Source organism: Pseudomonas sp. MWU12-3103b, assembly GCF_023100615.1.
GTDB lineage: Bacteria > Pseudomonadota > Gammaproteobacteria > Pseudomonadales > Pseudomonadaceae > Aquipseudomonas > Aquipseudomonas putida_A.
On the sequence record NZ_JALMEY010000021.1, the window covers coordinates 1 to 57,082 of the forward strand.

At 59.6% G+C, this 57,082-nt stretch carries 51 protein-coding genes, 1 pseudogene and 1 riboswitch (1 of these 53 cut by a window edge); of the genes and pseudogenes, 31 read left to right on the forward strand and 21 right to left on the reverse strand.

All coding sequences use genetic code 11. The features are described 5' to 3' along the window. Positions 1–176 precede the first annotated feature (176 nt). The 5 genes from M0808_RS25600 to M0808_RS25620 form a co-directional block, all read right to left on the reverse strand. On the reverse strand, positions 177–1,172 hold the full coding sequence (locus M0808_RS25600) for a sulfate ABC transporter substrate-binding protein (protein ID WP_096796240.1): 996 nt from the start codon (positions 1,170–1,172) through the stop codon (positions 177–179). Between the two features lie 105 nt (positions 1,173–1,277). Then, positions 1,278–2,102, reverse strand: coding sequence for an ion transporter (locus tag M0808_RS25605; RefSeq protein ID WP_095667160.1), 825 nt, complete (start codon positions 2,100–2,102; stop codon positions 1,278–1,280). A 21-nt stretch (positions 2,103–2,123) separates the two neighbouring features. Continuing rightward, positions 2,124–3,038 (reverse strand): urea transporter, encoded by a 915-nt coding sequence (locus M0808_RS25610; RefSeq protein WP_247842883.1) that lies wholly within the window; start codon positions 3,036–3,038, stop codon positions 2,124–2,126. Between the two features lie 198 nt (positions 3,039–3,236). Then, positions 3,237–4,652 carry a pyruvate kinase gene (gene pyk, locus M0808_RS25615; RefSeq protein ID WP_247842885.1) on the reverse strand — a complete coding sequence of 472 codons (1,416 nt, stop codon included), beginning with the start codon at positions 4,650–4,652 and terminating at the stop codon, positions 3,237–3,239. Next, a complete protein-coding gene (locus M0808_RS25620) occupies positions 4,649–5,923 on the reverse strand; it encodes a glycerate kinase (RefSeq protein ID WP_247842887.1) in 1,275 nt (424 codons plus the stop codon). The genes pyk and M0808_RS25620 overlap by 4 nt, the downstream gene beginning before the upstream one ends. A gap of 18 nt (positions 5,924–5,941) precedes the next feature. Here M0808_RS25620 and M0808_RS28605 point away from each other — a divergent pair. Further along, positions 5,942–6,064: pseudogene (locus M0808_RS28605) on the forward strand (metal ABC transporter ATP-binding protein); the annotation flags it as partial. 20 nt (positions 6,065–6,084) lie between these two features. Here the strand turns inward: M0808_RS28605 and M0808_RS25625 are convergent. The 3 genes from M0808_RS25625 to gcl all read right to left on the reverse strand — a co-directional run bounded on the left by M0808_RS25625 (position 6,085) and on the right by gcl (position 9,876). Then, positions 6,085–6,978, reverse strand: coding sequence for a 2-hydroxy-3-oxopropionate reductase (locus tag M0808_RS25625; RefSeq protein WP_003222962.1), 894 nt, complete (start codon positions 6,976–6,978; stop codon positions 6,085–6,087). A 162-nt stretch (positions 6,979–7,140) separates the two neighbouring features. Continuing rightward, positions 7,141–7,923, reverse strand: a complete 783-nt coding sequence (gene hyi, locus M0808_RS25630; RefSeq protein ID WP_096796235.1) for a hydroxypyruvate isomerase — start codon at positions 7,921–7,923, stop codon at positions 7,141–7,143. A gap of 177 nt (positions 7,924–8,100) precedes the next feature. Next, the gene (gene gcl / locus M0808_RS25635; protein WP_003222966.1) at positions 8,101–9,876 is read right to left on the reverse strand and encodes a glyoxylate carboligase; all 1,776 of its coding nucleotides are present in this window, start codon (positions 9,874–9,876) and stop codon (positions 8,101–8,103) included. Positions 9,877–10,144: 268 nt separating this feature from the next. On the opposite strand from gcl, the gene M0808_RS25640 reads away from it, so the two are divergent. After that, positions 10,145–10,585 carry a heme-binding protein gene (locus M0808_RS25640; protein ID WP_247842888.1) on the forward strand — a complete coding sequence of 147 codons (441 nt, stop codon included), beginning with the start codon at positions 10,145–10,147 and terminating at the stop codon, positions 10,583–10,585. Positions 10,586–10,717: 132 nt separating this feature from the next. On the opposite strand, the gene M0808_RS25645 is transcribed toward M0808_RS25640, so the two are convergent. Then, the gene (locus M0808_RS25645) at positions 10,718–11,323 is read right to left on the reverse strand and encodes a TetR/AcrR family transcriptional regulator (RefSeq protein ID WP_007969638.1); all 606 of its coding nucleotides are present in this window, start codon (positions 11,321–11,323) and stop codon (positions 10,718–10,720) included. Between the two features lie 134 nt (positions 11,324–11,457). Between M0808_RS25645 and M0808_RS25650 the strand changes: the two genes are divergently transcribed. Continuing rightward, positions 11,458–12,372 (forward strand): DUF808 domain-containing protein, encoded by a 915-nt coding sequence (locus M0808_RS25650; protein WP_247842889.1) that lies wholly within the window; start codon positions 11,458–11,460, stop codon positions 12,370–12,372. A 176-nt stretch (positions 12,373–12,548) separates the two neighbouring features. On the opposite strand, the gene M0808_RS25655 is transcribed toward M0808_RS25650, so the two are convergent. Together M0808_RS25655 and M0808_RS25660 are read right to left on the reverse strand one after the other, a co-directional pair. Beyond that, positions 12,549–13,337, reverse strand: a complete 789-nt coding sequence (locus M0808_RS25655) for a VacJ family lipoprotein (RefSeq protein WP_150367868.1) — start codon at positions 13,335–13,337, stop codon at positions 12,549–12,551. Beyond that, complete coding sequence (locus M0808_RS25660; RefSeq protein ID WP_027613946.1) at positions 13,330–14,628, reverse strand: serine/threonine protein kinase; 1,299 nt, start codon at positions 14,626–14,628, stop codon at positions 13,330–13,332. Before M0808_RS25660 ends, M0808_RS25655 begins: the two co-directional genes overlap by 8 nt. A 223-nt stretch (positions 14,629–14,851) precedes the next feature. Between M0808_RS25660 and M0808_RS25665 the strand changes: the two genes are divergently transcribed. Next, positions 14,852–15,220: a hypothetical protein gene (locus M0808_RS25665; RefSeq protein ID WP_247842891.1), complete on the forward strand. Its 369-nt coding sequence runs from the start codon at positions 14,852–14,854 to the stop codon at positions 15,218–15,220. 115 nt (positions 15,221–15,335) lie between these two features. On the opposite strand, the gene M0808_RS25670 is transcribed toward M0808_RS25665, so the two are convergent. Further along, the gene (locus M0808_RS25670; RefSeq protein WP_247842893.1) at positions 15,336–16,931 is read right to left on the reverse strand and encodes a beta (1-6) glucans synthase; all 1,596 of its coding nucleotides are present in this window, start codon (positions 16,929–16,931) and stop codon (positions 15,336–15,338) included. A 288-nt stretch (positions 16,932–17,219) separates the two neighbouring features. Here M0808_RS25670 and M0808_RS25675 point away from each other — a divergent pair, with 288 nt between their 5' ends. The 3 genes from M0808_RS25675 to M0808_RS25685 all read left to right on the forward strand — a co-directional run bounded on the left by M0808_RS25675 (position 17,220) and on the right by M0808_RS25685 (position 20,341). Beyond that, entirely contained in the window at positions 17,220–18,071 is an 852-nt protein-coding gene (locus M0808_RS25675) for a glycine betaine ABC transporter substrate-binding protein (protein WP_247842895.1), read from the forward strand. 303 nt (positions 18,072–18,374) lie between these two features. Further along, positions 18,375–18,686: a DUF485 domain-containing protein gene (locus M0808_RS25680; protein ID WP_027613950.1), complete on the forward strand. Its 312-nt coding sequence runs from the start codon at positions 18,375–18,377 to the stop codon at positions 18,684–18,686. Continuing rightward, positions 18,683–20,341 carry a cation acetate symporter gene (locus M0808_RS25685; RefSeq protein ID WP_027613951.1) on the forward strand — a complete coding sequence of 553 codons (1,659 nt, stop codon included), beginning with the start codon at positions 18,683–18,685 and terminating at the stop codon, positions 20,339–20,341. Before M0808_RS25680 ends, M0808_RS25685 begins: the two co-directional genes overlap by 4 nt. A gap of 1,056 nt (positions 20,342–21,397) precedes the next feature. Here the strand turns inward: M0808_RS25685 and gltA are convergent. Then, complete coding sequence (gene gltA, locus M0808_RS25690) at positions 21,398–22,687, reverse strand: citrate synthase (RefSeq protein ID WP_003222994.1); 1,290 nt, start codon at positions 22,685–22,687, stop codon at positions 21,398–21,400. A gap of 363 nt (positions 22,688–23,050) precedes the next feature. Here gltA and sdhC point away from each other — a divergent pair, with 363 nt between their 5' ends. The 12 genes from sdhC (at position 23,051) to M0808_RS25750 (ending at position 37,610) form a co-directional block, all read left to right on the forward strand. Beyond that, positions 23,051–23,425, forward strand: a complete 375-nt coding sequence (gene sdhC / locus M0808_RS25695) for a succinate dehydrogenase, cytochrome b556 subunit (protein ID WP_016773673.1) — start codon at positions 23,051–23,053, stop codon at positions 23,423–23,425. Further along, positions 23,419–23,787 (forward strand): succinate dehydrogenase, hydrophobic membrane anchor protein, encoded by a 369-nt coding sequence (gene sdhD / locus M0808_RS25700; RefSeq protein ID WP_003222999.1) that lies wholly within the window; start codon positions 23,419–23,421, stop codon positions 23,785–23,787. Before sdhC ends, sdhD begins: the two co-directional genes overlap by 7 nt. Positions 23,788–23,790: 3 nt before the next feature. Continuing rightward, the gene (gene sdhA, locus M0808_RS25705; protein WP_007962857.1) at positions 23,791–25,563 is read left to right on the forward strand and encodes a succinate dehydrogenase flavoprotein subunit; all 1,773 of its coding nucleotides are present in this window, start codon (positions 23,791–23,793) and stop codon (positions 25,561–25,563) included. Between the two features lie 11 nt (positions 25,564–25,574). Continuing rightward, positions 25,575–26,279 (forward strand): succinate dehydrogenase iron-sulfur subunit, encoded by a 705-nt coding sequence (locus M0808_RS25710; protein ID WP_003223007.1) that lies wholly within the window; start codon positions 25,575–25,577, stop codon positions 26,277–26,279. A gap of 259 nt (positions 26,280–26,538) precedes the next feature. Continuing rightward, complete coding sequence (locus M0808_RS25715; RefSeq protein ID WP_027614036.1) at positions 26,539–29,370, forward strand: 2-oxoglutarate dehydrogenase E1 component; 2,832 nt, start codon at positions 26,539–26,541, stop codon at positions 29,368–29,370. A 42-nt stretch (positions 29,371–29,412) separates the two neighbouring features. Next, entirely contained in the window at positions 29,413–30,636 is a 1,224-nt protein-coding gene (odhB, locus tag M0808_RS25720) for a 2-oxoglutarate dehydrogenase complex dihydrolipoyllysine-residue succinyltransferase (protein ID WP_003223011.1), read from the forward strand. Positions 30,637–30,733: 97 nt separating this feature from the next. Further along, entirely contained in the window at positions 30,734–32,170 is a 1,437-nt protein-coding gene (gene lpdA, locus M0808_RS25725) for a dihydrolipoyl dehydrogenase (RefSeq protein WP_007962860.1), read from the forward strand. A gap of 200 nt (positions 32,171–32,370) precedes the next feature. Further along, on the forward strand, positions 32,371–33,537 hold the full coding sequence (gene sucC / locus M0808_RS25730; RefSeq protein ID WP_003223015.1) for an ADP-forming succinate--CoA ligase subunit beta: 1,167 nt from the start codon (positions 32,371–32,373) through the stop codon (positions 33,535–33,537). Then, positions 33,537–34,418 (forward strand): succinate--CoA ligase subunit alpha, encoded by an 882-nt coding sequence (gene sucD, locus M0808_RS25735; protein WP_003223019.1) that lies wholly within the window; start codon positions 33,537–33,539, stop codon positions 34,416–34,418. The genes sucC and sucD overlap by 1 nt, the downstream gene beginning before the upstream one ends. A gap of 482 nt (positions 34,419–34,900) precedes the next feature. Further along, entirely contained in the window at positions 34,901–36,214 is a 1,314-nt protein-coding gene (gene brnQ, locus M0808_RS25740; protein ID WP_247842897.1) for a branched-chain amino acid transport system II carrier protein, read from the forward strand. A gap of 257 nt (positions 36,215–36,471) precedes the next feature. Beyond that, a complete protein-coding gene (locus M0808_RS25745; RefSeq protein ID WP_027614039.1) occupies positions 36,472–37,209 on the forward strand; it encodes a DUF599 family protein in 738 nt (245 codons plus the stop codon). Beyond that, positions 37,209–37,610: an MAPEG family protein gene (locus tag M0808_RS25750; RefSeq protein ID WP_007962864.1), complete on the forward strand. Its 402-nt coding sequence runs from the start codon at positions 37,209–37,211 to the stop codon at positions 37,608–37,610. The genes M0808_RS25745 and M0808_RS25750 overlap by 1 nt, the downstream gene beginning before the upstream one ends. 88 nt (positions 37,611–37,698) lie before the next feature. Here M0808_RS25750 and M0808_RS25755 read toward each other — a convergent pair whose 3' ends face one another. Beyond that, complete coding sequence (locus M0808_RS25755) at positions 37,699–37,935, reverse strand: hypothetical protein (protein ID WP_007962865.1); 237 nt, start codon at positions 37,933–37,935, stop codon at positions 37,699–37,701. A 158-nt stretch (positions 37,936–38,093) separates the two neighbouring features. Between M0808_RS25755 and M0808_RS25760 the strand changes: the two genes are divergently transcribed. From M0808_RS25760 to M0808_RS25775, 4 genes are all read left to right on the forward strand, one after another. Next, on the forward strand, positions 38,094–38,570 hold the full coding sequence (locus tag M0808_RS25760) for a PaaI family thioesterase (protein WP_027614041.1): 477 nt from the start codon (positions 38,094–38,096) through the stop codon (positions 38,568–38,570). Further along, positions 38,567–39,019, forward strand: coding sequence for a PaaI family thioesterase (locus M0808_RS25765; RefSeq protein ID WP_027614042.1), 453 nt, complete (start codon positions 38,567–38,569; stop codon positions 39,017–39,019). Before M0808_RS25760 ends, M0808_RS25765 begins: the two co-directional genes overlap by 4 nt. Positions 39,020–39,101: 82 nt before the next feature. Continuing rightward, positions 39,102–41,006 (forward strand): molecular chaperone HtpG, encoded by a 1,905-nt coding sequence (gene htpG / locus M0808_RS25770; protein WP_047600274.1) that lies wholly within the window; start codon positions 39,102–39,104, stop codon positions 41,004–41,006. Positions 41,007–41,074: 68 nt separating this feature from the next. Further along, positions 41,075–41,803 carry a dienelactone hydrolase family protein gene (locus M0808_RS25775; protein ID WP_135295244.1) on the forward strand — a complete coding sequence of 243 codons (729 nt, stop codon included), beginning with the start codon at positions 41,075–41,077 and terminating at the stop codon, positions 41,801–41,803. A gap of 202 nt (positions 41,804–42,005) precedes the next feature. On the opposite strand, the gene M0808_RS25780 is transcribed toward M0808_RS25775, so the two are convergent. Together M0808_RS25780 and M0808_RS25785 are read right to left on the reverse strand one after the other, a co-directional pair. Then, a complete protein-coding gene (locus tag M0808_RS25780; RefSeq protein ID WP_247842910.1) occupies positions 42,006–42,872 on the reverse strand; it encodes a pirin family protein in 867 nt (288 codons plus the stop codon). A 61-nt stretch (positions 42,873–42,933) separates the two neighbouring features. After that, entirely contained in the window at positions 42,934–43,350 is a 417-nt protein-coding gene (locus M0808_RS25785; protein ID WP_027614046.1) for an OsmC family protein, read from the reverse strand. A 152-nt stretch (positions 43,351–43,502) separates the two neighbouring features. Between M0808_RS25785 and M0808_RS25790 the strand changes: the two genes are divergently transcribed. Both M0808_RS25790 and M0808_RS25795 read left to right on the forward strand, forming a co-directional pair. Beyond that, complete coding sequence (locus tag M0808_RS25790; protein ID WP_247842912.1) at positions 43,503–44,525, forward strand: amidohydrolase family protein; 1,023 nt, start codon at positions 43,503–43,505, stop codon at positions 44,523–44,525. A gap of 138 nt (positions 44,526–44,663) precedes the next feature. Next, on the forward strand, positions 44,664–46,289 hold the full coding sequence (locus tag M0808_RS25795; protein ID WP_247842914.1) for a methyl-accepting chemotaxis protein: 1,626 nt from the start codon (positions 44,664–44,666) through the stop codon (positions 46,287–46,289). Positions 46,290–46,482: 193 nt separating this feature from the next. Here the strand turns inward: M0808_RS25795 and M0808_RS25800 are convergent, their stop codons facing one another. The 3 genes from M0808_RS25800 to purM are packed head-to-tail and all read right to left on the reverse strand — an operon-like array spanning position 46,483 to position 48,913. Further along, on the reverse strand, positions 46,483–47,196 hold the full coding sequence (locus tag M0808_RS25800; RefSeq protein ID WP_027614049.1) for a DUF3108 domain-containing protein: 714 nt from the start codon (positions 47,194–47,196) through the stop codon (positions 46,483–46,485). An 8-nt stretch (positions 47,197–47,204) separates the two neighbouring features. Then, positions 47,205–47,855 (reverse strand): phosphoribosylglycinamide formyltransferase, encoded by a 651-nt coding sequence (gene purN, locus M0808_RS25805; protein WP_047600250.1) that lies wholly within the window; start codon positions 47,853–47,855, stop codon positions 47,205–47,207. Then, positions 47,855–48,913, reverse strand: coding sequence for a phosphoribosylformylglycinamidine cyclo-ligase (gene purM / locus M0808_RS25810; protein ID WP_247842916.1), 1,059 nt, complete (start codon positions 48,911–48,913; stop codon positions 47,855–47,857). Before purM ends, purN begins: the two co-directional genes overlap by 1 nt. Before the next feature lie 374 nt (positions 48,914–49,287). On the opposite strand from purM, the gene M0808_RS25815 reads away from it, so the two are divergent. The 5 genes from M0808_RS25815 to M0808_RS25835 all read left to right on the forward strand — a co-directional run bounded on the left by M0808_RS25815 (position 49,288) and on the right by M0808_RS25835 (position 53,975). Beyond that, positions 49,288–50,346 (forward strand): DUF2066 domain-containing protein, encoded by a 1,059-nt coding sequence (locus M0808_RS25815; RefSeq protein WP_247842918.1) that lies wholly within the window; start codon positions 49,288–49,290, stop codon positions 50,344–50,346. Positions 50,347–50,380: 34 nt separating this feature from the next. Next, positions 50,381–51,454 (forward strand): AI-2E family transporter, encoded by a 1,074-nt coding sequence (locus M0808_RS25820; protein WP_134785784.1) that lies wholly within the window; start codon positions 50,381–50,383, stop codon positions 51,452–51,454. A gap of 219 nt (positions 51,455–51,673) precedes the next feature. Next, positions 51,674–52,378 carry a DnaA regulatory inactivator Hda gene (gene hda, locus M0808_RS25825; RefSeq protein ID WP_025111852.1) on the forward strand — a complete coding sequence of 235 codons (705 nt, stop codon included), beginning with the start codon at positions 51,674–51,676 and terminating at the stop codon, positions 52,376–52,378. Positions 52,379–52,603: 225 nt separating this feature from the next. Next, a complete protein-coding gene (locus tag M0808_RS25830; RefSeq protein ID WP_007962885.1) occupies positions 52,604–53,218 on the forward strand; it encodes an NlpC/P60 family protein in 615 nt (204 codons plus the stop codon). A 220-nt stretch (positions 53,219–53,438) separates the two neighbouring features. Continuing rightward, a complete protein-coding gene (locus M0808_RS25835) occupies positions 53,439–53,975 on the forward strand; it encodes a C40 family peptidase (RefSeq protein WP_027614054.1) in 537 nt (178 codons plus the stop codon). Between the two features lie 129 nt (positions 53,976–54,104). Here M0808_RS25835 and M0808_RS25840 read toward each other — a convergent pair whose 3' ends face one another. Further along, the gene (locus tag M0808_RS25840; RefSeq protein ID WP_135295248.1) at positions 54,105–55,418 is read right to left on the reverse strand and encodes a sorbosone dehydrogenase family protein; all 1,314 of its coding nucleotides are present in this window, start codon (positions 55,416–55,418) and stop codon (positions 54,105–54,107) included. A gap of 66 nt (positions 55,419–55,484) precedes the next feature. Next, complete coding sequence (locus tag M0808_RS25845) at positions 55,485–56,069, reverse strand: hypothetical protein (RefSeq protein WP_027614056.1); 585 nt, start codon at positions 56,067–56,069, stop codon at positions 55,485–55,487. A 163-nt stretch (positions 56,070–56,232) separates the two neighbouring features. After that, positions 56,233–56,464, forward strand: a riboswitch (cobalamin riboswitch). An 80-nt stretch (positions 56,465–56,544) separates the two neighbouring features. Here M0808_RS25845 and cobO point away from each other — a divergent pair. Beyond that, on the forward strand, positions 56,545–57,082 hold the 5' portion of the coding sequence (cobO, locus tag M0808_RS25850) for a cob(I)yrinic acid a,c-diamide adenosyltransferase (protein ID WP_041074346.1). 74 nt of this gene lie beyond the right edge of the window; only the first 538 of its 612 coding nucleotides appear in the window; its start codon is at positions 56,545–56,547; its stop codon lies beyond the right edge, outside the window.

Consider the following 57,082-nt stretch of genomic DNA (forward strand, 5'->3'; position numbering starts at 1 on the left):
TTTGCCGACCTGAAACTTGTTTGCCGAATCCATAATCCATAAGGTCTTTCAGGTCGATGTAACTCGCCAGACACCTCGGTTGGCCCCCTCTCCCTCCGGGAGAGGGCTGGGGTGAGGGTAAAACTGCCATGAAAAAGGCGACCACCGAGGGTCGCCTTTTTCATGTCCGCCAAATCTTACTGGCTGTAGATCTGATCAAAGATCCCGCCATCATTGAAGTGGGTCTTCTGCACTGAACGCCAGTCGCCGAAGGTCTTTTCAACCGACAGGAAGTCGACTTTCGGGAAACGGTCGGTGTATTTCGCCAGCACTGCCGGGTCCCGTGGACGCAGGTAGTTGGCGGCGGCGATTTCCTGACCTTCCGGCGACCACAGGTATTTCAGGTATTCATCGGCGGCAGCGCGGGTGCCTTTCTTGTCGACCACTTTGTCGACCACCGACACCGGTGGTTCGGCCTCGGCGGAGACGCTTGGGTAGATCACCTCGAACTGATCGCGACCGAACTCGCGAGCGATCATCTCGGCTTCGTTCTCGAAGGTCACCAGCACGTCGCCGATCTGGTTGGTCATGAACGTGGTAGTCGCGGCGCGGCCACCGGTATCGAGCACTGGCGCTTGCTTGAACAGTTTGCCGACGAAGTCCTTGGCCTTGTTCTCGTCACCGCCATTTTTCAGCACGTAGCCCCAGGCCGAGAGGTAGGTGTAGCGGCCGTTGCCCGAAGTTTTCGGGTTCGGCACGATCACTTGCACGCCGTCCTTGAGCAGGTCCGGCCAGTCTTTCAGGGCTTTCGGGTTGCCTTTGCGGACGATGAACACGGTGGCCGAGGTGAACGGTGCGCTGTTGTTCGGCAGGCGGCTGACCCAGTTTTCCGGCACCAGTTTGCCGTTGTCGGCGAGGGCGTTGATGTCGGTCGCCATGTTCATGGTGATGACGTCAGCCGGCAGGCCGTCGATCACCGAACGCGCCTGCTTGCTCGAACCGCCGAAGGACATTTGCACGGTGATGTTTTCGTTGTGCTCGGCCTGCCAGTGTTTCTGGAACGCAGTGTTGTAATCCTTGTAGAAATCGCGCATCACGTCATACGAGACGTTGAGCAGGGTCGGTGCGGCTTGAGCCACGCTGCCAAAGGCAAGACCGGCGGCGAGAAGTGAGGCGCCAAAGAGTTTTTTCACTGCGCATTCCTTGTTGTGTCGGTGATAACGGTCGGGGGTGATACCGTTTTGCCAGCGACTATAGCCGGGCTGGCATAGTCGTTTAAAGATTAAAAAGCTCTGTGCTTATTCCACTTTCTTAAACAGCTGACTGCCGCACCGCGAGCAAAACGCTGCGTTCTGTTCATGGCTGTTTTTCTTGCACACCGGGCAGTCATGTTGCAGCTGTTCGCCGCGCATGGCGTTGGCCAGTTCTGCAGTGAAAATCCCGGTGGGCACGGCGATGATCGAGTAACCGGTGATCATCACCAGCGACGAAATCACCTGGCCCAGCGGGGTTTTCGGCACGATGTCGCCGAAGCCGACGGTGGTCAACGTCACAATAGCCCAATAGATGCCTTTGGGGATGCTGGTGAAGCCATGTTCCGGGCCTTCGATCACGTACATCAGGGTGCCGAACACCGTCACCAGGGTGCAGACGCTGACCAGAAACACCACGATCTTCTGCTTGCTGCCACGTAGCGCCGACATCAGGTAGTTGGCTTGCTTGAGGTACGGGCTGAGCTTGAGCACGCGAAAGATCCGCAGCATCCGGATGATGCGGATGATCAGCAGGTACTGCGCATCGCTGTAATACAGCGCGAGGATACCGGGCACGATCGCCAGCAGATCCACCAGTCCGTAGAAACTGAAGGCGTAGCGCAACGGTTTCGGTGAGCAATACAGTCGCAGGATGTATTCACCGAGAAAAATGACGGTGAAACCCCATTCGATGTACGCCAGCACGTCGGCGTAGTTCTGGTGAATGCTGTCGATGCTGTCGAGCATCACCACCACCAGGCTGGCGAGGATGATCAACAGCAAAGTGCCGTCGAAGCGCCGCCCGGCGAGGGTGTCGCTCTGGAAAATCATCACGTAAAGCCGTTCACGCCAACTGTTGCTGCTGTCCATGGATAACGCCTGAATTGAAGATCAGCGCAGCCTAGGTTGATTGTCCCCCTGTGCGCAAGGCGTGGCGTCGACGGCCGCTTTACCGAGCATCTGGATCCCGGCGCGGATCAGCCAGCCGGCGAGGATGAACGGCGCGGTCAGCATCGCCAGACCGAGAGCGACGAACAGCGGGGTGACCAGCAGCGCAAGGACGATGCCCAGCAGCGGCAGCCACGGTTGCTGGCGCTGCGCACTGAAGGCGAGGGCGGCGAGTACCGCGTTGTAACTGCCCAGTCCCAGCAATGCCGCGCCGGTTTCGTGGTGCAACAGACTGGACGCAAGGCCAATGGCTGACGCGAACAATGCCCAGCAAAAGGCGCGGCGATCAGCGATCAACAAGCCGATGCCGATCAATGCGCCGGCCAGCGGATGCTCGAGGAACATCACCTGACCCAATCCACGCAGTCCTGCGGCGAGCAGGTTCAGCGTGTTCATCTCGATGTGCGCCGTCGGCGCGGATGGCTCGGCGAACAGCAGCAGGATCCAGCCGATGGCCACGAATGGCGAGGTGTAGGCCGGTATCGATCGACTGCGGTAAACGTGTTTGAGCCATTGCTGAGTGAGCATCGCACTGACGCCGCCAGCCGCCAGAATCAGCGGCGGCAGCAGCGGTGACCAGGGGAAATACAGACTCAGCAACAAGCCGAGCAGCACGCCGTTGTAGCTGAACAAACCGGCCTGACGATCAGCCTTGGCATAGTTACGTCGCTGTGCAGTGAGCAATCCAGCGACCGCCCCGAGCAGCGCGCCGGCAAACAGCACCGGCGCAGTGAGCAGGATCGCCAGCAGGCACAACAGGCCGCATAGCGGGTGGCGCTGAAGAAATATCTGACTGAAACCGTTGAGCAAAGCCTCGGCCCAGTCGGGGCAGTGGGTGTTGAAATGATTGGCAGGCATGTTGAAAAAATCTGGGCAGTTGGAAAATCAAAAGGTCTTGCTTACCTGTGGTGAGGGGATTTATCCCCGATGGGCTGCGAAGCGGCCCCCAATCGGGGAGTGCGGTTTTTCTGTGAAAACCGTCACTCTCTTGAAAGCGGTGACTGCTGCGCAGTCAATCGGGGATGAATCCCTCACCACAGGCTTCAGTCGCAATCGTCAGATCAATGTTTCGATCCGCAGCGAGTTGGTCGATCCCGGCTGCCCGAACGGCACCCCGGCGGTGATCAGCAACGTATCGCCGCGCTCGGCCATGCCTTGCGCCTGAGCGATTTCCAGGGCGGTCGAACACACTTCATCGACCTGACGCAGGCGATCGTTGACCACCGAATGAATCCCCCACGCCACGCTCAAACGCCGCGCGGTCTGCAGGTTCGGCGTCAGGTTGAGGATCGGCGCTTTCGGCCGTTCCCGCGCCGCACGTAATGTCGAGGCGCCCGATTCGCTGTAGTTGACCAGCACCGCCACCGGCAGCACGTTGCTGATGCGGCGGATCGCGCAGCTGATGGCATCGGACACCGTCGCCTCGGCTTTCGGTCGGCTGACGTCGAGTTGAGTCTGATAGTCCGGACCGTTCTCAACCTGACGAATGATCTTGCTCATCATCTGCACCGCTTCCAGCGGGTATTCGCCGGACGCGGTTTCGGCCGAGAGCATCACTGCATCCGCGCCTTCAGCCACAGCGTTGGCCACGTCAGTGACTTCAGCACGGGTCGGTGCCGGGGAGAAGCGCATCGATTCGAGCATCTGCGTCGCCACCACCACCGGTTTGCCGAGTTCACGGCAGGTTGTGATGATGTTTTTCTGGATCTGCGGCACGCTTTCCGCCGGCACTTCGACACCGAGATCGCCGCGAGCGACCATGATCGCGTCGCTCAGCTCGGCGATTTCGCGCAGTTGTTCAACCGCTGACGGCTTCTCGATTTTCGCCATCAGAAAGGCCTTGTCGCCGATCAGTTCGCGGGCTTCGAGAATGTCCTGCGGACGCTGCACGAACGACAGCGCCACCCAGTCCACGCCCAGCTCCAGACCGAAGCTCAGGTCGCGGCGATCCTTGGCGGTCAGCGGGCTGAGGTCGAGCACCGCTTGCGGCACGTTCACGCCTTTGCGGTCCGACAGTTCGCCGCCGGCGAGCACGGTGGTGTCGATCGCGTCGGTGTATTTGCTGACCACGCGCAGGCGCAGTTTGCCGTCATCCAGCAGCAGTTCCATGCCGGCTTCCAGCGCGGCGATAATCTCCGGGTGCGGCAGGTTCACCCGGCGTTCATCGCCCGGCGTAGCGTCCAGATCGAGGCGGAACGCCTGACCACGATGCAGCTGTACCTTGCCGTCGGCGAACTTGCCGACGCGCAGTTTCGGCCCCTGCAAATCCATCAGAATGCCCAGCGGATAGTTGAGCTGGCGCTCGACTTCGCGGATCCACTGATAGCGCTTGGCGTGGTCGGCGTGATCGCCGTGACTGAAGTTCAGGCGGAAGATATTGACCCCGGCCTCGACCAGTTCACGGATGTCTTCGATGCCATCGACGGCAGGCCCGAGGGTGGCGAGGATTTTGACCTTTTTATCAGGCGTCATGATTTGCAGTTCTCAAGGATCAGGATGGCGCGGAAGTCGTTGACGTTGGTGCGGGTCGGCTCGGTGACGATCAGCGCATCGAGCGCCTCGAAGTAGCCGTAACCGTTGTTGTTATCCAGCTCGTCGCTGGCGCTCAAACCGAGGGCGGCCGCGCGGGCGTAGCTGTCCGGGGTCATGATTGCGCCGGCGTTGTCTTCCGAACCGTCGATGCCGTCGGTGTCGCCGGCCAGCGCATAAACGCCTGGCTGGCCCTTGAGGCTGTCGGTCAGGCTCAGGAGGAATTCGGCGTTGCGCCCGCCGCGGCCATTGCCGCGCACGGTGACCGTGGTTTCGCCGCCGGAAAGAATCACGCACGGCGCAGCGAGTGGCTGGCCATGATTGATGATCTGCCGAGCAATGCCGGCGTGGACCTTCGCCACTTCACGTGACTCACCTTCCAGGTCGCCAAGGATCAATGTGCTGAAACCGGCCTGACGGCATTTCACCGCCGCTGCATCCAGCGATTGCTGAGGGCGGGCGATCAACTGGAAGTGGCTGCGGGCCAGGCTCGGATCGCCGGGTTTGACCGTTTCCGATTCCGCGCTTTGCAGCCAGTTGCGCACCGAGGCCGGGACTTCAATGTTGTAGCGCTTGAGGATCGCCAGCGCTTCGGCCGAAGTGCTCGGGTCGGCCACGGTCGGGCCGGAGGCGATGACCGTGGCGAGGTCGCCCGGTACATCGGAAATTGCGTAGGTGTAGACGGTGGCAGGCCAGCAAGCCTTGCCGAGGCGGCCGCCCTTGATCGCCGAGAGGTGCTTGCGCACGCAGTTCATCTCGCCGATGGTCGCGCCGGATTTAAGCAGGGCTTTGTTGATCGACTGCTTGTCGGCCAGGGTGATGCCTTCGGCTGGCAGCGCGAGCAGGGCAGAACCGCCGCCGGAGAGCAGGAAGATCACGCGGTCGTCTTCAGTCAGATTGCTGACCAGTTCCAGCACGCGTTTGGCCACGGCCAGACCGGCAGCGTCCGGTACCGGATGCGCGGCTTCGACCACTTCGATTTTTTCGCACGGAGCGCCGTGACCGTAACGGGTCACCACCAGACCGGATACTTCACCCTGCCAGCAGCGCTCGACCACCTGGGCCATGGCAGCTGCGGCCTTGCCGGCACCGATGACGATCACCCGACCGCTGCGATCAGCAGGCAGATGGGCTTCGAGGACTTGGTTCGGATGGGCCGCGTCGATGGCTGTGGCAAACAGCTCGCGCAGCAGTTGTTGCGGATCGACCGACATGGCGGGCTCCCGGAATTCTTGTTATTCGAAAGGGCGGTAGAGATCCCTGTGGGAGCGAGCTTGCTCGCGAAAGCGATGGATCAATCAATATCCATGTCGACTGATACTCCCTCTTCGCGAGCAAGCTCGCTCCCACAGGTTCAAGCGGTGGGGCAGTGGCTTTATTTTTTGTCGCGAATCGAGAAGTTGGCCATGTGTTCCAGACCCTTGATCAGCGCCGAGTGGTCCCAGTTGCTGCCACCGATGGCCGCGCAGGTGCTGAACACTTGCTGGGCGTTGGCGGTGTTCGGCAGGTTGATGTTCAGCTCCTTGGCGCCTTGCAGGGCCAGGTTCAGGTCCTTCTGGTGCAGGCTGATGCGGAAGCCTGGATCGAAAGTGCCTTTGATCATGCGCTCGCCGTGCACTTCGAGGATCTTCGACGAAGCGAAACCGCCCATCAGCGCTTCACGCACCTTGGCTGGATCAGCGCCGTTTTTCGAGGCGAACAGCAGCGCTTCAGCCACGGCCTGGATGTTCAGCGCGACGATGATCTGGTTCGCCACTTTGGCGGTCTGACCGTCGCCATTGCCACCGACCAGAGTGATGTTCTTGCCCATGGCCTGGAACAGCGGCAGGGCGCGTTCGAAGGCATCGGCGTCGCCACCGACCATGATGCTCAGGGTCGCAGCCTTGGCGCCGACTTCACCGCCGGACACTGGCGCGTCGAGGTACTGCGCGCCTTTTTCGTTGATCTTCTTGGCGAAAGCCTTGGTGGCGGTCGGCGAGATCGAGCTCATGTCGATCACGACTTTGCCTTTGCCGATGCCGGCAGCAACGCCGTCGGCGCGGAACAGCACGTCGTCGACCTGTGGGGTGTCCGGGACCATGACGATGATGAATTCGGCTTCCTGCGCCACTTCGCGCGGGTTGGCCAGGGCGACGGCGCCAGCGGCAACCAGATCGGCTGGAGCGGCGTCGTGGTGCGCCGACAGGAACAGGCTGTGACCGGCTTTCTGCAGGTTCGAAGCCATTGGGTGGCCCATGATGCCGGTGCCGATAAATCCGATTTTAGCCATGAGAAAATCCTCTTGTTTTTGTCTTGCTCAAGCGAAATAGGGGGTGTTGCCTTGGGTGGGAGCGGGCTTGCTCGCGAATGCGGTGGAACATTCAATATCCGTGTTGACTGAACCACCGCATTCGCGAGCAAGCCCGCTCCCACAGGTTTTTTTTTAGTGTTCTTAAATTGCGTTGTGGGTTTTCAGCCAGCCGAGGCCCGCTTCAGTGGTGGTCAGCGGCTTGTATTCGCAGCCAACCCAACCCTGATAACCGATGCGATCCAGGTGTTCGAACAGGAAGCGGTAGTTGATCTCACCGGTGCCCGGCTCGTTGCGCCCCGGGTTGTCCGCGAGCTGCACATGGTTGATCTCGGCCAGGTGCGATTGCAGGGTACGGGCCAGATCGCCTTCCATGATTTGCATGTGATAGATGTCGTATTGCAGGAACAGATTGGCGCTGCCGACCTGCTCGCGAATCGACAGGGCTTGCGCCGTGTTGTTCAGGTAGAAACCCGGGATGTCGCGGGTGTTGATCGCTTCCATCACCAGTTTGATACCCGCCGCCTGCAGCTTGTCGGCCGCGTACTTGAGGTTGGCGACGAAGGTTTTTTCCACGGTGGCATCGTCCACGCCTTGCGGACGGATACCGGCCAGGCAGTTGACCTGGGTGTTGCCCAGTACTTGTGCGTAAGCGATCGCCAGATCGACCCCGGCGCGGAACTCTTCAACCCGATCCGGCAGACACGCGATACCGCGCTCGCCCTTGGCCCAGTCACCGGCCGGCAGGTTGAACAGCACTTGGGTCAGACCGTTGGCATCGAGCCTGGCCTTGATTTCCGCAGAGCTGAAGTCGTACGGGAACAGGTATTCCACACCACTGAAACCGGCCTTGGCGGCGGCGTCGAAACGGGCAAGGAAATCCTGTTCGGTGAACAGCATGGACAGGTTGGCAGCGAAACGCGGCATGGTGGTCTCCTAAAACGGTTTTGACGCGGGTGGTCAGACTAAACCCAATCAGTCCCCTCTCCAGGGGGAGAGGGTTAGGGTGAGGGGGGAATCAGGGTTGGCCCCAAATTCCCCGAACGACACAAAATCGCTCCCTCACCCCAGCCCTCTCCCGGAGGGAGAGGGAGCCAGTTACGTTCAGTCGAGCAACGAAATCGCCGTTGGCGCGTCGTTGCCGACCAGTGCCAGGTCTTCGAATTCGTTGACGGCGTTGATCTCGGTCCCCATGGAGATGTTGGTCACACGCTCCAGGATGATCTCGACAATCACCGGTACCTTGAACTCTTCGATCATCTGTTCGGCCTTGCGCAGGGCAGGGGCGATTTCCGATGGTTCGAACACCCGCAGGGCTTTACAGCCGAGGCCTTCGGCGACTGCGATGTGGTCGACACCGTAACCGTTGAGTTCCGGCGCGTTCAGGTTATCGAAGGACAGCTGCACGCAGTAGTCCATTTCGAACCCGCGCTGGGCCTGACGGATCAGCCCCAGGTACGAGTTGTTCACCACGACGTGGATGTAAGGCAGTTTGAACTGAGCGCCGACCGCCAGCTCCTCGATCATGAACTGGAAGTCATAGTCCCCCGACAGGGCCACGACTTTCCGGCTCGGATCGGCCTTGACCACGCCCAGCGCTGCCGGAATGGTCCAGCCCAACGGGCCGGCCTGACCGCAGTTGATCCAGTGACGCGGCTTGTAGACGTGCAGGAACTGCGCGCCGGCAATCTGCGACAGACCAATGGTGCTGACGTAGCAGGTGTCTTTGCCGAACACCTGGTTCATTTCTTCGTAAACGCGCTGTGGTTTCACCGGCACGTTGTCGAAGTGGGTCTTGCGATGCAGGCTGGCTTTGCGCTGCTGGCAATCCTGCAGCCAGGCACTGCGGTTTTTCAGCTTGCCGGCGGCTTGCCATTCACGGGCGACTTCGATGAACACGGTCAGCGCCGCAGCAGCGTCGGAGACGATGCCCAGATCCGGAGTGAACACGCGGCCGATCTGCGTGCCTTCGATGTCAACGTGAATGAACTTGCGCCCTTCGGTGTAGACGTCGACCGAACCGGTGTGACGGTTGGCCCAACGGTTACCGATACCCAGTACCACGTCGGATTTCAGCAGCGTGGCGTTGCCGTAACGGTGCGACGTCTGCAGACCGACCATGCCGACCATCAGCGGGTGATCATCGGGAATGGTGCCCCAGCCCATCAGGGTCGGGATCACCGGAATACCGGTCAGCTCGGCGAACTCCACCAGCAGATCGCTGGCGTCGGCGTTGATGATGCCGCCACCGGCCACCAGCAATGGACGCTCGGCCTGATCAAGCAGGGCCAGAGCCTTCTCGACCTGAATGCGGGTCGCGGTTGGCTTGGCCAGCGGCAATGGCTGGTAGGCGTCGATGTCGAATTCGATTTCAGCCATCTGCACGTCGAACGGCAGGTCGATCAGCACCGGGCCCGGGCGGCCGGAGCGCATTTCGTAGAAGGCTTTCTGGAACGCGTAGGGCACCTGGCCCGGCTCCAGAACGGTGGTCGCCCACTTGGTGACGGGCTTGACGATGCTGGTGATGTCGACCGCCTGGAAGTCTTCCTTGTGCATACGGGCGCGGGGTGCCTGGCCGGTGATGCAGAGGATCGGGATCGAGTCGGCCGAGGCGCTGTAGAGCCCGGTGACCATGTCGGTACCGGCAGGGCCGGATGTACCGATGCACACGCCGATGTTGCCGGCCTTGGTGCGGGTGTAACCCTCGGCCATGTGTGACGCGCCTTCGACGTGGCGAGCGAGGACGTGATCGATGCCACCGACTTTCTGCAGGGCGGAGTACAGCGGGTTGATCGCAGCACCCGGAATGCCAAAAGCGGTATCAACCCCCTCACGGCGCATCACCAGAACGGCGGCTTCGATTGCTCTCATTTTGCTCATGGTTTTGTGCCTCTTTACGTTTTGTAATTGTATACAAGTGGCTTTGCGCAGAGTGTATTCACGGCGGACGGCGCAGGTCAATCCATTTTCTCAAGCGTCTGTTTCATTTGTCGGAAGCCGGTTTTGCTGTGGCTTTTCGTCGCATGTGGCGCCTTTCGAGAATTATTGTATACAAAAAAATAATTCATTGTGTTCTATTTGTGGCATCGGTCTGCGGCACTTGAGCGCAGCCCCACGACTTTCCCAATAACAAAATGAGGACGGCACCATGAGCGCTTTAACCTTGAAAGTCGCAGTCAACCTGGTCAACGAAGCCATCAGCACCGGGCGCGGGATCAACGCCGCGCCGCTGACCATCGCGGTACTCGATACCGGCGGCCACCTGATCACCCTGCAACGCGAAGACGGCGCCAGCCTGCTGCGCCCGAACATCGCCATCGGCAAAGCCTGGGGCGCCATCGCCCTGGGCAAGGGCTCACGCCTGCTGGCGCTGGACGCCCAACAACGCCCGGCCTTCATCGCCGCACTCAACAGCATGGGCCAGGGCAGCGTCGTCCCGGCCCCGGGCGGGGTGTTGATCCGTGATCAGGCGGGGAATGTGCTGGGGGCGATCGGGATTAGCGGCGATCTGTCGGATATTGATGAGCAGGTGGCGATCAAAGCGGTAGAGGCGCTGGATTTGAGGGCGGATGCGGGGGTGGCTGGTTGATTTTGTAGCGTCTGAACTGAAGTTTTCGCGAGCAAGCTCGCTCCCACAGGTTTGTGTTCTGACACATAAAGTGTGAACACCTCAAATCTCCTGTGGGAGCGAGCTTGCTCGCGAAGCAGTCACCGCGGTCTATCAGTCCGGCTCACACCCTTTCAACACCAACCGGATAATCGTTTGCGCCGCAGCCTCGTAATCCGCCTCGTCCAGCTTGTCCTTGCCGGTGACCGCAGAGATCTGCCAGTCGAAGTCGGCGTAGGTCTGGGTCGCGGCCCAGATGCTGAACATCAGGTGATTGGGGTCGATCGGGGCGATCTGGCCGCGGTCGATCCAGCTCTGGATGCAGTCGATGTTGTGCTTGGCCTGGCTGTTGAGCTGCTCGACCAGGTCGGCGCTCAGGTGCGGAGCGCCGTGCATGATTTCGCTGGCGAACACCTTGGAGGCGAAGGGCAGGTCGCGGGAGATGCGGATCTTCGAGCGGATGTAGCCGCTGAGCACTTCGCTCGGTACGCCGTCCGGGTTGAACGGGGTCGAAGCCTGCAGGATCGGCACGATGATGCTTTCCAGGACCTCGCGGTAGAGGTTTTCCTTGGATTTGAAGTAGTAGTAAACGTTGGGCTTGGGCAATCCTGCCTTGGCGGCGATGTCGCTGGTTTTGGTCGCAGCGAAGCCCTTGTCGGCAAATTCCTCACTGGCGGCACGCAGGATCAGTTCTTTGTTGCGCTCGCGGATTGTGCTCATAAACCCGGTGGTTCCTTGCCTGTTCTGGCGGTTGCGCATGGTAGCACCGGCCTCGCGCATGGCTCAAGAATGCCCCGTGTGGCCCGCAGTCGCGGTATGCTGCGCGGCATTATTCACATAAGGAAACAAGATTCATGGCAGGAAGCAGTTTGCTGGTGCTGATCGACGATATTGCCACCGTTCTGGATGATGTGGCGTTGATGAGCAAAATGGCCGCGAAGAAGACCGCCGGCGTGCTCGGCGATGACTTGGCGCTCAATGCCCAGCAAGTCTCCGGCGTGCGCGCCGAGCGGGAAATTCCGGTGGTCTGGGCGGTCGCCAAGGGCTCGTTCCTCAACAAGCTGATCCTGGTGCCCTCGGCCCTGGCGATCAGTGCGTTTGTGCCATGGCTGGTGACGCCGCTGTTGATGGTCGGCGGCGCGTACCTGTGTTTCGAAGGTTTCGAGAAGCTCGCGCACAAGTTCCTGCACAGCAAGGCCGAAGATGATGCCGACCACGCGCAATTGAGCGCGGCGGTGGCCGAGCCGACCACCGATCTGGTGGCTTACGAGAAGGACAAGATCAAAGGCGCGATCCGCACTGACTTCATCCTCTCGGCGGAAATCATCGCCATTACCCTTGGTACCGTGGCCGACGCATCGCTGACCCAGCAAGTGATCGTCATGTCGGGCATCGCCATCGTCATGACCGTCGGTGTTTATGGCCTGGTGGCAGGCATCGTCAAACTCGACGACCTGGGCCTGTGGCTGACGCAGAAATCCGGCTCGGCAGCAAAAAGCATTGGCAACGCGATCCTGCGCGCCGCCCCGTACATGATGAAAGGCCTGTCGGTGATCGGCACAGCGGCGATGTTCCTCGTCGGTGGCGGCATCCTTACCCACGGCGTTCCTGTGCTGCATCACTGGATTGAAAGTGTCGGTGTGGCGGCCGGTAGCGCCGGGTTCGCAGTCCCTGTGCTGCTCAATGGCGTGGCGGGGATCATCGCGGGCGCGGCAGTGCTGGCGGTGGTTTCGGTGGTCGGTAAAATCTGGCGCGCGATCAAAGGATAAACACATCACTCCTGTGGGAGCGGGCTTGCTCGCGAATGCGGTGTGTCAGTCGAAGAATATGCTGGCTGATTCACCGCATTCGCGAGCAAGCCCGCTCCCACAGTTTGATCTGGGTTGTGCTATGAAAAAGGGCCATTCGACTCGCATCGAATGGCCCTTTTTCGTTGCCGCTGAGGTTACTCGGCAATCTGCAACTTGCGCGACTCGGTGTAGACGTAACGCACTTTCTCGTACTCGAACGGCGAGTTCATCTGGCCGTAGCGGAAGTTGGTCTGGTAGCGCTTGTCGACCGCACGCAGGGCCCAGATTTCCGGGTGGTTGGAGCTGACTTCCGACACGTTCAGGTAGTTGATCGCCGATTCGGCGGTGTAGTCCACGGCGAGGCCGGCGGTGTCGCGAATGTTCGACGGGCCGAGGATCGGCAACACGAAGTAGGCACCGCCCGGTACGCCGTAGAAACCCAGGGTCTGACCGAAGTCTTCGTTTTGGCGCGGCAGGCCCATGGCAGTGGCTGGGTCCCACAGACCGGCAATGCCGATAGTGGTGTTGAGCAACAGGCGCGCGGTGGTTTCCATCGAGCGCTTGCCCTTGAACTGCAGCAGGCTGTTGACCAGGTTCGGCACGTCGCCAAGGTTGTTGAAGAAGTTGCTCACCCCGGTGCGCAGGAAGCTTGGCGTCACGTAGCGATAACCGTCGACCACCGGCAGGAACACCCATTGGTCGAAGCGGTAGTTGAAGTGGTAGACGCGGCGGTTCCACGACTCCAGCGGGTCATAGACGTTGAGTGCGTTGAGCGTCGAGCGCTCGAACTCACGCTGGTCCAGCCCCGGGTTGAACTTGAGTTTGGACAGCGGCTCCTTGAAGCCGTCGCTGTCGACCACCACCGGCGCGTTGGCTTTGCTGTTGTCGGCCTGGGCCACGCCTGCACTGAGGAGCGCTGCAATCAGCAGGAGATATTTAGCCACGGAAAAACTCCAGCATGGCGTCGCTGTTGACGCGGTAGTTAAGGTTGCCGCAATGGCCGCCCAGTGGGTAAACGGTCAGGCGATCGCCAAAGGTCTTGCGCAGGAAACCGAGGTCGCCAGGGCCGAGGATCACGTCATCAGCATTGTGCATGACGGCGATTTTCGGGCTGTCGTGCAGGTAATCCTTGAGTGCGTACAGGCTGACCTGATCGATCAGTTGCAGCAGGCTGCCGCCGTCAGTGCGCGCGCGCCACATCGGAATCACTTGTTCGGTCAGGTAGCAGTCGAAGTCGCATTGCAGCGCACGCTTGAGGAACGGCGTGAGGCTGGTGCCTTCGGTGATCGGGAATTTCGGCGGGGTGATCAGGCCACGACGGTTGATCAGGTCGGAGGTGAAGGCAATGTCGGCCGCCGAGAAACGGAACGAAGTGCCGATCAGCATCGCCATCTGTTCGTTGGTCAGGTGCTGCTTCGACTGCTGGAAGTCGTAGAGCAGGGCGTCATTGAGGTCGATGTAGCCTTTCTGCTGGAAGTAGCGGGTCAGCTTGTTCAGCACCAGTTCATAGAAGGTGGTGCTGTTGTTGATGCCCTTCACCTCGGTCTGTACCAGTTTGTCGAGGTTGCTGATCGAGGTGTAGAGGTTGACCGGCGGGTTGAGCAGCAGGACTTTCTTGAAGTTGAAGCTGCGTCGGGTCTCGTCCAGATGCGCGACGAACGCGGCATCCAGCGCGCCGAGGCTGTAGCCGCTGAGGTAGTACTCGGTGACCGGCAATTTCGGATGCTGCGCGCGCACGGCCTGCATCACCCGGTACATGTCTTCGGCGTCTTCCTTGGTGATGCCCGGGGTGGCGAAGCGTGAAGCGGCGCTGATGAAGTCGAAGCTGGTGGGCGACGACAACTGCACGACGTGGTAGCCGGCCTTGTAGTAGAGCTTCTTCAGGTATTCGTTGAGCGTGCTGTCATAGCGCGCACCGGTGCCGGCGATCAGGAAGATCAGCGGCGCCGGTTTGTCCTGCTCGGCGATGCGGTAGGTGAGTTTTTTCACCGCCCAGAAATTGTCCGGGAGGATGAAGGCCCGTTCCGGGCGCAGGGTGATGCTGTGGTCGGACTGATTGATCTCGTCGTTCGACGGCAACTCCGGGCGCAGGTCCGGTGGCGTGGTGGCGATGGTCGCCTCGAACGGGTTGGTCAGGGGATAGCCATAACTGGCGGCATCGATATCCACCGCCAGTGCGGACGCACTCAGAATAAGGCCGCTGAACAGCGCGGCGAAGCGCAAGGAACGGAGCATGACTGGATCCCTTAAAGGAAGGTGCCGAATGAAGTTCGCAGGCTATGACCACCGGGCTTGCGCCAAAGTGCCATGCCTCGGCACCAAACAGGCAGAATTCGGAGTAATAGTAGCTGGACGATACACTTTGCAAGGCGCGGATGACCAGTTAACAGTTGTTAGTACTTGCCAACGGTACAAGTGCGATTAAGCTGGCCGCCGATTTCGTTGATTGGAGAGATTCATGTCCCGCCGCTTGCCCGTGATCCTGTTGCTCGTGCTGTTGCCGCTGTGGCTGGCCGCCAGTTATGGCGCGCGTTATGGCTTCATGGAGGACGGACAGTGGGTTGGCATCTGCGTCGATGAAGCGAGCCGTTGGGAATGCTCGGTGCGTTCGAACCTGGGGCTGATGATCCACTTCAAGGTGTTGGGCTGGACCGCGCTGGGTGCGGCGCTGCTGGGTTTTGTGCTGCCCGGGCGGGCAGGGTGGTGGCTGGCGGTGCTGGCGCTGGTGTTCGGGCTGCCGGCGCTGGCGTTGTACAACACGACGTTGGCGGTGTTTGCGCTGGTGATTGGCGGATTGCGGTTGGTCCGGGCGTCCCGCAGCGCCTAAGAGTCAGCCTTCGCGAGCAAGCCCGCTCCCACATTCGATTGCATTCCAACTGGAGGAACCCGATTAAATGTGGGAGCGGGCTTGCTCGCGAAGGGGCCAGACTGGCCTCTGGAGATCAGCCTTTGCGAACCCGCAGGCAGCGCCACAACGCCGCCACCATCAAACCACTGACCAGCGCCCAGCCCCACGCCTGCTGATTCAACAATCCTTCTTCATACAGCTGCGGCGCAATGCCGGCGCCGATGATAAAGGTCAGGAGGGCGATTTCCCGGCGTGGCACGCTGACCGGACGGCACACGAAAACCAGCGCCGGCAGGATGAACGCCATGCTGGCGAAACTGCGATAACGCGCGTCGAACACCATCTCCAGCATCATCACCGCCGCCGCAAATCCCGCCGCAGCAACCAGCCAGCCAGCGCGGCGTTCCAGTAGAGTGAACGCCCGTTCACGCCAACCCTGACGGTTGCTCAAGGTCAGCGCGGCATGCGCCAGCACCAACAGATTCAACGCTGTCAGCAAGCCGACCCACAGCCATTCGCTGGCAAACCGCGTGGTCACTCGCGCCAGATCGCCCCAGGCGCCGATCGAGCAGGCTGCAACTGCCGCAAGCAGGGGCAGAACCAACGCCGATTGTGTGGTGCGAACCCGGCCGCCGAATAGCAGCGTACCGAGGAAAATCAGCCCACCGACGCCCAGCCATTCCTTCCAGTACGGCACATTGGTCACTGGCCCGGCGAGCACGCCCTTGTCCTGGCGATCGGCGTCGAACAGGCCCCAGTAACCGCCGACCGCACCTTCGCTGCCCCGTTTCCATGGCTGGTCGAACGCCTCGATCAGGTTGTAATGCCAGCCTTCCTTCTCGGCCATCGCGACAAAACCGCGAATGAACTTGGCCTCGTTGACCCGGCTCGGCAGGGCGGTCTCGCGCTGGCGACCTTCGCTGGGCCAGCCGGTTTCGCCGATCATCACGTCCTTGGGCGCGAACTTGTTGCCGAACACCTGACGCACATCCGCCACATGTTGCAGAGCGACGTCAATGTTCGACGGATCATCTTCCCAATACGGCAGCAAGTGAATGGTCAGGAAATCCACCGCCGGCGCGACTTCCGGGTGCTTGAGCCAGAACTCCCAGACATCGGCATAGGTGACCGGTTGCTTGACCTGGCTTTTGACCTTGTTGATCAGCTTCGCCAGTTGCGCGCCGGTGACTTCCTTGCGCAGCAACGCTTCGTTGCCGACGATCACCGCGCTGACCACATCCGGGTTGGCGTTGGCCGAAGCAATCAGCAGGTCGACTTCTTTCTCGGTGTCCGCCGGGTTGCTGTTGACCCAGGCGCCGATCATCAACTTCAGACCGTGCTTGCGCGCCAGTTGCGGCAGGGCTTCGAGGCCGGTCATCGAGTAGGTGCGGATGCATTCGAAGCGCGTCGCCAGCAGGGCAAGGTCGGCGTCCATGCGCTCCGGGCGCAGCTTGAACGGCACGTCGAACGGCGACTGGTCCTTGTCGAATGGCGTGTAGGAGGCGCATTGCAACTTGTGCGTCGGGGTCGCGGCGTCCGGCAGGATCACCGGTTTGCCGAGGCCGTACCAGAAGCCGCCAAGGGCAAACAGGCCGAGCAGGCAGGCGAAGAGATAAGGAACAAACGGGAAGCGGGAAGTCGCGGACATGGTCAGGCCGAGTGGCTGCAAAGCGACGCATGTTACCTGCATTTATCCGCGGGTTGGTGGCCTGCATGATTTGCACATGCAAAGTTCGGGCGGATTGTCTGGCGCCAATTATTCAGAGGCGATTAATGGCCTTCTGATGTCGTTTCTCGCTGTATTGAGGTCGCTGACAGAGCAGGTCGCTGCGGGCGTCAGGCCGATGATCGAAAGCGTCAGTACTCCACTGGCATTCGAGCGAGTTTGCGGTCAGGCGTGATGGGGGCGCTGTGCACCATAACAATACGTTGACGATGCCCGGCATCCGTCGGGCGCAGCATTTCGGGGAAGTAAACGATGAAGATGCGACGACTTTTAGGCGCAGGTGCCGCTCTGGTGCTTGCGATGAGTTCCACATTCGCCAGCGCTGAAAAACAGACCCTGAACATCGGTTACGTTGACGGTTGGTCCGACAGCGTCGCGACCACCCACGTGGCGGCCGAGGTGATCAAGCAAAAACTCGGCTACGACGTGAAGCTGCAAGCCGTCGCCACCGGGATCATGTGGCAGGGCGTGGCCACCGGCAAACTCGATGCGATGCTCTCGGCCTGGCTGCCGGTGACCCACGGCGAGTACTGGACGAAGAACAAGGATCTGGTCGTCGATTACGGCCCGAACTTCAAGGATGCGAAAATCGGCCTGATCGTGCCGGAGTACGTCAAGGCGAAATCGATCGAAGACCTCAAGACCGATGACAGCTTCAAGAACCGCATCGTCGGCATCGACGCCGGCTCGGGCGTGATGCTCAAAACCGATCAGGCGATCAAGGATTACGGCCTGGACAAATATACGCTCAAGGCCAGTTCCGGCGCCGGCATGATTGCCGAGCTGACCCGTGCGGAGAAGAAGAACGAATCGATTGCCGTCACCGGTTGGGTGCCGCACTGGATGTTCGCCAAGTGGAAACTGCGCTTCCTCGACGACCCGAAAGGCGTGTATGGCGCGGCTGAAACCGTGAACAGCATCGGCAGCAAAGAACTCGCGACCAAGGCTCCGGAAGTCTCCAAGTTCCTGAAAAACTTCCAGTGGGCGTCGAAAGACGAGATCGGCGAAGTCATGCTGGCCATCCAGGACGGCGCCAAGCCTGAAGCGGCGGCCAAGGATTGGGTCGCCAAGCACCCGGATCGCGTGGCTGACTGGACCAAATAACCCAAACACTGCAATAACCCTGTGGGAGCGGGCTTGCTCGCGAAGCGTCGTATCAGTCACATTTGCATTGACTGGCACACCGCCTTCGCGAGCAAGCCCGCTCCCACATTTGTTTCTTGTGCACCCTCTCTGGCAGGGTTTACGGCTGTTTCAAAGCCTCTTTCCAATTCTTTCGGCTAATTACCGTCCGAAAATTGGCGAAAACGTCATGTCGTTCTAATACTAAGGTCGTCTGGAACCCGTTCCGCAGCCGCATACAGTGGATACGTTCCAACAATAATCTGTGCTGCGAGGATAAAAACAATGAACGACAGCATTTACCTCTCGATTCAAAACAGCCCGCGCTTCAAGGAGCTGGTGCGAAAAAGAGAAAAATTCGCCTGGATACTCTCGGCGATCATGCTCGGGCTGTACTCCGGATTCATCCTGCTGATCGCATACGGGCCGCAAGTGCTCGGGGCGAAACTCAGTCCCGGGTCGTCGATTACCTGGGGTATTCCGATTGGTGTCGGTCTGATTGTCTCGGCCTTCATCCTGACCGCGATCTACGTACGGCGCGCCAACGGCGAGTTTGACGACCTGAACAATGCGATTCTCAAGGAGGCTCAGCAATGATCCGGCGTCTACTGGCTCTTTTGAGCATCGCAGCGTTCGCGCCAGCCGTCTGGGCCGCTGACGCCTTGACCGGCGAAGTCCACAAACAACCGCTCAACGTTTCCGCGATCGCCATGTTCGTGGTGTTCGTCGGCGCCACCCTGTGCATCACCTACTGGGCGTCCAAGCGCAACAAGTCGGCCGCCGACTACTATGCGGCGGGCGGCAAGATCACCGGGTTCCAGAACGGTCTGGCGATTGCCGGTGACTACATGTCGGCGGCGTCCTTCCTGGGGATTTCCGCGCTGGTGTTCACCTCCGGCTACGACGGCCTGATCTACTCGATCGGCTTCCTGGTGGGCTGGCCGATCATTCTGTTCCTGATCGCCGAGCGCCTGCGTAACCTGGGTAAATACACCTTTGCCGACGTGGCGTCCTACCGCCTCGGGCAAACCCAGATCCGCACCCTGTCTGCCTGCGGTTCGCTGGTAGTGGTGGCGTTCTACCTGATCGCGCAAATGGTTGGTGCCGGCAAGCTGATCCAGCTGCTGTTCGGTCTCGACTACTACGTCGCGGTGATTCTGGTCGGTATCCTGATGTGCATGTACGTGCTGTTCGGCGGCATGCTGGCGACCACCTGGGTGCAGATCATCAAGGCGGTGCTGTTGCTGTCCGGTGCCTCGTTCATGGCGCTGATGGTGATGAAGCACGTCAACTTCGACTTCAACATGCTGTTCTCCGAGGCGATCAAGGTTCACCCGAAAGGTGAAGCGATCATGAGTCCGGGCGGTTTGGTGAAAGATCCGATTTCGGCGTTCTCCCTCGGTCTGGCCCTGATGTTCGGTACTGCCGGCCTGCCACACATCCTGATGCGCTTCTTCACCGTGAGTGATGCGAAAGAAGCGCGCAAGAGTGTGCTGTACGCCACCGGCTTCATTGGTTACTTCTACATTCTGACCTTCATCATCGGCTTCGGCGCGATCCTGCTGGTCAGCACCAACCCGGCCTTCAAGGATGCGGCGGGCGCTCTGCTCGGCGGCAACAACATGGCGGCGGTGCACCTGGCTGACGCGGTGGGTGGCAGCATCTTCCTCGGCTTCATCTCGGCGGTGGCGTTCGCGACCATTCTGGCGGTGGTGGCGGGTCTGACCCTAGCCGGTGCTTCGGCGGTGTCGCACGACCTGTATGCCAGCGTGATCAAGAAGGGCAAGGCCAACGACAAGGATGAGATTCGCGTGTCGAAGATCACCACCATCGCCCTGGGCGTGCTGGCGATCGGTCTGGGTATCCTGTTCGAGAGCCAGAACATCGCGTTCATGGTCGGCCTGGCGTTCTCCATCGCGGCGAGCTGCAACTTCCCGGTGCTGTTGCTTTCGATGTACTGGAAGAAACTGACCACCCGCGGCGCGATGGTCGGTGGCTGGCTGGGGCTGGTGAGTGCGGTGGGGCTGATGATCCTTGGCCCGACCATCTGGGTGCAGATTCTGCATCATGAGAAGGCGATCTTCCCTTACGAGTACCCGGCGTTGTTCTCAATGGTTATCGCGTTCATCGGGATCTGGTTCTTCTCGATTACCGACAAGTCCGCAGCAGCCGAGAACGAGCGGGCGCTGTTCTTCCCGCAGTTTGTGCGTTCGCAGACTGGCCTTGGAGCGAGCGGGGCGGTTTCGCACTAAGTTCTGGTTACGTGGTTTGAGTGAAATGCCCTGGTTGAGAGATCGGGGCATTTTTTTTGTGGGCGGTTATCGGACTCGGGCCTTGGTGTTTGGTGGTTATCGAGTACATATCCGTTGCTGCGGTAACGGCGGCTTAGGGTTTCGCCCTTACGGCGAGTCACCTTTTCCAAACGCCGAAAAGGTAACCCAAAAGGCTTGCTCCTACGTTCGGCCCACTCGCTGGGGCTCGGGGTCCCTTCGCTGCGGGATCGATCCGGGGGCAGCGCCTACGGTTTGCTTCGCTGCACCTCCTCTCGCTGTGTTTGGCTGCGCCAAACGGTCGCTGCGCTCCCACCCCCGGATCAATCCCTCCACTCAGCCTTCCGATGTCGCCCGTGGATCAAGATCAAAAGCTGCAGCCGAGCTTGCGCTCATCCTGTTAAGTGGTGGAAAAGCATGCGGTCGGCTTGTGTTCTGTGTTGGATCTACCCCTCATCGGAACGCCGCCCGCCCAGCCCTCTCCCGAGGGAGAGGGAGCCGATTTTTGAGCCTTTCAGAACCTGAGTTCGACTGGGTGTTTCACGTCGGCGTAACTCTCCCAAACACCGCGATCAGTCCCCTCTCCCTCCGGGAGAGGGCTAGGGTGAGGGGTTCTTGATCTGGTTTTTGATCTGGCTTTGGCTTTTGATCTTTTGCCCCTTCGGCAGGCCGAGCGTAGGTGTCCATCAGGGGGTTAGGCGCGCAGCGCCATGCGGCGGAGCCGCATACATCGAGAGGAGGTGCAGCGAAGCAAACCGGAGGCGATGCCCCCGGATGGACACCGTAGCGAGGGAACACTGAGCCTCAGCGAAGTGCCGTACGCCGGGGCAAGACTTTTTGGTTACTTTTGAGGCGTTTGTCAAAAGTGACCCGCCGTAAGGGCGGAACCATAGGAGGCCGTTACCGCAGCAACGGATATACACCCAAAACCCCAAAACCCAGTCGGCCCACAGGCCGCTGCGACCAGACAAACAAAAACGGCCTCTATATAAGAGGCCGTTCCCGATACAACTTCAAGACGTTATCGCAAGACAAGCCTTATTTGCGGTCTTCCAGCTTGGTGATATCACGCGACTCGTAGCCAGTGTACAACTGGCGCGGACGGCCAATCTTGTACGGGCTGGAGAGCATTTCTTTCCAGTGCGAGATCCAGCCCACAGTACGCGCCAGAGCGAAGATCACGGTGAACATGCTGGTTGGAATGCCGATCGCCTTGAGGATGATCCCCGAGTAGAAGTCGACGTTCGGGTACAGCGAGCGCTCGATGAAGTACGGGTCGGTCAGGGCGATCTCTTCCAGGCGCATGGCCAGTTCGAGTTGCGGATCGTTGTTGATGCCCAATTCTTTCAGCACTTCGTCGCAGGTCTGCTTCATGACAGTCGCGCGAGGGTCGCGGTTCTTGTAAACGCGGTGACCGAAGCCCATCAGTTTGAACGGATCGTTCTTGTCCTTGGCCTTGGCGATGAACTTGTCGATGTTGGACACATCGCCAATCTCGTCAAGCATGGTCAGAACGGCTTCGTTCGCACCGCCGTGGGCAGGGCCCCACAGTGCGGCGATACCGGCGGCGATACAGGCGAACGGGTTGGCACCCGAGGAACCTGCCAGGCGCACGGTGGACGTCGATGCGTTCTGCTCGTGGTCGGCGTGGAGGATGAAGATCCGGTCCATGGCCTTGGCGAGTACCGGGCTGATCGGTTTGATCTCGCACGGGGTGTTGAACATCATGTGCAGGAAGTTTTCCGCGTACGTCAGGTCGTTGCGCGGGTACATCATGGGTTGGCCCATGGAGTACTTGTAAACCATCGCTGCCAGGGTTGGCATCTTGGCGACCAGACGGATCGCGGAGATTTCGCGATGCTGCGGGTTATTGATGTCCAGGGAGTCGTGGTAGAAGGCCGAGAGGGCGCCGACTACGCCGCACATGACGGCCATCGGGTGGGCGTCGCGACGGAAGCCGTTGAAGAAGGTTTTCAGCTGCTCGTGAACCATGGTGTGGTTTTTCACGGTGCTGACGAACTGGGCCTTCTGTTCTGCAGTCGGCAATTCGCCGTTGAGCAGCAGGTAGCAGGTTTCCAGGTAGTCCGACTTTTCAGCCAGCTGTTCGATCGGGTAGCCGCGGTGCAACAGAATGCCGTTGTCGCCGTCGATATAGGTGATCTTCGATTCGCACGAGGCGGTCGACATGAAACCTGGGTCGAAAGTGAAGCGGCCCGTGGCCGTCAGGCCCCGAACATCGATTACATCGGGACCAACGGTGCCGGTTAAAATGGGCAGCTCGACGGGGGCTGCGCCCTCGATGATCAACTGCGCTTTTTTGTCAGCCATGTGGCCTCCTATTTATGCTTGAACCATCAGACAGACCCCCCACGCAGGGCCCGCACCACTATAGTGAGATAAATTCGAATGTCAATTTGCCTAAAGTCTTGCTCCAGAAGGCTTTAAGCGCACTTTTTCCTCGAAATTGACTGCCATTTACGCCTTTTATGCGACTTGTGCAATCAGCTATTGGGGGTAGGTGATTGCGTTGTCATTAGTAGCCTAACTGTCTATACTCGGCCACCGACCGCCAAGGGCTTTTGGGCTTGCTTTCATTGGGGGTCGCATCCCTGGGTGGTGGTTACCTGACCAGTGCACTCCCCAACAACTTTGCCCTGATTGTTAGGGGCTCTTCAGTGTGAAAAAAAAGCCGTGAAAAGCCAACGACCTGTAAACCTAGACCTAAGGACCATCAAACTCCCAGTCACTGCTTACACGTCCATTCTTCACCGTATCTCCGGTGTCATCCTCTTCGTGTGCCTTGCCATCATGCTTTACGCATTGGACAAGTCGCTGAGCTCCGAGGAAGGCTTCGGTCAGGTGAAAGCGTGTCTGACCAGTCCGCTAGCCAAGCTAGTGATTTGGGGCATCCTGTCCGCTCTGCTGTATCACCTGGTTGCCGGTGTGCGCCATTTGATCATGGACATGGGCATCGGTGAGACGCTGGAAGGCGGCAAGCTGGGCTCGAAAATCGTTATCGCCGTTTCCGTGGTGGTAATCGTTCTGGCAGGAGTCTGGATATGGTAACTAACGTCACGAACCTCTCGCGTTCGGGCCTCTATGACTGGATGGCGCAACGTGTGTCGGCGGTCGTTCTCGCGGCTTACTTCATTTTTCTGATCGGATACGTCGTGGCCCACCCAGGCCTCGAGTACGCCCAGTGGCATGAACTGTTCGCCCACAACGGGATGCGTATTTTCAGCCTCCTGGCCCTTGTTGCTCTCGGCGCTCACGCCTGGGTCGGCATGTGGACCATCGCGACTGACTACCTGACGCCAATGGCGTTCGGCAAGTCCGCGACGGCTATACGTTTCCTTTTCCAGGCAGTATGCGGCGTTGCGATGTTCGCTTACTTCGTCTGGGGTGTGCAGATTCTCTGGGGTATCTGAGTCATGGCTAACATTCCAACGATTTCTTTCGACGCCATCATTATTGGTGGTGGCGGTGCCGGCATGCGCGCTGCGCTGCAGCTGGCGCAGGGCGGTCACAAGACTGCGGTGATCACCAAGGTTTTCCCGACCCGTTCGCACACTGTATCCGCCCAGGGCGGCATCACCTGCGCGATCGCGTCCGCTGACCCGAACGATGACTGGCGCTGGCACATGTACGATACCGTCAAGGGTTCCGACTACATCGGTGACCAGGACGCTATCGAATACATGTGTCAGGAAGGCCCTGCTGCCGTTTTCGAGCTGGACCACATGGGTCTGCCGTTCTCGCGTACCGAGCAAGGCCGTATTTACCAGCGTCCGTTCGGTGGTCAGTCCAAGGACTACGGTAAAGGCGGTCAGGCTGCCCGTACCTGCGCAGCGTCCGACCGTACCGGTCACGCACTGCTGCACACCCTTTATCAGGGCAACCTGAAAGCCGGCACCACGTTCCTGAACGAGTACTACGCTGTCGACCTGGTGAAAAACCAGGAAGGCGAGTTTGTCGGTGTGATCGCGATCTGCATCGAAACCGGCGAAACTTCGTACATCCGCGCCAAGGCCACCGTACTGGCAACTGGCGGTGCTGGCCGTATCTACGCTTCCACCACCAACGCCCTGATCAACACCGGTGACGGCGTTGGCATGGCGCTGCGTGCTGGCGTGCCGGTACAAGACATCGAAATGTGGCAGTTCCACCCGACCGGCATCGCCGGCGCCGGTGTACTGGTGACCGAAGGTTGCCGTGGTGAAGGTGGTTACCTGATCAACAAGCACGGCGAGCGTTTCATGGAGCGTTATGCTCCGAACGCGAAGGACCTGGCTGGTCGTGACGTGGTTGCCCGCTCGATGGTTAAAGAAATCATCGCCGGCAACGGTTGCGGTCCGAATGGCGACCACGTAATGCTCAAACTCGACCACCTGGGCGAGGAAGTGCTGCACAGCCGTCTGCCAGGCATCTGCGAACTGTCGAAGACTTTCGCACACGTTGACCCGGTGGTTGCTCCGGTTCCGGTTGTTCCGACCTGCCACTACATGATGGGCGGCGTTGCCACCAACATTCATGGTCAGGCGATCACCCAGAACGCCGAAGGCGTAGATCAGATCATTCCTGGTCTGTTCGCCGTAGGTGAAGTGGCTTGCGTATCGGTACACGGTGCCAACCGTCTGGGCGGCAACTCGCTGCTCGACCTGGTGGTATTCGGCCGCGCTGCCGGCCTGCACCTGGAAAAGGCGCTGACCGACGGCATCGAATACGACGACGCTACCGAAGCCGACATCGAAGCTGCCCTGTCGCGTTTGAACGCGCTGAACGGCCGTACCGATGGCGAAGACGTGGCTACCCTGCGTCGCGAGCTGCAAAGCTGCATGCAGAACTACTTCGGTGTATTCCGCACTGGCGAATACATGCAGAAGGGTATCGCTCAGCTGGCCGATCTGCGCAAGCGCATCGCCAACGTGAAGATCAACGATAAGTCGCAAGCGTTCAACACCGCGCGTATCGAAGCTCTGGAACTGCAAAACCTGCTGGAAGTGGCTGAAGCTACCGCCATCGCGGCCGAAGTACGTAAAGAGTCCCGCGGCGCTCACGCCCGTGAAGACTTCGAAGACCGTGACGACGAAAACTGGCTGTGCCACACCCTGTACTTCCCGGGTGAGAAACGCGTCGCCAAGCGTGCCGTAAACTTCTCGCCGAAGACTGTTCCGACTTTCGAACCTAAAGTCCGGACTTATTAAGGGTGATCGCCATGTTGCAAGTCAGTGTTTATCGCTACAACCCTGATCAGGACGCTGCGCCGTTCATGCAGGAATTCCAGGTCGATACCGGTGGTAAAGACCTGATGGTGCTGGACGTGCTGGCCCTGATCAAAGAGCAGGACGAGGGTTTCTCCTATCGTCGCTCTTGCCGTGAAGGCGTCTGCGGCTCCGACGGCATGAACATCAACGGCAAGAACGGCCTGGCGTGCATCACGCCGCTGTCCGCTGTCGTAAAAGGCAACAAGTTGATCGTTCGTCCGCTGCCAGGTTTGCCGGTTATCCGTGACCTGGTTGTCGATATGAGCATCTTCTACAAGCAATACGAGAAGGTTAAGCCTTACCTGCAGAACGACACGCCGGCTCCGGCCATCGAGCGTCTGCAGTCCCCTGAAGAGCGTGAAAAGCTCGACGGTCTGTACGAGTGCATCCTGTGCGCCTGCTGCTCGACCTCGTGCCCGTCCTTCTGGTGGAACCCGGACAAGTTCCTGGGCCCGGCTGCCCTGCTGCAAGCGTACCGCTTCCTGGCAGACAGCCGTGACACCAAGACGTCCGAGCGTCTGGCTTCGCTCGATGACCCGTTCAGCGTCTTCCGCTGCCGGGGCATCATGAACTGCGTCAACGTATGTCCGAAAGGCCTGAACCCGACTAAGGCCATCGGTCACATCCGTAACATGCTGCTTTCGAGCGGCGTGTGATTCAGCTGCTGTAACCGTAGAACCGCTGTAACGAAGAGGCTGTGGCGCGGGCTTCAACCCGCGTCATGGCTATAACCAGAGCAGTAGCCACAAGCTGCAGCTCTTATTTTGAAGAAATGAGACAAGCAGGGGCATCCGGGCTGGTACCCGGACTATCAGCGTGATCCTAAGTGGCTTGTTTTGGTCGCTGCATTCGGACTTCTGCAAGTTTGCTCGGTATTGACGCCGATGGTGTTCCCCTAACCGAGGGTGACCAAGCATGCAAGAAAGCGTGATGCAGCGCATGTGGAACAGCGCCTACCTTTCAGGTGGAAACGCTGCCTATGTGGAAGAGCTTTATGAGCTCTACCTGCACGACCCTAACGCTGTGCCAGAAGAGTGGCGCACCTACTTTCAGAAGCTGCCTGCCGACGGCAGCTCTGCCACTGATGTTTCGCACTCCACAATTCGCGATCATTTCGTGCTGCTGGCAAAGAACCAGCGCCGCGCCCAACCGGTTTCCGCCGGGAGCGTGAGCAGTGAGCACGAGAAGAAGCAAGTTGAAGTGCTGCGATTGATCCAGGCCTACCGTATGCGTGGCCACCAGGCAGCCCAGCTTGACCCGCTGGGGCTGTGGCAGCGTCCTGCACCTGCAGACCTGTCGATCAATCATTACGGCTTGACCAATGCCGATCTTGATACGACCTTCCGTGCCGGCGACCTGTTCATCGGCAAAGAGGAAGCGAGCCTACGCGAAATTCACGAAGCGTTGCAGCAGACATATTGCCGCACCATCGGCGCTGAATTTACGCACATCACCGATTCCGAGCAGCGCCAGTGGTTCCAGCAGCGTCTGGAAAGCGTACGTGGTCGTCCGACGTACTCCGCCGACATCAAGAGCCACCTGCTCGAGCGCGTGACTGCCGGTGAAGGCCTGGAAAAATACCTGGGCACCAAATACCCGGGCACCAAGCGTTTCGGTCTGGAAGGCGGCGAAAGCCTGATCCCGATGCTCGACGAGCTGATCCAGCGTTCCGGTTCCTACGGCACCAAGGAAGTCGTCATCGGCATGGCCCACCGTGGCCGTCTGAACGTGCTGGTCAACACCTTCGGCAAGAACCCGCGCGAGCTGTTCGACGAGTTCGAAGGCAAGAAGAAGGTCGAGCTGGGTTCCGGTGACGTCAAATACCACCAGGGCTTCTCGTCCAACGTGATGACCACTGGCGGTGAAGTTCACCTGGCCATGGCGTTCAACCCGTCCCACCTGGAAATCGTTTCCCCGGTGGTAGAAGGTTCGGTTCGCGCCCGTCAGGATCGTCGTAACGACCCGACCGGTGAGAAGGTGCTGCCGATCTCCATCCACGGTGACGCTGCATTCGCAGGTCAGGGCGTGGTCATGGAAACCTTCCAGATGTCGCAGACCCGCGGTTTCAAGACCGGCGGTACCGTGCACATCGTGATCAACAACCAGGTGGGTTTCACCATCAGCAACCCGTTGGACTCGCGTTCCACCGAGTACGCCACCGACGTTGCGAAGATGATCCAGGCGCCGATCCTCCATGTGAATGGTGATGATCCGGAAGCCGTGCTGTTCGTGACCCAGCTGGCCATCGATTACCGCATGCAGTTCAAGCGTGACGTGGTGATCGACCTGGTCTGCTACCGTCGTCGCGGCCACAACGAGGCCGACGAGCCAAGCGGCACCCAGCCGCTGATGTATCAGCAGATCACCAAGCAGCGCACCACCCGTGAGCTGTACGCTGATCGCCTGACTCAGGCCGGTGTACTGGACGCTGAACGTGTTCAGGCCAAGGTCGACGAGTACCGCAACGCGCTGGACAACGGTCTGCACGTAGTGAAATCGCTGGTCAAAGAGCCGAACAAAGAGTTGTTCGTGGACTGGCGTCCGTATCTGGGCCACGCCTGGACTGCGCGTCACGACACCCGTTTCGATCTGAAGACCCTGCAGGAACTGTCCGCCAAGCTGCTGGAAATTCCGGAAGGCTTCGTGGTTCAGCGTCAGGTCGCGAAGATCTACGAAGACCGTCAGAAGATGCAAGCCGGCGGCCTGCCGATCAACTGGGGTTACGCCGAAACCATGGCGTACGCGACCCTGGCGTTCGAAGGTCACCCGATCCGCATGACCGGTCAGGACATCGGCCGCGGTACGTTCTCGCACCGTCACGCTGTACTGCACAACCAGAAAGACGCGGGCACCTACATTCCGCTGCAGAACCTGTACGACGGTCAGCCACGCTTTGACCTGTACGACTCGTTCCTCTCGGAAGAAGCGGTACTGGCCTTCGAATACGGCTACTCGACCACCACGCCAAACGCGCTGGTGATCTGGGAAGCCCAGTTCGGCGACTTCGCCAACGGTGCACAGGTTGTTATCGACCAGTTCATCACCAGCGGCGAACACAAGTGGGGCCGTCTCTGCGGTTTGACCATGCTGTTGCCACACGGCTACGAAGGTCAGGGCCCTGAGCACAGCTCGGCTCGTCTTGAGCGTTACCTGCAGCTGTGCGCCGAGCACAACATTCAGGTGTGCATGCCGACCACCCCGGCCCAGATCTACCACTTGCTGCGTCGTCAGGTGATTCGCCCGCTGCGCAAACCTCTGGTAGTGCTGACGCCGAAGTCGCTGCTGCGCCACAAGCTGGCCGTCTCGACCCTGGAAGATCTGGCTGAAGGTTCGTTCCAGACCGTGATCCCGGAAATCGATGCCCTGGACCCGAAAAAGGTCGAGCGCGTTGTTCTGTGTAGCGGCAAGGTCTACTACGACCTGCTGGAAAAACGTCGTGCCGAAGGCCGTGACGATATCGCCATCGTGCGTATCGAGCAGCTGTATCCATTCCCTGAGGACGACTTGAAAGAAGTCCTGGCGCCTTACACCAACGTCAAGCATGCCGTCTGGTGTCAGGAAGAGCCGATGAACCAGGGCGCCTGGTACTGCAGCCAGCATCACCTGCGTCGCAGCATCGGTAACCTCGACAAGTCTCTCGTACTCGAGTACGCGGGCCGCGAGGCTTCTGCTGCCCCAGCATGTGGTTACGCATCGATGCACGCCGAGCAGCAGGAAAAACTGCTGCAAGACGCGTTTACCGTTTAACGCCTTCGCGCACCTGAAACCGAATTTAAGGAACCACAGATAATGGCTATCGAGATCAAAGCCCCCACTTTCCCGGAATCGGTTGCCGATGGCACCGTTGCCACCTGGCACAAAAAACCGGGCGACGCCGTCAAGCGTGACGACCTGATCGTCGACATCGAAACCGACAAAGTCGTACTGGAAGTGCTGGCGACCGCCGACGGCGTGCTGGGCGCAATCGTCAAGAACGAAGGCGACACCGTTCTGTCCGACGAAGTCCTGGGCTCCATCGAAGCGGGCGGCGCTGCTGCCGCTGCTCCAGCCGCCGCCGCTGCTCCGGCCGCTGCTGCCGCTGCCCCGGCTGCTGCCGAAGGCGAAGACGATCCTGTTGCTGCTCCGGCTGCGCGCAAGCTGGCTGAAGAAAACGGCATCAACATCGCTTCCGTTGCCGGTACCGGCAAAGGCGGTCGTGTGACCAAGGAAGACGTGGTGGCTGCTGTAGCCGCGAAGAAAGCCGCTCCGGCTGCTGCTCCTGCAAAAGCCGCTGCTCCAGCCGCTGCTGCTCCGGTATTCGCTGCCGGTGACCGCGTTGAGAAGCGCGTACCGATGACCCGTCTGCGTGCCAAGGTTGCCGAGCGTCTGGTTGAAGCCCAGTCGAACATGGCAATGCTGACCACGTTCAACGAAGTCGACATGACCGAAGTCATGGCGCTGCGTTCGAAGTACAAGGACCTGTTCGAGAAGTCCCACAACGGCGTACGCCTGGGCTTCATGTCGTTCTTCGTCAAGGCTGCCACCGAAGCGCTTAAACGCTTCCCGGCGGTCAACGCTTCGATCGACGGTGCGGACATCGTTTACCACGGCTACGCCGACATCGGTGTTGCCGTTTCCAGCGACCGTGGTCTGGTCGTTCCGGTTCTGCGTAACGCCGAGCTGATGAGCCTGGCTGAAATCGAAGGCGGCATCGCCACGTTCGGCAAGAAAGCCCGTGACGGCAAACTGTCGATGGAAGAGATGACCGGCGGTACCTTCACCATCACCAACGGTGGTACCTTCGGTTCGATGATGTCGACCCCGATCGTCAACCCGCCGCAGGCAGCGATTCTGGGCATGCACAACATCATCCAGCGTCCTATGGCCATCAACGGTCAGGTCGTGATCCGTCCGATGATGTACCTGGCACTGTCCTACGATCACCGTCTGATCGATGGCAAAGAAGCTGTAACCTTCCTGGTGACCATCAAGAACCTGCTGGAAGATCCGGCTCGTCTGTTGCTGGATATCTGATAGAAGCAGCCATGCGCTGCGGGTGGCGTACCGTCGGCAACGGCGGTACGGCCCGCAGCGCGCGGCTTGAAGCTTTTCGCTAAAGAGGATTTTTTGAATGTCGCAGAAATTTGACGTAGTAGTGATCGGTGCCGGCCCTGGCGGCTATGTTGCTGCCATCAAGGCCGCGCAGCTGGGTCTCACCACTGCCTGCATCGAGAAGTACACCGACGCTGAAGGCAAACAGGCCCTCGGCGGTACTTGCCTGAACGTCGGCTGCATTCCGTCCAAGGCGCTGCTGGACAGCTCCTGGAAGTACAAGGAAGCCAAAGAGAGCTTCAACGTTCACGGTATCTCGACCGGCGAAGTCAAAATGGACGTCGCTGCGATGGTTGGCCGCAAGGCTGGCATCGTCAAGAACCTGACTGGCGGCGTTGCCACTCTGTTCAAGGCCAACGGCGTTACTTCGATCCAGGGCCACGGCAAGCTGCTGGCTGGCAAGAAAGTCGAAGTCACCAAGCCGGACGGTTCGGTTGAAGTCATCGAAGCCGAAAACGTCATCCTGGCTCCAGGTTCGCGTCCGATCGACATTCCGCCGGCTCCGGTCGATCAGAAAGTCATCGTCGATTCGACTGGCGCTCTGGAATTCCAATCCGTACCTAAACGTCTGGGCGTGATCGGCGCTGGCGTGATCGGTCTGGAACTGGGTTCGGTGTGGTCGCGTCTGGGTTCCGAAGTGGTTGTCCTCGAAGCACTGGACACCTTCCTGATGGCAGCGGACACCGCTGTTTCCAAGGAAGCGCTGAAAACCCTGACCAAGCAAGGTCTGGACATCAAGCTGGGTGCTCGCGTAACCGGTTCGAAAGTGAACGGCGACGAAGTCGTGGTTAACTACACCGATGCCAACGGCGAACAGTCCATCACTTTCGACAAGCTGATCGTAGCCGTTGGTCGCCGTCCGGTGACCACTGATCTGCTGGCTGCCGACAGCGGCGTGACCCTGGACGAGCGCGGTTTCGTGCACGTTGACGATCACTGCGCCACCACAGTACCGGGCGTTTACGCCATCGGTGACGTGGTTCGCGGCATGATGCTGGCGCACAAGGCCTCGGAAGAGGGCATCATGGTTGTCGAGCGCATCAAGGGCCACAAAGCCCAGATGAACTATGACCTGATCCCTTCGGTTATTTATACTCACCCGGAAATCGCGTGGGTTGGCAAAACCGAGCAGGCCTTGAAAGCCGAAGGCGTTGAAGTTAACGTCGGCACCTTCCCGTTCGCCGCTTCCGGCCGTGCCATGGCCGCCAACGATACCGGTGGTTTCGTCAAGGTCATCGCTGATGCCAAGACCGACCGCGTATTGGGCGTGCACGTGATTGGCCCGAGCGCTGCAGAACTGGTCCAGCAGGGCGCGATCGGTATGGAATTCGGCACCAGCGCTGAAGACCTGGGCATGATGGTTTTCTCCCATCCGACCCTGTCTGAAGCCTTGCACGAAGCTGCTCTGGCTGTGAATGGCGGCGCCATCCACATTGCCAACCGCAAGAAGCGTTAAGACACAATAAGAAACCACGGCGGTAACGGCCCGTCGTGAGCCTTGCGAGCAAGTCTCACCGCGGAATGTCCGCTGGACGCAGTCTTGCGTAGCTGCACCGGGTATCCGGAAAGGCTACGCAAGCAGCAGTCACAGGTGGCGCGGCACTCATCAAGAGCGCAGCGCCGAATGCGCAGTACCTAACGAAGACGGTAAAAAGCATGAATCTTCACGAGTATCAGGGTAAGCAGCTGTTCGCTGAATACGGCCTGCCAGTTTCCACTGGTTACGCAGTAGACACCCCGGAAGCAGCAGCAGAAGCTTGCGACAAAATCGGCGGCAGCGAGTGGGTTGTCAAAGCCCAGGTCCACGCCGGTGGTCGCGGTAAAGCGGGCGGCGTCAAGCTGGTTCGCAACAAAGAAGACGCCAAGGCCTTCGCACAGCAGTGGCTGGGCAAGCGTCTGGTGACTTACCAGACTGACGCCAATGGTCAGCCAGTCACCAAGATCCTGGTTGAATCGTGCACTGATATCGCTAAAGAGCTGTACCTGGGCGCTGTCGTTGACCGTTCGAGCCGTCGCATCGTGTTCATGGCTTCCACCGAAGGTGGCGTGGACATTGAGAAAATCGCTCACGACACTCCAGAAAAAATTCTGAAAGCCACTATCGATCCACTGGTTGGCGCTCAGCCATTCCAGGGTCGCGAGCTGGCGTTCCAACTGGGCCTGGAAGGCAAGCAAGTTGCCCAGTTCGCCAAGATCTTCGTTGGTCTGGCCAAACTGTTCCAGGATCACGATCTGGCCCTGCTGGAAGTGAACCCGCTGGTGATCAAGGCTGACGGCGATCTGCACTGCCTGGACGCCAAGATCAACATCGACGCCAACGCCATGTACCGTCAGCCTAAGCTGAAGACTTTCCACGATCCGTCGCAAGACGATCCGCGCGAAGCGCACGCTGCCAAGTTCGAACTGAACTACGTAGCCCTGGAAGGCAACATCGGCTGCATGGTCAACGGTGCCGGCCTGGCCATGGGTACCATGGACATCGTCAACCTGCACGGCGGCAAGCCAGCCAACTTCCTCGACGTAGGTGGTGGTGCTACCAAAGAGCGCGTGACCGAAGCCTTCAAGATCATCCTGTCCGACACCAATGTCGCTGCAGTACTGGTCAACATCTTCGGCGGCATCGTTCGCTGCGACATGATTGCCGAAGGCATCATCGGCGCCGTGAAAGAAGTCGGCGTGAAAATCCCGGTTGTTGTTCGCCTTGAAGGCAACAACGCTGAGCTGGGCGCTAAAGTACTGGCAGAAAGCGGTTTGAACATCATCGCTGCTACCAGCCTGACCGACGCTGCTCAACAAGTTGTCAAAGCTGCGGAGGGCAAATAATGAGCGTCCTGATCAATAAAGACACCAAAGTTATCTGCCAGGGTATTACCGGTTCGCAAGGTAGTTTCCACACCCAGCAAGCCATCGAATACGGCACCAAGATGGTTGGTGGCGTAACTCCGGGCAAAGGCGGCACCGAGCACCTGGGTCTGCCAGTGTTCAACACCGTTAAAGACGCAGTAGCTGCCACTGGCGCTACCGCCAGCGTGATCTACGTTCCGGCTCCTTTCTGCAAGGACTCGATCCTGGAAGCTGCTTTCGGCGGCATCAAGCTGATCGTCTGCATCACCGAAGGCATTCCTACCCTGGACATGCTGGACGCCAAAGTTAAGTGCGACGAGCTGGGTGTTACCCTGATCGGCCCTAACTGCCCAGGCGTGATCACCCCAGGCGAATGCAAGATCGGCATCATGCCAGGTCACATTCACTTGCCAGGCAAGGTCGGTATCGTTTCGCGTTCCGGCACCCTGACCTACGAAGCTGTGAAGCAGACCACTGACGCCGGTTTCGGTCAGTCGACTTGCGTCGGCATCGGTGGTGACCCGATCCCGGGTTCGAACTTCATCGACATCCTGAAGCTGTTCCAGGAAGACCCGAAGACCGAAGCGATCGTGATGATCGGCGAGATCGGCGGTTCGGCTGAAGAAGAAGCGGCTGCCTACATCAAGGCACACGTGACCAAGCCGGTTGTTTCCTACATCGCTGGTGTGACTGCTCCTCCGGGCAAGCGCATGGGCCATGCTGGCGCAATCATCTCTGGCGGCAAAGGCACTGCAGACGAGAAATTCGCTGCGCTGCAAGACGCAGGCGTAAAAACCGTGCGTTCGCTGGCAGACATCGGCAAGGCCCTGGCCGAGCTGACCGGTTGGGCTGTCAAGTAAGCCTCGTGCTTGACTGACGCTTCACCAGACAAAGGCCACCTTCGGGTGGCCTTTGTTGTTTCTGGCATTAAAGGGATAGGAGGGCTTCTGTGGCGAGGGGATTTATCCCCGATGGGCTGCGAAGCGGCTCCAAACCCGATGTATCCAGCCAATCGAAAAGCGCTACAAGTTCTCAATCAGGGCTGCTTCGGCCCATCGGGGATAAATCCCCTCACTACAGGGTTCGTGCTCTACCTACAGAGTTCCATGTAGGAAAAATAAATGCGTAAACGCGACACAGACACGTCGTGTATCGGATAGTTCGCCCTCAAACAGTGCGTTTGTCAGACAAATTCGTTAGGCTAGCAGCCATTTTTGCGTCTGCCGCCCACAAGGCATGCAACGCGCTAAACGGGTCAGTCTTATACGGACTGACAGCATTTCCCTAACCCCACAGGGAAATCCCCCTCTAAATTCCGATTCAGTAGTGTGGTATTTCCTTAATGAAAGTTTTGAAAGGTCAGGACATCCTGGCACTGGGCTTTATGACATTTGCCCTGTTCGTCGGGGCCGGCAACATCATTTTCCCGCCTATCGTCGGCCTGCAGTCCGGACCTAACGTCTGGATGGCGGCGCTGGGCTTCCTGATCACGGCCGTCGGTCTGCCGGTGGTCACCGTCGTCGCCCTGGCCAAGGTCGGTGGTGCGATGGATGCGCTGAGCAGCCCGATCGGCAAGATCGCCGGTGGTGTGCTCGCCGCGGCATGCTACCTGGCGGTCGGCCCGCTGTTCGCCACCCCGCGGACCGCGACCGTGTCGTTCGAAGTGGGACTCGCGCCGCTGACCGGCGAAAGCCCGCTGGCGCTGTTCCTCTACAGCTCGGTGTACTTCCTGCTGGTGTTCTTCATCTCGCTGTATCCGGGCCGTCTGCTCGATACCGTGGGGCGTTTCCTCGCGCCGCTGAAAATCATCGCCCTGGCGGTACTCGGCATCGCCGCGTTCGCCCTGCCGGCCGGGGATATCGGTCAGGCCACGCCGGAATACGTCGCGGCACCGTTCTCTCAGGGCTTCATCAATGGTTACCTGACCATGGATACCCTCGGCGCGCTGGTGTTCGGTATCGTCATCGTCAACGCGATCCGCTCCCGTGGCGTCGAGTCGCCTGCGTTGATCACCCGTTACGCGATCATTGCCGGCCTCATCGCCGGTGTCGGTCTGGCGCTGGTGTACATCAGCCTGTTCCGCCTCGGCTCCGGCAGCCACGAAGTCGCGGTCGGTGCCACCAACGGCGCGGCGGTGCTGCACGCTTACGTGCAACACACCTTCGGTTCGCTGGGCAGCGGTTTCCTCGCGGTGCTGATCTCGCTGGCGTGCCTGGTGACGGCGGTCGGTCTGACCTGCGCCTGCGCTGAATACTTCAGCCGCGTGCTGCCACTGTCCTACAAGACTCTGGTGATCATCCTCGCCGCGTTCTCGCTGCTGGTGTCCAACCTGGGCCTGACCAAGCTGATCGCGTTCTCGATCCCGGTGCTGACCGCGATCTACCCGCCGTGCATCGTTCTGGTGGCTCTGAGCTTCTGCAAGGACTTCTGGCATGAACACGGGCGGATCCTCGGCCCGGTCATGCTGGTATCGTTCCTGTTCGGCACCATCGACGCGCTCAAGGGCGCCGGTCTGGCCGACTGGATGCCGTCGCAGCTGTCGCACCTGCCGCTGAGCGAGCAGGGCCTGGCGTGGCTGGTGCCATGCGTGATGACCCTGGTGATCGCCGTGGTCTGCGATCGCCTGCTGGGCAAGCGCAGCGAAGCCGTTGCCTGACGTTGTCTGACCCGCCACAAACGGGTCTTCAGCGCTTAAACAGAAATGCCCCGTATCAATCGATACGGGGCATTTTTTATGGGCGTCTGGCAGTGTCTTTTTCCGCGAGCTAACGTCGAAGCACTGCCGAAGTCTTAATGTGGGAGCGAGCCTGCTCGCGAAAGCGTTGTGTCAGCCGCCATCAATGTTGTGTGATACGCCGCTTTCGCGAGCAGGCTCGCTCCCACAGGTAGCATCCATACTCCACAGGGAATTGCATGTCGTTCATCCAAGCCAATCTGATCCACCTGCTGGCCGCGCTCTGGTTTGTCATCTGCTGGGGCGGCTACACCCGTTATGCGTCGTGGAAGGCCCGCGACACCGCGTGCCTCGCCAGCGTGCTGCACCTGTATCGCGAAGACTGGATGCGCCGCATGCTGCTGCGTGACAACCGTATCGCCGACGCCAGCGTGATCGGTAATCTGGAGCGTAACGCCTCGTTCTTCGCCTCCAGCACTTTGATCATCCTCGCCGGCATTCTCACCGTGCTCGGTGCGTCCGAACGCGCGGTGTCGCTGCTGGCGGATATCCCGATGGTGCAGCAGGCGTCGCAGGGCATGTCGGAGATCAAGTTGCTGTGTCTGGCGCTGGTGTTCGTCTATGCGTTCTTCACCTTCAGTTGGTGCATGCGTCAGTACAACTTTGCTGCGGTGCTGGTCGGTTCCGCGCCGATGATCGGTGAGCGTCAGGTCTCGGAGCAGGAGCGCAAGGCGTTCGCACTGCGGGCGGCGCGGGTGATTTCGATGGCGGCGAACCAGTTCAACTTCGGTCTGCGCTCTTATTACTTCGGCATGAGCATGCTGGCGTGGTTTGTCAGCCCGTGGCTGTTCATGTTGATGAGTGCCGGGGTGGTCATCGTGTTGTACCGCCGCGAGTTTCATTCCGACGTGCTGGATGTGATGGTCTATACCCCTACAGAGGCACCATTGCCCGAAACCAATAAAGAGGCTGCTTGATGAGTATTCCGTTCTGGTGTGTGTTTATCAGTGCACTGTTGATTTACATCGCGCGCATGCCGGTGGGCAAGGCCATGAAAGAGCAGGGTGGTTACAACAACCATCTACCGCGTCAACAGCAGGCGCAACTCACTGGCTATGGCGCGCGGGCGCTGGCGGCGCACCAGAACTGCATCGAAGCGTTCATCCTGTTCGCCGTGGGTGTGCTGATGGCGCACACCACGCAAACCCAAGGCTGGTTGATTGATGCGCTGGCGATCATCTTTGTGATCGCGCGAATTCTTTACGTGTGGTTATACCTGGCGGATAAACCATCCCTGCGCAGCCTGGTGTGGCTGGTCGGCCTGATCTGCAGTTTGTTGCTGATGATTAGTCCGACTTTTAGAACCGTATTGCTCTAAGAAAGCCTCTAAGCCAAGACTGACAAAAAATCACAGGCAAAAGAAAACCCGCACTTGGCGGGTTTTCTTTTACTGCATCAAGTCGCAATTATTGCTTCTTGGCAGCTTCTTCCTGAGCAGCTTGATTCGATTCAGCCTGAGCTTTGGCAGCTTCGGCGTTTTCTTTTGCTGCGTCGTTCACTTTATCCTGAGCTTTGTTCATGTCTTGCTGAGCTTGCTCAGCATGTTGGTTTGCATCTTGAGCTTTGTCCTCGGATTTTTTATCGCAGGCAGCGAGACCGAGGGAAGCGGTCAACATCAAGGCAATAGCTAAAGTTTTACGCATGGGGTGTTTCTCCTTATGGAAAATAACTACTGGCCTTAAGAGCGCAGCGCCAAAGGTTAAGTTCCTCATTTCGTTCAGATATATAAGTTTGTTTTTTAGTGGAACTTTTGCAGCATTTCCTACTACTGGCAAAAGGCTCTAACGAGAGTAATTATCAAATGGCTGAAAACCCCGTTTTTGAGCGCGCGACACGATTTCTTTCGGCCCTGCGCCATTGTCAGGTGCTCGGTTTGACGGTACACAGCGCCAGCAGCGAAGGGCTGACGGTGAGGTTGCCGTACAACGCGCAAATCGTCGGCAATCCACAGACCGGGGTCATCCACGGCGGCGCCATTACCTCGCTGATGGACACCGCGTGCGGCATGTCCACGTTGTGCGTGCTGGCGGAGTTCGAAGTCTGCCCGACCCTGGACCTGCGTATCGACTACATGCACGCCGCCGAGCCGAACAAGGACGTCTATGGCTTTGCCCAGTGTTACCGGGTCACCACCGATGTGATCTTCGCTCGCGGCTTTGCTTATCAGGATGACCCGAATCAGCCGATCGCCCATGTCGTCGGCACTTTCATGCGCATGGGCAAAAACCTGAAAGGCACCCAGGGATTTGGCGGCAAGGTCAAAGGAGAGAATCGATGAGCGATGACTGGAAGCAACAGCTGCTGCAGGCTCACGCTCAGGGCGATTACGCGCCGTTGCTGCGGATAATTCCTTACGCTGGGTTGATCGGCGTCGAATGTTCCCGGGTCGGCGATGAATTGCTGTTCAAGCTGCCGGCGAACAAGGACAACATTGGTAACCCTTTATTGCCAGCGATCCATGGCGGGGTGATTGCCGGGTTCATGGAGCTGGCAGCCGCGTTGCATTTGCTGATCTTCACCGGTTCGCCCGGGGTGCCGAAGATCATCGACTTTTCTCTGGATTATCTGCGCGCCGGGCAGTTTCGCGACACTTGGGCCAAATGTCAGGTCTGTCGCCAGGGGCGGCGCGTGGCCAACGTCGCCATCACGGCCTGGCAAAGCACCGAGAGCGAACCGATTGCCACCGCCCGTGCACATTTCAAAATTGATGAGCCCTTGAAATCCTGAACGCTGCCCCCAACTCAGTGAACAACCCGCCGCCGACCCCTCTGGATCGCGGCCACTGCCATCTGATTGGAGTTTGATGACCATGAGTGTGGAAACTCAAAAGGAAACCCTGGGCTTCCAGACCGAGGTAAAGCAGCTGCTGCACCTCATGATCCATTCGCTGTATTCCAACAAGGAAATCTTCCTTCGCGAATTGATCTCGAACGCCTCTGACGCTGTCGACAAGCTGCGCTTCGAAGCCCTGGCCAAGCCTGAGTTGCTCGAAGGTGGCGCTGAACTGAAAATCCGTGTGAGCTTCGACAAGGACGCCAAGACCGTCACCCTCGAAGACAACGGTATCGGCATGAACCGTGACGATGTGATCACCCACCTGGGGACCATCGCCAAGTCGGGCACCGCCGATTTCATGAAGAATCTCTCGGGCGATCAGAAAAAAGATTCTCACCTGATCGGCCAGTTCGGTGTCGGCTTCTACTCGGCCTTCATCGTGGCTGACAAAGTCGACGTGTACAGCCGTCGCGCCGGCACTCCTGCCAGCGAAGGCGTGCACTGGTCGTCGAAAGGCGAGGGCGAATTCGAAGTCGCCACCATCGACAAGCCAGAACGCGGCACCCGCATCGTCCTGCACCTGAAATCCGCTGAAGACGAGTTCGCCGACGGCTGGCGTCTGCGCAACATCATCAAGAAATACTCCGACCACATCGCGCTGCCGATCGAGCTGCCGAAAGAAGTCACTGCCGCTGAAGGCGAAGAGAAGCCTGCCGTTGAATGGGAAACCGTCAACCGCGCCAGCGCCCTGTGGACCCGTCCGCGCACTGAAGTGAAGGACGAGGAATACCAGGAGTTCTACAAGCACATCGCTCACGACTTCGAAAACCCGCTGGCCTGGAGCCACAACAAGGTCGAAGGCAAGCTCGAGTACAGCTCGCTGCTGTACGTGCCGGCCCGCGCGCCGTTCGACCTGTACCAGCGTGAAGCGCCGAAAGGCCTGAAGCTGTACGTGCAGCGCGTGTTCGTGATGGATCAGGCCGAGTCGTTCCTGCCGCTGTACCTGCGCTTCATCAAGGGTGTGGTCGATTCCAACGACCTGTCGCTGAACGTATCGCGGGAAATCCTGCAGAAAGACCCGATCATCGACTCGATGAAGTCGGCGCTGACCAAGCGCGTGCTGGACATGCTGGAAAAACTGGCGAAGAACGAGCCTGAGCAATACAAGGGCTTCTGGAAAAACTTCGGTCAGGTCATGAAAGAAGGCCCGGCAGAAGATTTCGCCAACAAAGAGAAAATTGCCGGTCTGCTGCGTTTCGCATCGACCCAAGGCGACGACGGCGAGCAAGTTGTCGGTCTGGCTGACTACCTGGCGCGCGCCAAGGAAGGTCAGGACAAGATCTACTACCTCACCGGCGAAACCTACGCGCAGGTCAAGAACAGTCCGCACCTGGAAGTCTTCCGCAAGAAAGGCATCGAAGTGCTGCTGCTGACCGACCGTATCGACGAGTGGCTGATGAGCTACCTCAGCGAATTCGACGGCAAGACCTTTGTCGACGTGGCACGCGGTGATCTTGATCTGGGCAACCTGGACTCGGAAGAGGACAAGAAAGCTGCAGAAGAAGTCGCCAAGTCCAAAGAAGGTCTGGTCGAGCGCCTGAAAACCGCGCTGGGCGATTCCGTTGCCGAGGTTCGCGTCTCTCACCGTCTGACCGATTCGCCAGCCATTCTGGCCATCGGCGAACAGGACCTGGGCCTGCAAATGCGCCAGATCCTCGAAGCCAGCGGGCAGAAAGTGCCGGAGTCGAAGCCGATTTTCGAATTCAACCCGAGTCACCCGCTGATCGAGAAACTCGACGGCGAGCAGAACGAAGGGCGTTTTGGCGACCTGTCGCACATCCTCTTCGATCAGGCCGCCCTGGCGGCTGGCGAAAGCTTGAAAGACCCGGCCGCTTACGTAACCCGTCTGAACAAGCTGCTGGTTGAACTGTCAGCTTGATCACGTTGTAGAAAAACCCGCTTCGGCGGGTTTTTTCATTCTGGTGTTTAACTAATCAGGAGTCAGAAATGAGCCAAGTTACTGTACGTTCCGTGGTCTATCAGCTGGATGGCCAGCCCTATGAAGGTCGTCTGGCGTTCGACGCCGAGCACAAGGGCGCGCGCCCGGGCCTGCTGATGGCGCCGAACTGGATGGGCGTCAGCGCCGGGGCGGAAGAAATCGCCAAATCGGTCGCGGCCAAGGGCTACGTGGTGTTGATTGCTGACGTGTATGGCCAGGCAGTACGTCCGCAGAACGCTGACGAGGCCGGCGCGGCGATGATGCCGCTGAAGAACGACCGCGCACTGCTGCGTAAGCGCATGCAGGCGGCGTTCGAACAATTGCAGAAGCAGGGCGAGGCAGCGGTCGATACCTCGAAGCTTGCGGTGTTCGGTTTCTGCTTTGGTGGTTGCTGTGCGCTGGATCTGGCGCGCACCGGTGCACCGGTGAAGGCGGCGGTGTCGTTCCACGGTACGCTGGACTCGCCGAATCCGGCGGACGCAAAGAACATCAAGGGCTCGGTGCTGGTACTGCACGGTGCCTCCGACCCGCTGGTGCCGAAGGAGCAATTGCCTGCGTTCGAAGATGAAATGAACGCGGCGAAGGTCGATTGGCAGTTGCTCAGCTATGGCGGTGCGGTGCATTCGTTTACCGATCCGCATGCCAATGTGCCGGGCAAGATGATGTACGACGCGAAGACCGCCAAGCGTGCGTTCAAGTCGATGCATGATTTGCTGGATGAAGTGTTCAAAGCCTGAAGCCTGGAAAGCTAAAAGCCCCTCACCCTAACCCTCTCCCTAAGGGAGAGGGGACCGATCGGGGGATGCTCAAGGATTACGCCGACCTGAAAGTGCCTTAGTGAATCCATAATCGCCAGGATTTTTCAGGCCGGTGTATGACGCAAGACAGCTCAGTCGGCTCCCTCTCCCTCCGGGAGAGGGCTGGGGTGAGGGTAAAGGCTTAACGCGGCAACTCAATCCGCTCCACTTCCCCCGGCACCGTCGGCCAATCCCCGGCCGCCCACTTACGCCGCGCCTCATCAATCGCCGCCGGATCGCTCGCAACGAAATTCCAGTTGATTCGCCGAGGCCCGTCCAGCGGCGCGCCGCCAAACACCACCGCGTGCACGTCACTCTCGGCGAACAGGCTCATCTGTTCCCCGGCCGGCAACACCGCCAGCGCATGGGGTTCGAGGGGCTCGCCATTCAACTGCGCATCGCCACTCAGCACATAAATCGCGCGTTCTTCGTGCTCGGTCGGGATCAGCAAAGTGGTCGCGGTCTGCATCTTCGCTTCGGCGTACAGCGTAGGAGAAAGCACCGGCACCGGCGATTCCAGGCAAAAGCCTGACCCGGCGATCATCCGGATCTGCACACCAAGGTTATCGCTGACCGGCAAGGTTGCCGCCGGGTGATGGCTGTAATGTCCCGGACCTTGCTCGTGATCCTTGGGCGAGGCCAGCCAGATCTGCAAGCCGTGCATGGTGAAGCTTTGCTCCCACAGCGGCTCGGGCGTGCGCTCGACGTGGGCAATCGCACTGCCCGCGGTCATCCAGCTGACATCGCCAGCACTGACCACCTGATCGGAGCCGAGGCTGTCCTTGTGCTGGATTTGCCCTTCGAACAGGTAGGTCAGAGTCGAGAGACCAATGTGCGGATGCTGTCGGATGTTCATGCCTTTGCTCGTCGGATAAACCGTTTCGAGCATGTGGTCGAAAAACACGAAAGGCCCGATGCTGCGGCATTTGGCTGACGGCAGCGGGCGCAGGATCGGCTGGCCTTCGACGTCTTCGGCGCGCGGGCGGATGATCAGTGGTTGCGTATCCATGGTGCATTCCAGGCTGAGCGGGTGATGCCAGAAGCATAACCCGCCGCTGGCAAGAGGGTGATTACTGGCTGTCGAAGCCTTGTGGGGCGTGGGTTTCGATGCTGACGTCGGTGGTAGTCATCAGTTTGTGGATCGGGCAGCGATCAGCCACGCGCAGTAACTCTTCACGTTGGGCATCAGTGAGGACGCCCTTGAGGGTAAGCGTCACGTGCAGGGCGTATTTGCCTTTCTGCTCTTCGCTGTTGTCGCGTTTGACCTCGACACCCACGCCGGTCAGCGGGATGTCTTTCTTCTTCGCGTACATTTTCAGGGTCAGGGCTTTGCAGGCACCCAGCGCGGCGTCGAAGTAGTCGTGTGGCTCGGGGGCCGAGCCTTCGCCGCCGGCAGACTTCGGCACGTCGGCAAACAATTCGTGGTCATCGATCTGTACGGTATGACGAAAACCTTCGGCGGAGACGGTATTGACGGTAACAGTCATGGCAACCTCACTGGCAGTAGGAAAAGTCGTGCGATCAAAAAAGACCTTGCAGTTATAGAGCATTCCTACGGAGGCGCGTTCCACTTTCCTGCAGGATGAACCCTTGTGATCGGCTCAGGGTCTAGGCTATGCCTACCTGCCGGAGATTACTTGTGTCCTTGTTTCGTTTGAGTCTTGCCTGCCTGCTGGCATTCGCCGGTAGCGCCAGCGCCCGCGATTACACCTACAGCGATGCGCACTTGCACTACGTGGATTTCTTCCAGGAAACCGCCGGCATGGCGAAATTGCTCACGGCCATGCAGGACAATTCCATCGACCATGTGATGATTTCCGGTATTCCCGTGGCGAAGAAGTGGCACGAGGACGAACCCAAGCGTCCGCGCTATTACGCCGGCGATGATGCCGATGCCTACTGGTACAGCGCCACCGACGTGATCGTTGCCGATGCCGTGCAGAAACTGACGCCGGAGCAGCGTCTGCACTTTCATCCATTCCTCTCGGGCTTCAACCCTAACGACAAGAACTCTGCCGCACACATCCAGCGCATGCTCGATCTGTATCCGGGGCTGTGGCAGGGCATTGGTGAAGTGTTCACCCGCCATGATGACTTGACGGCGTTGACCGCCGGCGACACGCCACGGGCCAATAACGAGGCGATGAAGCGGATTTATCACCTGGCTGCCGAAAACGATCTGCCAGTGATGCTGCATTCCAACATCACCTCCAAGCGTGAGAAAAATCCGCTGTACTTGAAGGAAATCGAAGAACCCCTGCGTAATCACCCGCACACCCGGTTCATCTGGGCGCACGCCGGCACCAGCGCGGAAATTCATCGGCACCAGACGCAACTGAAATTCCTCCTGCCGACGGTGAGTCGGATGCTTGAGGCTTATCCGAATCTGTACATCGATCTGTCGTGGAGCATGCTCACACCGTACCTGCTGGACGAGCAGGGCAAGCCGCGTGCGGAATGGCTGGCCTTGGTCGAGAAATACCCTGATCGGTTCATGATTGGCTCGGATGTTGTAGGCCGTTTCACCAAGCTCGGTCAGGAAATGCGCAGCTTCACGCCGTTCCTTGATGCCTTGCCTGAAGAAATTGCGCGTAAGGTCGCCCGGGATAACTTCCTGGCGATATTGCCGCGAACAGCGGCAAAGTCCGGGAAACCGCGCTGAATCGTTAATGCCGAGGGTTCGAAGTATCGAGGCGTTTTGATATCACCTTTTGGTCTTACGCAAATTTTCGCCGGGCCGATACCTTCTAAAGCAACCAGCTGCAGGGTTGATGCAGCGCTTTTGGAAGGAACCAGAGTCATGAGCATCCGTAGTCTCAATATCGCGCCGCGAGCCGGCCTGGGTTTTGGTGTGTTGGCGCTGATGGTGTTTGCCCTGGGGGCGTTCGCCCTGCTGCAAATGGCGAACATGCGCGCCCAGTCTGATGAGGTCGACAACAACTGGCTGCCGAGCGTGATGGCGGTCGGCGAGATGAGTCAGGATATGTTGCGCCTGCGTGCGCTGACCATGCGCCTGCTGCTCAATCGTGACCCGCAGGCGCTGGCGCAGAATGTCGCCAAGCTCAATGACCTGCGCGGTGTGTTGAGCGAAGCGCAACAACGCTATGACGTGTTGATCGTGCTGCCCGAAGAGCGCAAGTTGTTCGACCGCTTCAAGGTCGCCGAGCACCAGTACCTGGAGTTTCAGGCGCAGGTCATGCAGTTGTCCGCACAGAATCGGGTGGAGGAGGCGGCGGCGATTCTCAACGGTGAAATGAGCCCGTTGGCCGACGACATGGCGGCCACCCTGAAGGAGCTGGTCGAGCTGAACAAGCACAACGCCAACCTTGCCACCGAAGCCGCGCGCCTGGTCTTCATCAATTCGCGGGTGTGGGTCGGGGTGATGATCGGCATTACCGCATTGATCACCATCGGTCTGGCGTTGTTGCTGACCCGCAGCATCGTCCTGCCGCTGGCGCAATCACTCGGCGTGGCGGAAGTGGTGGCCGGCGGTGACCTGACGGGCGATATCAACATCTCCGGCAAGGACGAACCGGCGCGGCTGCTGCAGGCGCTGAAAAGCATGCAGCACAACCTGCGCGACACCATTCGGCAGATTTCTGAATCGTCCAGCCAGTTGGCGTCGGCCTCGGAGGAACTGAGTTGCGTCACCGAGGACGCCACGCGCGGGCTGCACCAGCAAAGCCTGGAGATCGAGCAGGCCGCCACGGCGGTCAATCAGATGACCGCTGCCGTGGAAGAGGTCGCGAGCAACGCCGTGGCGACTTCCGAGGCGTCGCGCGAGTCTGACCGGATTGCCCAGCATGGGCGCGAGCAGGTCAATCAGACGGTGACTTCGATCCAGTCCCTGGCTGACGACGTCACGTCCAATGCAACGCAGGTCGAGGATCTGGCGCAGAAGGTTCACGGCATCAGCAAAGTGCTCGACGTGATCCGCTCGATTGCCGAGCAGACCAATCTGCTGGCACTGAACGCAGCGATTGAGGCGGCGCGGGCCGGGGATGCCGGGCGTGGCTTCGCGGTGGTGGCCGATGAGGTGCGGGCGCTGGCCCATCGCACCCAGCAATCGACCCAGGAAATCGAGCAGATGATCGGTGGCATCCAGCAGGGCACCGATTCGGCGGTCAGTTCGATGCAACAGAGCAGCGTCCGCGCCAATTCGACTCTGGAACTGGCCAAGGCTGCGGGTTTGGCGCTGGAGGAAATTGCCTCGGCGTTCACCTTGATCAACGAGCGCAACCTGGTGATCGCCAGCGCCTCGGAGGAGCAGGCAGCGGTGGCGCGGGAGGTGGACCGCAACCTGATGAACATCCGCGATCTGGCGATGCAGACGTCGGCGGGGGCAAATCAGACCAGTGCGGCAAGCCAGGAATTGTCGCGGCTGGCGGTGGATTTGAACAATATGGTGGCCAAATTTTCGGTCTGAGCTGACCCTTGACGATTGCACTCACCCCCTGTGGGAGCGGGCTTGCTCGCGAAGGTGTTGTATCAGATACATCTTCGTTAGCTGGCAGGCCGCCTTCGCGAGCAAGCCCGCTCCCACAGTATTTGTGTGTCGCCTGGTAATCGCAGGCACAAAAAAGCCCCGCATCTGCGGGGCTTTTCGTTGTAGCGGCAGATCAGCTGCCTTTAACGGTTTTGCCGTTGACCGTACCGTCCTGGAGCATGATGTTGTACTCCTTGCCGTCGGTTTCAACCTGTTGCAGGCGGACCAGCAGGTAATCCCAGTCCTTGGCGAACCACAGCACAGTGATGCGCTTGCTTTGTGTCGGGTCACGCACGCGCTCGACCTTGATTGCATCGATCTTGCCGGCCTTGGTGTCGACTTTCTCGGCACCCAGTACACGGAAGTCATAGGTGTCGACTTCACCGTCATCGACCACCTGATAGCTCATGGTCTTTTTGCCGGAGGCGACGTCGTGCTGCAGCGCCAGTTGATAGGTCGACTTGTCGACCATGCCACGGTTCAGCGGGATCTTTACCGCGTCGCCCCGGTCAGTGCCGGTGACCATCTTGCTGTTCCAGTCGAAGTCCAGATCAGCCTTTTTCGCTTTGCCCAGACCACCACGTTCGAAGTGGTAGGACTGTGGCAGCAGGGTGTCCTTGTCCAGGGTCAGGGTGCTTTCTTCGGTCAGGCTGGCGATCATCATCGACGCCTTGAAGCTGAGTTTCCAGACGCCGTTGGCTTCTTTGGTCAGGCTGCGTTCGGCGGTGCCGCTCATGGGCAACTGTTTCCAGTCGGCGGTGTAGCTGGCGGAGAACGGTTGAAGGTCTGCCGCCTGCGCGAAAGGCAGGGCGAGCAGAGCGCAAGCGAAGAGCAGGGCGCGACGCATAAAATCTCCTAGTGTCGAATCAAGTGGCCGCTGGCCGCGAGTAACTGGCCATCCAGTAAAGCACCTTGCTCACCGAGTGCCAGTCGGCCTTCGGCAAACCAGCGTACAGCCATCGGGTAGATCAGGTGTTCCTGGACATGCACTCGCTGCGCAAGTGTCTGCGGCGTGTCGTGCAACTCTACCGGTATTACTGCCTGTACGACCAGTGGTCCACCATCGAGTTCCTCGGTGACGAAGTGCACGGAGCAGCCGTGTTCCGCATCGCCGGCCTCGAGCGCGCGCTGATGAGTGTGTAACCCTTTGTATTTGGGCAGCAGCGACGGGTGGATGTTGAGCAGACGACCCTGATAGTGGCGCACGAAATCAGCGCTGAGAATGCGCATGAAGCCGGCCAGTACCACGAGTTTTGGTTTGAATTCGTCGATCAGTTCGATCAGGGCAGCATCGAAGGCCTCGCGACCTTCGAAAGCCTTGTGATCCAGCGAGCGGGTGGCGATACCCGCGTCACTGGCGCGTTGCAGGCCGTAGGCGTCGGCGCGGTTGGAAATCACCGCAGCGATGCGGACCGGGCTGTCGCCGGTCCGCGTGCTGTCGATCAGAGCCTGCAAGTTACTGCCGGTGCCGGACAACAGCACCACGACATCACAGGTTGCGGACATTAATGAGCCTTAAGGTTCTGCAGATCAACCTGGGCAGCGCCTTCGGCAGCGGCAGCGATCTGGCCGATGACCCAAGGCTGCTCACCGGCATCACGCAGGGTTTTCAGGGCCACTTCAACGTGCTCCTGAGCCACGCAGATCACCATGCCCACGCCGCAGTTCAGTACGCGGTGCATTTCGGTCTCGTCGACGTTGCCTTTCTCCTGCAGCCAGTCGAAGACTGCCGGGCGAGTCCAGCTGGCCACGTCAACCACGGCCTGAGCGCCTTTTGGCAGAACGCGCGGAATGTTGTCCAGCAGGCCGCCACCGGTGATGTGGGCCATGGCTTTGACCGCGCCGGTGTCTTTGATCAGCTTGAGCAGCGGCTTCACGTAGATGCGGGTCGGGGCCATCAGCAGTTCGGTCAGTGGCTTGCCGTCGAGCTGAACGGTTTCAATGTCGGCACCCGACACTTCGATGATCTTGCGGATCAGCGAGTAGCCGTTGGAGTGCGGGCCGGACGATGGCAGGGCGATCAGCGCATCACCGGTGGCGACTTTCGAGCCGTCGATGATTTCGGCTTTTTCCACGACGCCGACGCAGAAGCCGGCCAGATCGTAGTCTTCGCCTTCGTACATGCCAGGCATTTCAGCGGTTTCGCCGCCGACCAGGGAGCAGCCAGCCAGTTCGCAGCCTGCACCGATACCGGTGACCACGGTGGCAGCTACGTCGACGTTCAGCTTGCCGGTGGCGTAGTAGTCGAGGAAGAACAGCGGTTCTGCGCCGCACACCACCAGATCATTGACGCACATGGCGACCAGGTCCTGGCCGATGCTGTCGTGCTTGTTCAGGTTCAGCGCCAGGCGCAGCTTGGTGCCGACGCCATCAGTACCGGAAACCAGCACCGGCTGTTTGTAACCGGCCGGGATCTCGCAGAGGGCGCCGAAACCGCCCAGGCCGCCCATGACTTCCGGGCGCGCAGTGCGCTTGGCGACGCTCTTGATGCGTTCGACCAATGCTTCACCGGCGTCGATGTCTACACCGGCGTCCTTGTAGCTCAGGGAGGGTTGCTTGCTCATGATCCAGGCCTTTAGGGGAGGGGATTCAGGGGTAACGACCGAGTTCAGCGGGAACATCGAAATCGAGAGGGCGATGGCCTTACGCGAATTTCGGGGTGCCCGGCTGTTGCCGGTCTGCGAAGGCGCGCGATTTTATCAGGCTTGAGGGGCAGCGGCCATCCTCGCGCCGACGGGCAGGGGCATAATCGACTGAAATTTTTTGCAATTGTGCCGGGCGGCTGCCTGTATAAGGTGTGCCGATTAACCGTCTATCGTTATCACTGTGCAAAAACTTACCGCTAGCGTGTGAATGTTTTGCGATGGCAGATTGTCACAGCCTTGCTTAACCGGTTCACGCGGCCTGTTCCAGCCGCTCCTGTCGACGGGAATTTTCCATGCGTTTTTGTAAATTGTTGGTTGTGGGTTGTTTGTCGTTGGTCAGCCTGGCGAGTCATGCCGAAAACCTCAAGGGTCTCTATCAAGTGCGCCAGCCGGTCAGCAGCCAGGCGCCGGAAGAGCGTGATCGCGCCACGCAGGCGGCACTGGATACGCTGGTGTTGCGCCTGACCGGTGACCCCAAGGCTTCGCAGAATCCGGGGCTGGCAGCGATTCGCAAGGACCCGCAGCAGATCATCAGTCAGTTCGGTTTTGATGCCGGGCCGCCGGAGGTGCTCAAGGTCGATTTCGATCCGGCCACCACCGAGCAGGCGCTGCGTCGCGCCGGGCTGTCATTGTGGGGGGCGAGTCGGCCGTCGATTCTGAGCTGGTGGCTGAACGATTCGACTGAAGGTTCGAGCCTGGTCGGCGACGGTCAGGCAGCGGCTGCACCATTGCGTTCTGCGGCTCAGCATCGCGGCTTGCCGCTGCGTCTGCCGCTAGCGGATCTGAGTGAGCAACTGGTGGCTACCGCGCCAGTGCTGGATGGCACCGATCCCGCGCCATTGCGCGGCGCTTCGGAGCGTTACGGCGCGGATGCGTTGCTGGCGGTGCATGCGCACGAAGAGGGCGGGCAGTGGCAGGCCAAGTGGCATCTGTGGCTAGGTGATCAGAAAGAGGCCGGCAGCGTACAGGGTGCCGATCAGGCTGCCTTGGCGGATGCGGTGATGCTGGCGGTGGCCGAGCGTCTGGCGCCGCGCTTTGTCGCCAAGCCTGGTGCTTCGGGCCAACAGACCCTCGAAGTGCAGGGCATGAATCTTGAGCATTACGCCACGCTGCTGCGGTTACTCGAACCCTTCGGCGTGCGTCTGCAAAGTGTCGAAGGTGATCGCATCGTGTATCGGGTCAACGGCAGTGCCGATCAGTTGCGCTCGCAATTGTCGCTGGCGAAGTTGCAGGAGTTGCCGGCCGAAGCGCCGACGCCAGTGGCAGCGCCGCAGCCAGCGGTGGCAGGTGCAGCGCCTGTTGCGGCTCCAGCGCCTGCACCGGTAGCACCTTCGTTGCGGTTTCGCTGGTAAGTCTTTCCTTATATAGAAGCAGTGGGAGTGGTAAATGGCCGATACGCGGCGTTGGTTCTGGCTCGGTGGGGTAGTCCTGCTTTGCGCATTTGTCTGGTTGCTGCATCCGATCCTCACGCCGTTTCTGGTGGCGTTGCTGCTGGCGTATCTGTTCGATCCGCTGGTGGATCGGTTGGAGAAACTCGGTTTGTCGCGAACCTGGGGTGTGATCGCGGTGTTCGCCTTGTTCACTCTGATCGTCACCACGTTGCTGTTGGTGCTGGTGCCGATGCTTGCCAAGCAGTTGGTGCGTTTGTATGAGTTGGCGCCGCAAATGCTTGACTGGCTGCAGCACACGGCGCTGCCGTGGGCGCAATCGAAGCTGGGCCTGTCTGACGGCTTCTGGAAGTTCGACAAGGTCAAGGCGGCGATCAGCGAACACATGGGGCAGACCACTGACATCGTCGGTGTGGTGCTGAGTCAGGCGACGGCCTCGAGTCTGGCGCTGATCGGCTGGCTGGCGAATCTGGTGCTGATCCCAGTGGTGAGTTTTTATCTGCTGCGCGACTGGGACGTGATGATGGCCAAGATCCGCAGCCTGTTGCCGCGTGATCGTGAAGAGACCATCGTCTCGCTCGCCGGTGAGTGCCACGAAGTGCTCGGCGCTTTCGTGCGCGGACAGTTGCTGGTCATGCTGGCGCTGGGCGTGATCTACGCAGCGGGCCTGATGATTGTTGGTCTGGAACTGGGGCTGTTGATCGGCCTGATCGCAGGCCTGGCGGCCATCGTGCCGTACATGGGCTTTGTGATCGGGATTGGCGCGGCGCTGATTGCCGGGCTGTTCCAGTTTGGTGGCGACTTGTACCCGATGATCGGCATCGTTGCGGTGTTCATGGTCGGGCAGGCGCTGGAAGGCATGGTGCTGACGCCTTTGCTGGTGGGTGACCGGATCGGTCTGCATCCGGTGGCGGTGATCTTCGCGATCCTGGCCGGCGGCGAGCTGTTCGGCTTTACCGGTGTGCTGCTGGCATTGCCGGTGGCGGCGGTGATCATGGTGCTGGTGCGTCACGTGCACGATTTGTACAAGGACTCGGATATTTACAGCGGGGCAGATGATCCCGAGTTGTAATCCGATCACGGGCGGCCCGGCATTGTGTCGGGTTGGCCCGGGTTTTGCGGCGGGTTCGTTCGATACCGCGTCAGAGAAACTGTCATAAAACCAGCGTGTTAACGCAAACCTTTGATTTTGCTTGGGGTCTGTCGCATTGTGCGCTCAGCTTCACGGGTATAAACTTCGCAAACTTTACACAGAGGCCACTAACGGTTCCTTGAGAACTGTTCAGTCAGCATGAAACCGATTCAGCTGCCCCTAGGTGTGCGTCTGCGTGACGACGCCACCTTCATCAACTACTACCCAGGCGCCAATGCCGCTGCACTCGGCTATGTCGAGCGCCTATGCGAAGCCGACGCCGGCTGGACCGAAAGCCTCATCTACCTGTGGGGCAAGCATGGGGTAGGGCGTACGCATCTGTTGCAGGCGGCGTGTCTGCGTTTCGAGCAGATGGGTGAACCGGCGGTGTATCTGCCGCTGGCCGAGCTGATGGATCGTGGTATCGAAATCCTCGACAACCTTGAGCAGTACGAACTGGTCTGCCTGGATGACTTGCAGGTGATTGCCGGCAAGCCGGACTGGGAAGAGGCGATGTTTCATCTGTTCAACCGCCTGCGTGACAGCGGTCGACGTTTGCTGATTGCCGCTTCAACCTCGCCGCGCGAGCTGCCGGTGAAGCTGGCTGACCTCAAATCGCGCCTGACCCTGGCGCTGATCTTCCAGATGCGTCCGCTCTCCGATGAAGACAAATTGCGTGCCCTGCAATTGCGCGCGTCGCGTCGCGGTCTGCATCTGACCGATGAAGTCGGGCACTTTATTCTGACTCGCGGTACCCGCAGCATGAGTGCATTGTTCGACCTGCTAGAACAGCTGGATCAGGCCTCGTTGCAGGCGCAACGCAAGCTGACGATTCCGTTCCTGAAAGAAACCCTTGGTTGGTAGCCAGCCCTTGAAATACGAGGCTTTCAGCACGTTTCGACATATTTCAGGCGCCAGAAAATCCGCGTTTCCGCAACGTATGCAGACCGCGTATCGAGTCAAATGGGCTTAAGCGCTTAGATGTAAACGAGAAACCGGGAAGTCACAAAAAGATCGATTGAATTTGCAAATGAGGCCGATAGCGGGCATAGTCTCGGCTTCTTTACAACTTCAGCCACGGTCGTGCCCATGCTAAATCGCTTCGCACCCCTCGTGCCTCTCGCACTCGTCACCCTGTTGTTCGGTTGCGCTGCTCATTCTCCAGTTCAAGAGCAGCCTCAGCAGGTTAAAAATTCTGCCACTGCCCAGTCTTCCGTTATTTACCAGGAAGAGCTGGACACCGAAAAAGAACTCTCGGACTTCAACAAGAAGCCGTACGAGCTCCCGGTTCTGGCCGACAGTATCCTTGAACGCGGCATGTCCCTGATCGGTACCCGTTATCGTTTCGGCGGTACCTCTGAAGCCGGCTTCGACTGCAGCGGTTTCATCGGTTATCTGTTCCGCGAAGAAGCCGGCATGAATCTGCCGCGCTCCACCCGTGAAATGATCAACGTCGATGCGCCTCTGGTCTCGCGCGGCAACCTTGAGCCGGGCGATCTGCTGTTCTTCGCCACCAATGGTCGTCGCGGTCGTGTAAGCCACGCCGGGATCTACCTGGGTGACAATCAGTTCATCCACTCCAGCAGTCGTCGCAGCGGCGGTGTTCGCATCGACAGCCTGGGTGACAGCTACTGGAGCAAGACCTTCATCGAAGCCAAGCGCGCCCTCGCGATGGCTCCGACCGTGGTCACCGCTCGCAAGTAATTCCCCCGTTGTCGCCACGTCCGTGGCGACAAAAACGGTGCCCGGCAAGGGAGTAGATCTAGACTTTACAAGGTGAAGTTAAAGTCTTACTTGAAGTTTGCCGCGTAGCCGCTAGAATCCTGTATCTATATTGATGGCAAACCGCCTGCGTGCTCCGCAGGCGGTTTTGTTTCTGTCCATTCGGCAGAGAAAGCCGCAGCCAGATCAGGATGTTCTGCTTATGACGATGTCGGCCCGCCTCACAGTGATTTTCTTCGCAGCGCTGCTCAGCGCCTGCGCCAGCCGCACTCCGCCGCCTGCTCCCGTGGTACGCGCCCCGGTGGTGTTCGGGCCTTCCCAGGCTTTTTCGCCGGCTGCTGAAGACGTGCTGTTTCGCGCGCTGGGCCTGGTTGGCACACCTTATCGCTGGGGCGGCAACACACCAGACTCCGGGTTCGATTGCAGTGGCCTGATCGGTTTCGTCTACCGCGATGCCGCCGGCATCTCCCTGCCGCGCTCCACCCGCGAGATGATCGTGATGCAGGCGCCGAATGTCGGCAAAGAGGGTTTGCAGACCGGCGACCTGATCTTCTTCGCCACCAATGGTGGCTCGCAGGTCAGTCATGCGGGGATCTACGTCGGCGAAGGGCGCTTCGTGCACGCGCCGGCCACCGGCGGCACGGTGAAGCTGGACAGTCTGTCGAAGGCGTACTGGCAGAAGGCGTACCTGAGTGCCAAGCGGGTGTTGCAGCCGGAGCATCTGGCGCATAACCCGTAACCGCTGAAAATCTAAATGTGGGAGCGGGCTTGCTCGCGAATGCGGTGTGTCATTCACCCATGATGTTGAATGACCTGACGCTTTCGCGAGCAAGCCCGCTCCCACATTTGTTATGTGTCGGGCCCTGATTTATTTAGCGGCCGACACCCGCCAAACCTTGTTCCCCACATCATCCGCCACCAGCAAACCACCTTGCTGGTCGATCACCACGCCTACCGGGCGACCCAAAGCGTTCTCGTCCTTGTCGAGGAAACCGGTCAGCACATCCACCGGTGCTCCATTCGGCTTGCCGGCCGCGAACGGTACGAAAATCACTTTATAACCACTGTGCGGTTTGCGGTTCCACGAGCCGTGTTGACCGATGAACGCGCCTTCCTTGAACTGCGCCGGCAGGCTGTTGCCCTCGGCGAAAGTCAGGCCCAGCGAGGCAGTGTGCGGGCCGACGGCGTAGTCCGGGGCGATAGCTTTGGCCACCAGATCCAGATTTTGCGGCTTCACCCGCACATCCACGTGCTGACCGTAATAGCTGAATGGCCAGCCGTAGAAGCCGCCGTCCTTGACCGAGGTGATGTAATCCGGCACCAGGTCGCTGCCGATCTCGTCACGCTCATTGACCGCTGTCCACAGCGCACCCGTGGTCGGTTCCCACGCGAGGCCGTTGGGGTTGCGGATGCCCGAGGCGAAGATCCGGTGATTGCCGGTGGCGCGATCCACTTCCCAGATCGCTGCGCGACCTTCCTCTTTATCCAGACCATTCTCGCCGACGTTGCTATTCGAGCCGACAGTGACGTACAGCTTGCTGCCGTCCTTGCTGGCGATGACGTTTTTGGTCCAGTGATGGTTCAGCGTGCCGCCCGGCAGATCGGTGACTTTGATCGGCTGGGTCTTGATCTCGGTCGCGCCGGATTCGTAGTGGAAGCGCAGCAGCCGATCGGTGTCGGCGACGTACAAGTCGTTACCGACCAGGGTCATGCCAAACGGCGAATTGAGATTTTGCAGAAACACCGTGCGGGTCTCGGCCACGCCGTCGTGGTCGGCGTCGCGCAACAGGGTGATGCGGTTCGGGCTCGGCACACCAGCGCCGGCCTTGCCCATGACTTTCTTCATCACCCAGCCACGAATGCCGCTGCTGTCGTCAGGCTTGGGCGGAGCGTTGGTTTCCGCCACCAGCACGTCACCGTTGGGCAGCACGTAGAGCCAGCGCGGATGATCGAGGCCTTCGGCGAATGCTGCGACTTGCGTACCGGCTACGGCGGTCGGTTTACCGCCTGCAGGCCAGCCGACCGCCGGGGCGATGTTCACCGTCGGGATCAGGGTTTTGTTTGGTTCAGGCAGCTTCGGTGACGGACCGGTGCCGTCAGAAACTTGCAGGCTGGAGGATTCACCGCAGGCGGCGAGCCCTCCGGCGAGGGCGATGACGAGAGCGAGTTGGGTTTTGCGCATTACTGATCTTCCCTATGAATGCATGCCTAATCATAGAGGAGTGCGCGCACCCGATGGTTCAACCGCTCAACCTCGGGCCTCTTTGAACAGCACGGCGATGCCCGGATGATAATTGCCCGCTTCGCTGCGCAACTTGCGGTAGGCGTAGGGGAAATACCAGGCCACGGCGCAGCAGTGTTCCTTTTGCAGGTCGTCGACCATGTCCTGCAGTTCTTCGGGACTGGCGCTGTGCTGGGCCTTTTGCGGGGCGACGAACAGGCAGCCGAGCTTGAGGTCGCTGGCAAAACTGATGCGTTTGGCATCGCTGGTGATGTCCAGCAGAGCCTGGGTCAGGTTGAGATTGTTGACCCGTGGCCAGCGCTGGGTGGCCTGAAGGTAGGCGCGGTCTTCGGCGCCGGCGATGAACAGATCGGCGCGGGCATTGCGCTCGCCATCCTCGTTCTGCTTTCGGGTCGAGGTATCACAAAGGGTCACCAGCTCGGCCATCCAGGCTGCCGCGGAGAGCAAGCCGAGATTGGCTTTCTCGTCATGCCAGTAAGGGGTGTCGTTGTCGCCGCGAATGGCGTTGTAGCGGTCGATACAGTCAAACCAGCGTTCAAGCATCGGGCGCAGGAATTCCAGGCGCGGGTTGCTGATGATCATGCCTTGCATCGTCATCATCCTTATTGTTGTGATGTGCTTTTCAATCAAAAGCATGGCTCTTTGATATCACTTGTCTCAGTGTGGCACAAGATTGGCGTCAGATAATTGATCGACGGCAGTTATTCGCCCGACGGCCCCCTCTTTAATTGACGCTCCACCCCCAACCCTCTAACCTTCGCGGCTTGTTTCAGGTGCTCTGTGACGCATGTCGACAGAGTGAAACAGGGAAGCCGGTGAGGGTTGTCTTCAGGCGAAGCACGATCACGATCCCGGCGCTGCCCCCGCAACGGTAAATGAGTAAAAGCTGCGCCTTGAGCCACTGTGTCGACAGACGCGGGAAGGCGCGCAGTCAGGCGATTCGCCGCTCATGAGCCCGGAGACCGGCCTGATCCATCCAGCGGCATCACGGTGGGCGATGCCAGGCTTTTTGCCGTCTATTCTTGTGCCTGCCCGCCGTTATCCAGCCTCAACGGAGAGCTCCCCCATGACCGATTCCCCCGAGCGCGACGAACGCCATCTGGCGCGTATGCAGCGCAAAAAAGCCGTGATCGACGAACGCATCGCTAATTCGCCTGACGAATGCGGTCTGGTGCTGGTGCTGACCGGCAATGGCAAAGGCAAAAGCAGCTCGGCGTTCGGCATGCTCGCCCGCGCCATGGGCCACGGCATGCAGTGCGGCGTGGTGCAGTTCATCAAGGGCCGCAACAGCACAGGCGAAGAACTGTTCTTCCGCCGTTTCCCCGAGCAAGTGCGCTTTCACGTGATGGGCGAGGGCTTCACCTGGGAAACCCAGGATCGCCAGCGCGACATCGCTGCCGCCGAAGCCGCGTGGGCCGTTTCCCGCGAGCTGCTGCGTGATCCGTCGATCGGCCTGGTGGTGCTGGACGAACTGAACATCGCCCTCAAGCACGGCTACCTCGATCTGGATCGAGTGCTCAGCGACTTGCAGGCGCGTCCGCCGATGCAACACGTAATCGTCACCGGTCGTGCGGCCAAGCCGGAAATGATCGAGATGGGCGATA

Coding starts and splice junctions, on each gene's coding strand:
- M0808_RS25605 (WP_095667160.1), bottom strand. CDS start 2,102: ATGGACAGCAGCAACAGTTGGCGTGAACGGCTTTACGTGATGATTTTC.
- M0808_RS25610 (WP_247842883.1), bottom strand. CDS start 3,038: ATGCCTGCCAATCATTTCAACACCCACTGCCCCGACTGGGCCGAGGCT.
- pyk (WP_247842885.1), bottom strand. CDS start 4,652: ATGACGCCTGATAAAAAGGTCAAAATCCTCGCCACCCTCGGGCCTGCC.
- M0808_RS25620 (WP_247842887.1), bottom strand. CDS start 5,923: ATGTCGGTCGATCCGCAACAACTGCTGCGCGAGCTGTTTGCCACAGCC.
- M0808_RS25625 (WP_003222962.1), bottom strand. CDS start 6,978: ATGGCTAAAATCGGATTTATCGGCACCGGCATCATGGGCCACCCAATG.
- hyi (WP_096796235.1), bottom strand. CDS start 7,923: ATGCCGCGTTTCGCTGCCAACCTGTCCATGCTGTTCACCGAACAGGAT.
- gcl (WP_003222966.1), bottom strand. CDS start 9,876: ATGAGCAAAATGAGAGCAATCGAAGCCGCCGTTCTGGTGATGCGCCGT.
- M0808_RS25640 (WP_247842888.1), top strand. CDS start 10,145: ATGAGCGCTTTAACCTTGAAAGTCGCAGTCAACCTGGTCAACGAAGCC.
- M0808_RS25645 (WP_007969638.1), bottom strand. CDS start 11,323: ATGAGCACAATCCGCGAGCGCAACAAAGAACTGATCCTGCGTGCCGCC.
- M0808_RS25650 (WP_247842889.1), top strand. CDS start 11,458: ATGGCAGGAAGCAGTTTGCTGGTGCTGATCGACGATATTGCCACCGTT.
- M0808_RS25660 (WP_027613946.1), bottom strand. CDS start 14,628: ATGCTCCGTTCCTTGCGCTTCGCCGCGCTGTTCAGCGGCCTTATTCTG.
- M0808_RS25665 (WP_247842891.1), top strand. CDS start 14,852: ATGTCCCGCCGCTTGCCCGTGATCCTGTTGCTCGTGCTGTTGCCGCTG.
- M0808_RS25670 (WP_247842893.1), bottom strand. CDS start 16,931: ATGCAGGTAACATGCGTCGCTTTGCAGCCACTCGGCCTGACCATGTCC.
- M0808_RS25675 (WP_247842895.1), top strand. CDS start 17,220: ATGAAGATGCGACGACTTTTAGGCGCAGGTGCCGCTCTGGTGCTTGCG.
- M0808_RS25680 (WP_027613950.1), top strand. CDS start 18,375: ATGAACGACAGCATTTACCTCTCGATTCAAAACAGCCCGCGCTTCAAG.
- M0808_RS25685 (WP_027613951.1), top strand. CDS start 18,683: ATGATCCGGCGTCTACTGGCTCTTTTGAGCATCGCAGCGTTCGCGCCA.
- gltA (WP_003222994.1), bottom strand. CDS start 22,687: ATGGCTGACAAAAAAGCGCAGTTGATCATCGAGGGCGCAGCCCCCGTC.
- sdhD (WP_003222999.1), top strand. CDS start 23,419: ATGGTAACTAACGTCACGAACCTCTCGCGTTCGGGCCTCTATGACTGG.
- sdhA (WP_007962857.1), top strand. CDS start 23,791: ATGGCTAACATTCCAACGATTTCTTTCGACGCCATCATTATTGGTGGT.
- M0808_RS25710 (WP_003223007.1), top strand. CDS start 25,575: ATGTTGCAAGTCAGTGTTTATCGCTACAACCCTGATCAGGACGCTGCG.
- M0808_RS25715 (WP_027614036.1), top strand. CDS start 26,539: ATGCAAGAAAGCGTGATGCAGCGCATGTGGAACAGCGCCTACCTTTCA.
- odhB (WP_003223011.1), top strand. CDS start 29,413: ATGGCTATCGAGATCAAAGCCCCCACTTTCCCGGAATCGGTTGCCGAT.
- lpdA (WP_007962860.1), top strand. CDS start 30,734: ATGTCGCAGAAATTTGACGTAGTAGTGATCGGTGCCGGCCCTGGCGGC.
- sucC (WP_003223015.1), top strand. CDS start 32,371: ATGAATCTTCACGAGTATCAGGGTAAGCAGCTGTTCGCTGAATACGGC.
- sucD (WP_003223019.1), top strand. CDS start 33,537: ATGAGCGTCCTGATCAATAAAGACACCAAAGTTATCTGCCAGGGTATT.
- brnQ (WP_247842897.1), top strand. CDS start 34,901: ATGAAAGTTTTGAAAGGTCAGGACATCCTGGCACTGGGCTTTATGACA.
- M0808_RS25745 (WP_027614039.1), top strand. CDS start 36,472: ATGTCGTTCATCCAAGCCAATCTGATCCACCTGCTGGCCGCGCTCTGG.
- M0808_RS25750 (WP_007962864.1), top strand. CDS start 37,209: ATGAGTATTCCGTTCTGGTGTGTGTTTATCAGTGCACTGTTGATTTAC.
- M0808_RS25755 (WP_007962865.1), bottom strand. CDS start 37,935: ATGCGTAAAACTTTAGCTATTGCCTTGATGTTGACCGCTTCCCTCGGT.
- M0808_RS25760 (WP_027614041.1), top strand. CDS start 38,094: ATGGCTGAAAACCCCGTTTTTGAGCGCGCGACACGATTTCTTTCGGCC.
- M0808_RS25765 (WP_027614042.1), top strand. CDS start 38,567: ATGAGCGATGACTGGAAGCAACAGCTGCTGCAGGCTCACGCTCAGGGC.
- htpG (WP_047600274.1), top strand. CDS start 39,102: ATGAGTGTGGAAACTCAAAAGGAAACCCTGGGCTTCCAGACCGAGGTA.
- M0808_RS25775 (WP_135295244.1), top strand. CDS start 41,075: ATGAGCCAAGTTACTGTACGTTCCGTGGTCTATCAGCTGGATGGCCAG.
- M0808_RS25780 (WP_247842910.1), bottom strand. CDS start 42,872: ATGGATACGCAACCACTGATCATCCGCCCGCGCGCCGAAGACGTCGAA.
- M0808_RS25785 (WP_027614046.1), bottom strand. CDS start 43,350: ATGACTGTTACCGTCAATACCGTCTCCGCCGAAGGTTTTCGTCATACC.
- M0808_RS25795 (WP_247842914.1), top strand. CDS start 44,664: ATGAGCATCCGTAGTCTCAATATCGCGCCGCGAGCCGGCCTGGGTTTT.
- M0808_RS25800 (WP_027614049.1), bottom strand. CDS start 47,196: ATGCGTCGCGCCCTGCTCTTCGCTTGCGCTCTGCTCGCCCTGCCTTTC.
- purN (WP_047600250.1), bottom strand. CDS start 47,855: ATGTCCGCAACCTGTGATGTCGTGGTGCTGTTGTCCGGCACCGGCAGT.
- purM (WP_247842916.1), bottom strand. CDS start 48,913: ATGAGCAAGCAACCCTCCCTGAGCTACAAGGACGCCGGTGTAGACATC.
- M0808_RS25815 (WP_247842918.1), top strand. CDS start 49,288: ATGCGTTTTTGTAAATTGTTGGTTGTGGGTTGTTTGTCGTTGGTCAGC.
- M0808_RS25820 (WP_134785784.1), top strand. CDS start 50,381: ATGGCCGATACGCGGCGTTGGTTCTGGCTCGGTGGGGTAGTCCTGCTT.
- hda (WP_025111852.1), top strand. CDS start 51,674: ATGAAACCGATTCAGCTGCCCCTAGGTGTGCGTCTGCGTGACGACGCC.
- M0808_RS25830 (WP_007962885.1), top strand. CDS start 52,604: ATGCTAAATCGCTTCGCACCCCTCGTGCCTCTCGCACTCGTCACCCTG.
- M0808_RS25835 (WP_027614054.1), top strand. CDS start 53,439: ATGACGATGTCGGCCCGCCTCACAGTGATTTTCTTCGCAGCGCTGCTC.
- M0808_RS25840 (WP_135295248.1), bottom strand. CDS start 55,418: ATGCGCAAAACCCAACTCGCTCTCGTCATCGCCCTCGCCGGAGGGCTC.
- M0808_RS25845 (WP_027614056.1), bottom strand. CDS start 56,069: ATGCAAGGCATGATCATCAGCAACCCGCGCCTGGAATTCCTGCGCCCG.